General features: G+C 69.2%; 35 protein-coding genes. 12 read left to right on the top strand and 23 right to left on the bottom strand.

The annotated features are described in order from the left end of the window. Together EUC46_RS10440 and EUC46_RS10445 are read right to left on the bottom strand one after the other, a co-directional pair. A partial coding sequence (locus EUC46_RS10440) for a hypothetical protein (RefSeq protein ID WP_206645972.1) occupies positions 1-405 on the bottom strand: 405 nt, incomplete at its 3' end. Beyond that, on the bottom strand, positions 402-1,163 hold the full coding sequence (locus tag EUC46_RS10445; protein ID WP_128774102.1) for a DUF6318 family protein: 762 nt from the start codon (positions 1,161-1,163) through the stop codon (positions 402-404). The genes EUC46_RS10445 and EUC46_RS10440, both read right to left, overlap by 4 nt. 314 nt (positions 1,164-1,477) lie before the next feature. Between EUC46_RS10445 and msrA the strand changes: the two genes are divergently transcribed. Then, positions 1,478-2,185 (top strand): peptide-methionine (S)-S-oxide reductase MsrA, encoded by a 708-nt coding sequence (gene msrA / locus EUC46_RS10450; protein ID WP_128774103.1) that lies wholly within the window; start codon positions 1,478-1,480, stop codon positions 2,183-2,185. A gap of 117 nt (positions 2,186-2,302) precedes the next feature. On the opposite strand, the gene EUC46_RS10455 is transcribed toward msrA, so the two are convergent. After that, a complete protein-coding gene (locus tag EUC46_RS10455) occupies positions 2,303-2,914 on the bottom strand; it encodes a LysE/ArgO family amino acid transporter (RefSeq protein WP_128774104.1) in 612 nt (203 codons plus the stop codon). 55 nt (positions 2,915-2,969) lie between these two features. On the opposite strand from EUC46_RS10455, the gene EUC46_RS10460 reads away from it, so the two are divergent. Next, positions 2,970-3,863, top strand: a complete 894-nt coding sequence (locus EUC46_RS10460; protein ID WP_128774105.1) for an ArgP/LysG family DNA-binding transcriptional regulator — start codon at positions 2,970-2,972, stop codon at positions 3,861-3,863. A 253-nt stretch (positions 3,864-4,116) separates the two neighbouring features. Next, complete coding sequence (locus tag EUC46_RS10465; RefSeq protein ID WP_128774106.1) at positions 4,117-6,006, top strand: ABC-ATPase domain-containing protein; 1,890 nt, start codon at positions 4,117-4,119, stop codon at positions 6,004-6,006. A 90-nt stretch (positions 6,007-6,096) separates the two neighbouring features. Here EUC46_RS10465 and EUC46_RS10470 read toward each other — a convergent pair whose 3' ends face one another. The 7 genes from EUC46_RS10470 to EUC46_RS10495 form a co-directional block, all read right to left on the bottom strand. Continuing rightward, positions 6,097-6,651, bottom strand: a complete 555-nt coding sequence (locus EUC46_RS10470; RefSeq protein WP_128774107.1) for an NADPH-dependent FMN reductase — start codon at positions 6,649-6,651, stop codon at positions 6,097-6,099. A 259-nt stretch (positions 6,652-6,910) separates the two neighbouring features. Continuing rightward, positions 6,911-8,458: a threonine ammonia-lyase, biosynthetic gene (gene ilvA, locus EUC46_RS10475; RefSeq protein ID WP_241655529.1), complete on the bottom strand. Its 1,548-nt coding sequence runs from the start codon at positions 8,456-8,458 to the stop codon at positions 6,911-6,913. A 643-nt stretch (positions 8,459-9,101) separates the two neighbouring features. Then, entirely contained in the window at positions 9,102-10,796 is a 1,695-nt protein-coding gene (locus EUC46_RS10480) for an ABC transporter permease subunit (protein ID WP_241655530.1), read from the bottom strand. 275 nt (positions 10,797-11,071) lie between these two features. Next, positions 11,072-12,628 carry an ABC transporter substrate-binding protein gene (locus tag EUC46_RS10485; protein ID WP_128774110.1) on the bottom strand — a complete coding sequence of 519 codons (1,557 nt, stop codon included), beginning with the start codon at positions 12,626-12,628 and terminating at the stop codon, positions 11,072-11,074. A 103-nt stretch (positions 12,629-12,731) separates the two neighbouring features. Then, positions 12,732-12,947: a hypothetical protein gene (locus EUC46_RS13100; RefSeq protein ID WP_241655531.1), complete on the bottom strand. Its 216-nt coding sequence runs from the start codon at positions 12,945-12,947 to the stop codon at positions 12,732-12,734. Next, positions 12,944-13,537: an ATP-binding cassette domain-containing protein gene (locus tag EUC46_RS10490; protein WP_241655532.1), complete on the bottom strand. Its 594-nt coding sequence runs from the start codon at positions 13,535-13,537 to the stop codon at positions 12,944-12,946. The genes EUC46_RS13100 and EUC46_RS10490 overlap by 4 nt, the downstream gene beginning before the upstream one ends. Next, a complete protein-coding gene (locus EUC46_RS10495) occupies positions 13,534-14,334 on the bottom strand; it encodes an ATP-binding cassette domain-containing protein (protein WP_128774111.1) in 801 nt (266 codons plus the stop codon). Before EUC46_RS10495 ends, EUC46_RS10490 begins: the two co-directional genes overlap by 4 nt. 550 nt (positions 14,335-14,884) lie before the next feature. On the opposite strand from EUC46_RS10495, the gene EUC46_RS10500 reads away from it, so the two are divergent. Further along, complete coding sequence (locus EUC46_RS10500) at positions 14,885-15,559, top strand: CPBP family intramembrane glutamic endopeptidase (RefSeq protein ID WP_164918810.1); 675 nt, start codon at positions 14,885-14,887, stop codon at positions 15,557-15,559. Positions 15,560-16,006: 447 nt separating this feature from the next. On the opposite strand, the gene EUC46_RS10505 is transcribed toward EUC46_RS10500, so the two are convergent. The 3 genes from EUC46_RS10505 to EUC46_RS10515 are packed head-to-tail and all read right to left on the bottom strand — an operon-like array spanning position 16,007 to position 23,828. Beyond that, positions 16,007-16,981 (bottom strand): hypothetical protein, encoded by a 975-nt coding sequence (locus EUC46_RS10505; RefSeq protein WP_128774113.1) that lies wholly within the window; start codon positions 16,979-16,981, stop codon positions 16,007-16,009. Beyond that, on the bottom strand, positions 16,978-22,467 hold the full coding sequence (locus EUC46_RS13330) for a tetratricopeptide repeat protein (protein WP_128774114.1): 5,490 nt from the start codon (positions 22,465-22,467) through the stop codon (positions 16,978-16,980). The genes EUC46_RS10505 and EUC46_RS13330 overlap by 4 nt, the downstream gene beginning before the upstream one ends. Next, entirely contained in the window at positions 22,452-23,828 is a 1,377-nt protein-coding gene (locus tag EUC46_RS10515) for an alpha/beta hydrolase (RefSeq protein WP_128774115.1), read from the bottom strand. The genes EUC46_RS13330 and EUC46_RS10515 overlap by 16 nt, the downstream gene beginning before the upstream one ends. 294 nt (positions 23,829-24,122) lie before the next feature. Here EUC46_RS10515 and EUC46_RS10520 point away from each other — a divergent pair, with 294 nt between their 5' ends. The 4 genes from EUC46_RS10520 to EUC46_RS10535 all read left to right on the top strand — a co-directional run bounded on the left by EUC46_RS10520 (position 24,123) and on the right by EUC46_RS10535 (position 27,031). Next, positions 24,123-24,419, top strand: coding sequence for a hypothetical protein (locus EUC46_RS10520; protein ID WP_128774116.1), 297 nt, complete (start codon positions 24,123-24,125; stop codon positions 24,417-24,419). A gap of 236 nt (positions 24,420-24,655) precedes the next feature. Continuing rightward, complete coding sequence (locus EUC46_RS10525) at positions 24,656-24,901, top strand: helix-turn-helix domain-containing protein (protein ID WP_128774128.1); 246 nt, start codon at positions 24,656-24,658, stop codon at positions 24,899-24,901. Next, positions 24,894-26,144 carry a type II toxin-antitoxin system HipA family toxin gene (locus tag EUC46_RS10530; RefSeq protein WP_164918811.1) on the top strand — a complete coding sequence of 417 codons (1,251 nt, stop codon included), beginning with the start codon at positions 24,894-24,896 and terminating at the stop codon, positions 26,142-26,144. The genes EUC46_RS10525 and EUC46_RS10530 overlap by 8 nt, the downstream gene beginning before the upstream one ends. A 128-nt stretch (positions 26,145-26,272) precedes the next feature. Then, a complete protein-coding gene (locus tag EUC46_RS10535; RefSeq protein ID WP_206645974.1) occupies positions 26,273-27,031 on the top strand; it encodes a formylglycine-generating enzyme family protein in 759 nt (252 codons plus the stop codon). A 79-nt stretch (positions 27,032-27,110) separates the two neighbouring features. On the opposite strand, the gene ilvD is transcribed toward EUC46_RS10535, so the two are convergent. From ilvD to EUC46_RS10550, 3 genes are all read right to left on the bottom strand, one after another. Next, positions 27,111-28,994: a dihydroxy-acid dehydratase gene (ilvD, locus tag EUC46_RS10540; protein WP_128774118.1), complete on the bottom strand. Its 1,884-nt coding sequence runs from the start codon at positions 28,992-28,994 to the stop codon at positions 27,111-27,113. Between the two features lie 279 nt (positions 28,995-29,273). Further along, positions 29,274-29,681 (bottom strand): FKBP-type peptidyl-prolyl cis-trans isomerase, encoded by a 408-nt coding sequence (locus EUC46_RS10545; protein ID WP_128774119.1) that lies wholly within the window; start codon positions 29,679-29,681, stop codon positions 29,274-29,276. Between the two features lie 139 nt (positions 29,682-29,820). After that, complete coding sequence (locus tag EUC46_RS10550; RefSeq protein ID WP_128774120.1) at positions 29,821-30,792, bottom strand: Bax inhibitor-1/YccA family protein; 972 nt, start codon at positions 30,790-30,792, stop codon at positions 29,821-29,823. Positions 30,793-31,128: 336 nt separating this feature from the next. Between EUC46_RS10550 and EUC46_RS10555 the strand changes: the two genes are divergently transcribed. The 4 genes from EUC46_RS10555 (at position 31,129) to EUC46_RS10570 (ending at position 35,472) form a co-directional block, all read left to right on the top strand. After that, on the top strand, positions 31,129-32,058 hold the full coding sequence (locus tag EUC46_RS10555; protein ID WP_128774121.1) for an ABC transporter ATP-binding protein: 930 nt from the start codon (positions 31,129-31,131) through the stop codon (positions 32,056-32,058). Positions 32,059-32,105: 47 nt separating this feature from the next. Beyond that, positions 32,106-32,984, top strand: coding sequence for an ABC transporter permease subunit (locus EUC46_RS10560; RefSeq protein WP_241655533.1), 879 nt, complete (start codon positions 32,106-32,108; stop codon positions 32,982-32,984). Positions 32,985-33,193: 209 nt separating this feature from the next. Next, positions 33,194-34,789, top strand: coding sequence for a sensor histidine kinase (locus tag EUC46_RS10565; RefSeq protein ID WP_128774122.1), 1,596 nt, complete (start codon positions 33,194-33,196; stop codon positions 34,787-34,789). Next, a complete protein-coding gene (locus EUC46_RS10570) occupies positions 34,771-35,472 on the top strand; it encodes a response regulator (protein WP_277750489.1) in 702 nt (233 codons plus the stop codon). Before EUC46_RS10565 ends, EUC46_RS10570 begins: the two co-directional genes overlap by 19 nt. Before the next feature lie 41 nt (positions 35,473-35,513). On the opposite strand, the gene pth is transcribed toward EUC46_RS10570, so the two are convergent. From pth to eno, 7 genes are all read right to left on the bottom strand, one after another. After that, a complete protein-coding gene (gene pth, locus EUC46_RS10575) occupies positions 35,514-36,110 on the bottom strand; it encodes an aminoacyl-tRNA hydrolase (RefSeq protein ID WP_128774123.1) in 597 nt (198 codons plus the stop codon). A 31-nt stretch (positions 36,111-36,141) separates the two neighbouring features. Continuing rightward, positions 36,142-36,735, bottom strand: a complete 594-nt coding sequence (locus tag EUC46_RS10580; RefSeq protein WP_128774124.1) for a 50S ribosomal protein L25/general stress protein Ctc — start codon at positions 36,733-36,735, stop codon at positions 36,142-36,144. A gap of 340 nt (positions 36,736-37,075) precedes the next feature. Further along, on the bottom strand, positions 37,076-38,356 hold the full coding sequence (locus EUC46_RS13335; RefSeq protein WP_128774125.1) for a type I 3-dehydroquinate dehydratase: 1,281 nt from the start codon (positions 38,354-38,356) through the stop codon (positions 37,076-37,078). Between the two features lie 9 nt (positions 38,357-38,365). Beyond that, a complete protein-coding gene (locus EUC46_RS10590; protein ID WP_128774132.1) occupies positions 38,366-39,316 on the bottom strand; it encodes a Ppx/GppA phosphatase family protein in 951 nt (316 codons plus the stop codon). Between the two features lie 29 nt (positions 39,317-39,345). After that, entirely contained in the window at positions 39,346-39,816 is a 471-nt protein-coding gene (locus EUC46_RS10595; RefSeq protein WP_128774133.1) for a DUF501 domain-containing protein, read from the bottom strand. Between the two features lie 245 nt (positions 39,817-40,061). After that, positions 40,062-40,769, bottom strand: a complete 708-nt coding sequence (locus EUC46_RS10600; protein ID WP_128774126.1) for an FtsB family cell division protein — start codon at positions 40,767-40,769, stop codon at positions 40,062-40,064. A gap of 227 nt (positions 40,770-40,996) precedes the next feature. Beyond that, positions 40,997-42,283 (bottom strand): phosphopyruvate hydratase, encoded by a 1,287-nt coding sequence (gene eno / locus EUC46_RS10605; protein WP_128774127.1) that lies wholly within the window; start codon positions 42,281-42,283, stop codon positions 40,997-40,999. Positions 42,284-42,931: the final 648 nt, after the last annotated feature.

Genomic DNA, 42,931 nt, shown 5'->3' on the forward strand with positions numbered 1-42,931 from the left:
TTGGCGGTTGAGGCCGGAGCCGTTGATCATGACGGTGGCCACGTCGCGGATGGTGATGGTTATTGGGGTGCTGTCGGGTGTGGTGGTGGGTGTGTTGTCGGGGGTTGTGTGGGGCAGGAATCCTGTTCCCAGGCATTTGTTGTCCGGTCCGCTGCTGGTGCAGGTGTAGCGGCTGGCCGTGGGTTCTTCGGTGTATGCCACTGAGGCGCCCGAGTCCTCGCCCTGGGAGGCACTGCCCTCAGGAGCAGGAATCGTCTGAGTCCACTGCCCCGAAAAAGTGGCCTCATTACCACTGGTCTGAATATTCCAATTTAGGTCTTCATCACCGGGAACGGCGGTCGCATTTTGTGGACACAATGCGGCAAGGGCTATGGCCGTTAAGACGATCCAGGGGCGCGCAATCATGATGTCTCCTTGACCACGCCCTCGGTGACTATCCAACGCCCATCGACATAACGCATAATGAGGCTCAGAATATAATATGGAGTGGCGGGAGATCTGTTTTCAGTGCCATCACCACTGTGAGAGACGTGCTCACCCATGCTTGCCGTGAGTTCGACTTTGGAGTATTCGCCCCCCTCTGGGGGTGGGTAGTAGTCGGCAGTGGGTATGTCTTGTTCCCAGGGGTCGGCCCAGCCCCCGTCCGCATGCATTTCAGTAACATTTGTTATGACTGAGTTACAAAAGATGCAGTCATCTTCGCTCATGGCGGCGAATTCGGTAGTATCACCAGTGACATAAGCATAACGGTAGAGTTCAATGAAATAGTAGGCGCTATTGACGGCGCCGTCGGCGTCGTTGTTGTCCATATTGGAGGACTTGGTGGGCAGCTCCATGGCCAGGGCGGCTTGGCGCAGGGCGGCCAGTTCGGGTCCCATGGCGGTGTCGCGGGAGGCCTGGACGGAGGCCGAGGCCTCCGCCTCGCTCATGGTCGCGGTGGTGGTGCCGGCAATGGCCGTGAATGTCGCCGTCCCACTCCCGGCGCTCTGGCCGGCGGAGCAGGCCAGAGCGCCCAGGGCGGACACCGATAGGGCGAGCAGCACCGCGCCGGCTCGACGCAACCAGTAGCGTGGCGCACCCCGACTGTCGCAGCCGGTGTCCGGGTTATCTTCGCGCCTGTCACGAAAGGTGCGTGGGCTGCGCGGCCAGGGTCGAGGGGCCATGGTGTCTCCAGGGGTGAGAGGGCAACCAGGTATGTAACTACCGCCACAATGTGGTGATAGCGGTCACTCTAGCGAGCCCTGTGGTCCAGCACTACCCCTACGAAAGTACCTGTGGAGAACTCGTCATACATCCGACGACCCCCGTGCGGGCCACAAGACCCGAACACCCCCGAATCGCAAAAGTCGTAAAACTGACGACGACACCCCAGCCGCAGTCGTGTCCCCGGCCCGTCGCCCTTTAGTTACAACGGGCTCGTTCACAAGTGGAGAAACGAGGGACGTCGTCGTCGAAAAGTGCCAGTAGCGTGACCGCCATGACGACTACCCCGACACGCAGCACTACATTTCCAGGCCGCGAGGCCTCTCTTCTGCCGCACCCCGGCGAGCACGTTGTTCTCGGCGCCCCTCTGGATGGCCCCTGGCCCGCGGGAACCGAGGTCATCTACCTGGCGGGCGGCTGTTTCTGGGGCGTGGAGCGGATCCTGTGGCGCCAGCCGGGCGTGGTGAGCACCGCCGTCGGCTACATGGGCGGCACCACCCCGAACCCCACCTACCAGGAGGTGTGCACAGGACAGACCGGACACGCCGAGACCGTCCGCGTCGCCTACGACCCCACCGTTGCCGGCCCCGGAACTCAGAACCTGCTTCGTGTTTTCTGGGAGAACCACGACTCCACCCGCCTCAACCGGCACGGCAATGACATTGGCACCCAGTACCGCTCGGCCGTGTGGACCACCACCCCCGAGCAGCACGCGGCGGCCCTGGCTATCCGGAAGGGCTTCACCGACGAGCTGGCGCGCCTGGGCCTGGGCTCCTGCGTGACCACAGTGGACGACACCGCCGCCCTGTATGCCGAGTTCGGGGGCCCCTTCTACCTGGCGGAGGACTACCACCAGGGGTACCTGGCCAAGAACCCGGGCGGCTACTGCAATCACGGCCCCAACGGAGTGACCTGTCCCGTTGGCGTGGCGAACCTGCCCGCGCAAGTGGACGTTCTGCCGCCGGCGTCGACCACGGTCTAAAAGGTGGCCGTCCCGGCTCCGGGCATTAGGCCGTCCCGGCTCCGGCATTAGGCCGTCCCGGCTCCGGGCATTAGGCCGGCCGGGCTCCGCCGGCCGGGACGGCGAACCGCCCGCCACTCAGGTCCCGAGCGCCAGACCGGCCGCCACCCCCGCCATGACCAGGCCCACCGCCCCGTCGATCACCCGCCATGTCGCCGGGCGGGACAATGGCCCGGATAGGGCGCGCGCACCCAGCCCCAGCGCGGTGAACCACAGCGCGGAGGCCGTAATGGCGCCGGTCGCCGCCACCCACCGGGCCGCCCCGAAGCTGTTGGTGACTGTCCCGAGCATGAGCAGGGTGTCGAGGTAGACGTGCGGGTTGAGCCAGGTCAGGGCGAGCGTCGTCAGTGCCACCGAAGAGGCGGCCCGCACCGCCCCCTGCTCCAGGGCGCCGGGCCGGAGGGCCGAGCGCATCGAGTTGGCGGCGAAGCCCAGGAGGTAGACCACGCCGCCCCAGCGCAGCGCCTCCAGCACCCAGGGCGCCAGGGCGCCCACGGTGCGCACCGCTCCCGTCCCCGCAAAGATGAGCGCTGCATCGGAGGCGGCGCAGATCCCGATGACCATCCCCAGGTGCTCCCGGCGCGCCCCCTGGCGCAGCACCCAGGCGTTCTGGGCGCCAATAGCCGCAATCAGCCCGAAGCAGGCGGCCAGGCCAGTCAGGAACGGGGTTATTACCGCAGAGCTCGTCATAGCGACCACGCTAGGCACCCACACGAGTGAAGCCAAGCGCGATATTCTTCAGTTTATGAAGATATCCTTCATGCACCCTGATCACCTCCAGGCCCTCGCAGGCATTGCGGACACTGGCACCTTTGAGGGCGCCGCCCGCCTTCTGGGCGTGTCGACCTCGGCGGTCAGCCAGCGCATGCGCGCCTTGGAGGCCTCAATGGGACGCGTGCTGGTGCGCCGTGGAGCGCCTTCCCGTCTCACCGACGAGGGCGCCGTGGTGCTGCGCTACGCCCGCCAGCAGCAGCTTCTGGCCTCCGAGCTCGCCGCTGAGCTGGACCTGGAGCCCGCACCCGGCTCACCCGTTGACGATCGCATCCCCTTGGCTGTGGCCGTCAACGCCGATTCCTTGAGCACCTGGTTCGTCGGCGTCCTCCAGCAGGCGACAACATGGCCCGAGGTGCGGCTGCTCGTGTCCACCGCCGACGAGGCGCGCACCGCCGAGCTGCTTCGCTCCGGGAAGGTCATGGCGGCGGTGTCCTCCTCGCGAACCCGGGTCCCGGGGTGCCGGGTCGAGCACCTGGGGTCCATCCGTTACCTTCCCTGCGCCGCGCCCGCCCTCCTGGAGCGCCATCAGGACGCCTCCTCACCCGCGGAGCTGCCCGTGCTCCGCTTTGACGACGACGACGATCTGCAGGACCTGGCCCTGGCGGCCGCCGGACTCGCCCCACCCGCGCCGCGCGCCGTGGTGCCCACCGCTGAGGCTTTCGCCGCCGCAGTGCGCTGCGGACTGGGATGGGGAATGGTCCTGGCCGCACAGGACCCGGCCGGCGCAGGGCTGCGGGTCATCCCAGGGCTGGGGCCAGTGGACCGCCAGCTGTACTGGCACCATTGGTCCATTGAGTCAACCAGCCTGAGTCGGCTCAGTCGGGCCGTACGGGCCGCCTTCACCCAGGGGGCCCACTCGGCCTGAGGCGGCCCGCGGCCGGTTAACCCCACGCAGCAAAACCTCCAGGCACGGCAAAGCCTCCAAGGCCCGATAAGGCGGCCGACGGTGGAACGACCCCGACCGCCCAGCGGGCGCAGGACTTCACTGAGCTGGGCCGGGCCCGCAACCAGGTGGTCGCCCCGGCGGGTGGGGCGGGGCCGGGATGTCGGGGATAGGGCCGCGGAGGCCACACTGGAACCACGGCGGGCCCGGCTCGGCTGTATGCCAGGATCAATCCATGAACGACCACAGAGACAACAGCCGCCGCAGCGGCCCCCGAGACCATTCCAACAGCTCGGGCGCCAGGCACCGTGACAACGGGCGCGGCCACAATAACGGCCGCACCCGCGACGGCGGCTACTCAGCGCGTCACCGGGACAACGGCTACCGGCCGCGTCGACAGTTCGACGACGAGCCGCGCGTGGGCGCCCTGGGGGACCTCGTGGGCCACCTTCACGCCCTGGACGGCCGCTCCTACGCCGCCTACAAGGCGATCGTCGGGCACTACACGGCCACGACCGGCTGGGTGCTGCACATTGACCGCGTCCAACCCGATCCCTTCGCCCACCCCACCCGCATACGCCTGGAGATCCCCGCCTCCCTGCCGGGACTAGAGGTCCTCGACGACGCCGACCTGCTGAGCACGCGCGACCGGCGCCTGGCGGTCGGGGACTTCCTCATTCGCGAACTGCACGCCAGTTTCCGCGGCACGGCCCTGTCGATCGCCGCCCCCGGCCAGGAGATCCTGGAGCGCTCAGCCGCCGTTTTCCTGGCCAACGGCGACGTGGAGCCCCGGGGCGCCGGCGGCTGGACCATTGAGATCCGCGCCCGCTTATCCCTGCCCGCTCGGGGCCGCTCCATCCAGGGTCGGGAGGCGGCGCGGATCGTCAGCCGCGACTTGACCCGCGAGCTGGGCGAGGTCCTGAACCTGACCGGACAGCGGGCTGAGCACCTGGTGGCGCACGTCAACGCCCTGGAGGATCACCGGGCCCTGAGCGAGGTGGTGCGCGAGCGCGGCTGGGTGTCTTTCCTGGCCGACGGCGCCCTGCTGCCGCGCCGCTCGGGCGTGAGTGACGAACCGATGCGCTCGGGCGCCGTCCCCCTGTCCGCCCCGGACTCCCTAGCAGAAACCGTCGAGCTCCCGCACGCCGGGACGGTGCGCGGCACCGCGATCCCTACCGGGGTCACGGTGATCGTGGGCGGCGGCTACCACGGCAAATCGACCCTGCTCAACGCCATTGAGCGGGGCGTCTACCCGCACCTGCCCGGCGACGGACGCGAACTGGTGGCGACACTCCCCAACGCCGTCAAGGTGCGTGCCGCCGATGGCCGGGCCGTGACCGGGGTGGACTTGACTCCTTTCATTTCACACCTGCCGGGCGACCGGGACACGACCTCCTTCACCACCAAGAACGCCTCCGGCTCAACCTCCCAGGCGGCAAGCCTGATCGAGGCGGTGGAGGCCGGCGCCGACATGGTGCTGCTCGACGAAGACACCTCGGCAACGAACCTGCTCATCCGCGACTCGCGCATGCGCTCTCTCGTGGCCGACGAGCGCGAGCCAATCACACCTTTCGTGGACCGCGTGGGGGCACTGTCGCGCTCACGAGGGGTCTCCACAGTCATGGTCATGGGCGGTTCGGGAGACTACCTGGATGTGGCCGACCTGGTTCTGCTCATGGACGACTACACGCTGCACGACGCCACCGCCCGGGCCCGTGAGGTGGTGGCCGCCCAACCGCGGGCGAACACCGAGTTGAAGGACTTCCCGGTGGTGCTGGACCGGGTGCCATTGCCGGCCCCGGCGCGCACTCGCCGCGGCCCGGTGCGCACCCGCTCACGGGGCACCGAGGTGCTGGTTCTGGACCGCGAGGAAATCGACATTAGCGACATCTCCGGTGTGGTCGACCCCGGGCAGGCGGAGGCGACGGCGCTGGCGTTGCGGGCACTGTTGGAGCGTCGCTTCGACGCCTCATCGACGCTGGCCCAGTGCCTGGAGGACCTGGACGCCCTCCTGGACGACGAGGGCCTGGACGCCCTGGACAACAGGCCTGCTTTCCTGGTGCGCCCACGCCGAGTGGATGTGGCCGGAGCGGTCAACCGCTACCGGGCGCTGGCGCTAGCCTGAGCCGGCCCTCCAACACGCCCCTCGACCCTCATCGCGCGCCCGCCTCCACTCCCAGCCCTCCGGGACGGCGGCGCAGAAAACCGGGCGGGCTCAGCGCAAGGGCGCCAGGGCCCCAGAGCGCGCGACAACGGCCTGGACCATGGCCGGAACCTCGCCGTCGTGGTAGGCGGCCGGGGTGAAAACACCCTCGGAGATGTCAGTGGCCAGGTTCAGCGACACCTGGGGCGCCACCACATCAGTGTCGAAGTTCGCCAGGATCTGACGCAGGTGCTCCATGGGCCGAATGCCGCCACTGTAGGAGTAACCCACCAGCCCCACGCCCTTGCGCGCCAGGGCCGCGGGCACGAGGAAGTCAATGGCGTTCTTCAGGGCCCCGGGTACGGAGCGGTTGTACTCCGGGGTGACCACGACAATGGCGTCATAAGAGGCGATGGTCTCGTTCCAGGCCACGGCCGCCGGGTGCTTGGGTGCGGCCATCATGGGCGGGACCTCCTCAACGAAGAGGGGCAGGTCGAAGGAGGCCAAGTCGACGAGCTCAGCCTGGACGCCCTCAACAGTGCTGGCCTTGTCGACCACCCACTGGGCGATGGCCGCTCCGACGCGGTTGGGGCGGATGGAGCCGAGGACGACGGCAAGACGGGTCATGGTTCTCTCCTGAACAAAGAATGGTTGAGTCACCAACCACTCTAGGACGAAAGTCCCGCGATGTGCTAGTGAGACACCACCCTCCCGCCACGCTCACCCCGGCTCGACACCGCGACACCTCGGGACACGAACGGTGGCGGCGCCTTTCCCCCGCCGAAAGCCCGGCCGAGGCGGGCCCCGCGCCCGGCAGGGGCGGGCTGCTTCACCGACCCGTCCTCGCTAGTCCGCACGGGCGAGCCCCGGGCCCGGCAGGGGCGGGCTAGTGCGCCAGGAAGAACTGTGCAGAGGGGTCGTCGGTCTCCTCCTTGTAGACGTAGCCGAGCCGGTCCATGTGCTCCACCAGTTCGGCGTCATCCCGGTCAGCTTCAAAGGCGCACAGGATGCGCCCATAGTCGGCGCCGTCGGTGCGGTAGTGGAAGAGGGTAATGTTCCAGCGGGTGCCCAGGATCTCCAGGAAGTGGACCAGCGCCCCAGGTGACTCGGGGAACTCGAAGGAGAAAAGCCGCTCGCGCAGGCCGTGCGGAGCGCGCCCACCGACCATGGAACGCACATGGACCTTGGCGAGCTCATCGTCGGTCAGATCAACAACGCCGTAGCCGGCCGCCTCCAGGTCGGCCACGATCTCTCCGCGCTCGGCCCGCCCCTGGGTCAGGCGCACGCCGACAAAGATGCGCGCCGGTTCCCCGGCGCCGGCCTCGGCCAGGCGGTAATTGAACTCGGTGACCGCCCGCCCGCCCAGCACGGAGGCGAAGCGCAAGAAGGCGCCCTGCACCTCGGGAATAGTCACCCCTAGAATCGCTTCACGCTGCTCGCCGATTTCGGCGCGCTCAGAAATGTAGCGCAGCTGGTGGAAGTTGAGATTGGCGCCGGAGAGCACGCAGGCCAGCCGCTCCGAGCGCAGCCCCCGGTGAGCGGCATAGCGCTTGAGGCCGGCCAGGGCCAGGGCACCAGAAGGCTCGGAGATGGCGCGCAGGTCCTCGAAGAGGTCCTTGACGGCGGCGGAAACCTCGTCGGAGGAGACGGTCATGACGTCGTCCAGGAGTTCGGAGCACAGGCGGAAGGTCTCCTCCCCCACGCGCCGCACGGCTACGCCCTCAACGAAAAGCCCCACATGCTCCAGGGTCACCGGTCCCCCGGCGTCCAGGGCAGCGCGCAAGCAGGCGGATTCCTCGTGCTCGACGCCAATGACTTGCACCTCGGGCATGAGCTGCTTAATGAGGACGGCAATACCGGCGGCCAGGCCGCCTCCGCCCACGGGGACGAAGACGCGGTCAAGACCCGTGTCCTGTTGGATGAGCTCCAGACCAATGGTGCCCTGGCCGGCGATGACCCAGGGGTCATCGAAGGGGGCGACATAGGTCAGGCCCTGGGCGTCGGCCAGACTAATAGCCTCGGCTTTGGCGGCGTCGAAGTTGTCCCCGCTGAGCAGCACCTGGGCGCCCAGGGCGCGCACGGCGTCGACCTTAATGCCGGGGGTGACGGTGGGCATGACAATGAGGGCCTTCATGCCCAGATGGGCGGCGGAACGCGCCACCCCCTGGGCGTGGTTGCCGGCGGAAGCGGTGATCACGCCACGGGCCCGCTCCTCCTCCCCCAGGGCGCGCATGCAGGAGTAGGCGCCGCGGATCTTGAAGGAATGAACCGGCTGAAGGTCCTCACGCTTGACCTCCACCGTGCAGCCCAGGCGCTCGGAGAGGGCGGGCATGCGCTGGAGCGGAGTGTGCTCGGCGACCTCGTAGACGGGAGCGCGCAGAATGGCGCGCAGGTAGTGGGCGGAGTCCCAGGGGGCGACGGCGGACTCATTCACGATCCCACCCTAGATGAGCGAGCCCCCGGGCCGCATACGCTCACGAGCGTGGCGCTGGCCCGCCACCCGGGTGCGATCGCTCGAACCGACGGCGTTCACAGGCTCGCCGCTCCTGCGGCGTTCTCGCGCTCTGGAGTGAGTGGCGTCAAAGCCCTGCCCCGAGTCGCCCCGGCCCCGGCCGCCATCACCAAAACCATCACCGCCCTGACCCCCTCCACCCCAGTACCGACCCGCCCAACCCCGACGAGAAGCCTCATTGCACATTCTTTCTTCCCTCAAGGAGTGGGGAGCCGCGGAATCCTGCGGATCTGCTCGGGATCCGGGGGCCCGGGAACGGGATGAATGTGCGAACGGGTACGCCATTGCACATTCATCCTTGCCGAACCGACCCCCTGCGACGAGGGATCGTTGAAATACCAACGATCCCCCACAGGCCGGCGCAAGAAGAATGTGCAACACCGCCAAGGACCGGGTCGAAGTAACCTCAGAGCGGGGCCATGGGCCCCACCGCCGCCCGGCGCGAAGAGGTCCGGGAGCGCGTCGTGCCGCGGGCCGCCCCGAGAGCCTCTTGGGGGCCGGCTCGTGATCGACGAGAACGAAAGCGCCCCAGCGGCCGTCCCGAGCGCCTCTTGGGGGCCGGCTTTCAGGACCGGCCCGAGCGCGAGGCGGCCACCGCCGTGACCGACAGCAGCACGAGAGCCCCGGCCGGCGTCGCCACCGCCCACGGAGCGCGCTCAATGTAGGGCAGCGCCTCGGCCAGGACGAGCCCCCACTCGGGGGTGGGCGCCTGGGCGCCGAGCCCCAAGAATCCCAGGCCGGCCAGGGCCAGGGCAATGCCGGGCAGGCGCAGGGCCGCGTGGCGCACCAGGGCCGGCAGGACGGCGGGGATGACGCGGGTCAGGGTGATGCGCACCCTCCCCTCCCCCAGGACGGGGGCCAGGACCACGTCGGGGCGCTGGCGGGTCTCCTCCACGAGGGAGGCGGCGTGGGCGGCCAGCGGCGCCCAACCCACGCAGGCCACCGCCAGTGCGGCTCCCCCGGCACTGGGCCCGGTGATGGCGGCGACTATGAGGCCGGCCAGTACTGGTGGGGCGGCATTGGCGACCTCCACGAACCCGGTGGAGGCGCGCGGCACCAGTCCGAGCAGCAGGGCGAGGAGCAGGCAGACCGCGGTGACGGCCAGGGCGGAGGCGGCCGTGGACAGGGCGCCGTGGGCGACGCGGGCCAGGACGTCGCGCCCCAGGGCGTCGGCGCCCAGGGGCAGGGAGAGACTGGGGCGCGCCAGGCGCTGGCCGACCACGGAGTAGGGGTCGCGGCTGAAGCCGGCCAGCACCATGCCCGCCAGCGCCACGGCTCCGCCGGCGGCCACGAGCCTGGCCGCCCGGCCGCCCTTGCTCGTAGGGGCGGCCCCGCTCAGCGCCCCGGCGCCTATGGCACTGCCCAGCATGACCCTCCTGACCACCTGAGCGATGAGGCCGGCGGCCAGGGCCAGGGCCAGCAGGAGCAGAATGCCGGCCTGGAGGGCGGGAATGTCCTGGGCGGTGGCCGATCCCAGCAGTGCCCGCCCAATCCCGGGGATGGCGAAGACCTTCTCCACGGCCACCGCCCCACCGGTGAGCCCGACGACGACCAGGGCCAGCTGGCCGGTCAGGGGCGCCAGAGCCCGACGCAGGACGGCCGAGGCCAGGCGGGCGCCGCCAATCCCTGCCGTCATCCAGCTGGCAACCCACCGCTCGTGGAAGGCGGCGGTGATGGCATCGGAGACCAGGCCGCCCAGCAGTCCTCCCCCGGGCAGCCCCAGGGCCAGGGCCGGCAGGATGATCTGCTCCGGTCCGCCCCACCCGTAGGGCGGCAGGAGCCCCGCATAAACCGAGAGGACGAGCAGCAGGACGGGGGCCAGCAGGTACTCGGGCAGGGAGGTGAGCGCCGCCGACGTTGCCCCACCGCCTGCACGAGGCGCCCCGCGCAGGCCGTTTCTCAGGGCCGGCGCGCTCAGGATGACGGCGACGCCCAGGGCCACGGCCAGGGCTGCGGCCATGAGGGTCAGGGATACGCCGAAGGCCTCCAGGGTGCCCGGCCCCACCGGCCCCCCGGAGATCCAGGAGGTGCCCAGGTCCCCGTGGAGGAAACCGGAGAGCCAGTGGCCAATGACGCCCGCCGGGCCGCCGCTCAGGCCCAGGCGCTCGCGGATGGCCTCCAGCACCTCGGGGGTGGCCTCCCGCTCGGCGGAGGTGGCCCGCAGGATGGTCAGGGCCGGGTCGCGCCCGGAGAGCCAGGGCAGGAGGGCGATCAACCCCACCAGCCCGACCACGGCGACTATCCGGGAGAGAGCGGGCACCAGTTGGTCCCCACGGCCGACCAGGCCCAGCAGGAGGGCGCGTCCAGGCGCGGGCCGCGAGCCGGCGGGGTTAACCGGATCGGTCGGCGCCGTGACAGGGCCGGTAGGGCCGGCCGCCGCCCGGGCCGGACCGGCCGAGACCACAGCCGGCGTCACAGCCGGGCCGGTCGAGACCACAGCCGGGCCGGCCGGCGTCACAGCCGGGTCGGGCGACCCTGTGGCCGGCCGACCGACTGTGCGCGCTGCCTCCCCTTCCTGCGGAGCATGGCTCATGCTCAGGCCCCGACCTTGGTGGCGGCGGTAATGAGGGCCCGCTCACGGGGGTCGCGTTCAGCCCCGGTGACGGTGGCGGCCTCGCCCTGGAGGACGCGCTCGTGCAGCAGCGGCACGGCAGCACCTGAGGCCAGGATGAGCTGCTCGGCGGCCATGGTGGCCTGGCGCCGCTCCGCCCCGGCCTCCAGGGCCCCGGCGGCGGCCAGGGCGTCGTCTACGGCGGTGTCCTTCAGGAAGGACAGGGAGAAAGAACCGGTGGAGGAGAAGTCGGAGACCATATAGGCCACCGGGTCCCCGGAGTCCAGGACGGTGGCGCGCGACAACAGGAAGGCGTCGAAGCTGCCGGCCAGGGCGTCGGCCTCAATCTGGGCGTACTCGCGCACGTCCTGAGTAACGGTGAAGCCGGCCGCCTGGAGCTGCTGGGCGAGGAGCACAACAATCTCGGCCAACTCGGGGCGATCGGTGTAGGAGCCCAGCGTCACAGTGGTGCCCGCCGGAACACTCCCGGTGGTGGTGGCGCCGGGCACCGAACCGCTGGCGGCAACCCCGTCGGCCCCGGCGTAGGGCTCCTGGCCCCAGGCCCGCAGCTCACCGGCCCAGGGCAGGGCGGGGCCCAGCAGCCCGGCGGCGACGTCGGCGTGCCCCTCGTAGACGGTCTCCACCAGGGCTTGGGGGTCGACGGCGTTGCGGGCGGCGGCGCGCACCGCGGGATCAGCGAAGGCGCCCTTAGAGGTATTGAGGTAGAGGGTGGCGGTGCGTGGCATGGGCACCTCGTGGAGGAGGGCGGCGTCGAGGGTGGCGACCTGGGAGACGGGGACGGCCTCGACAATGTCGGCGGTGCCGGTGCGCAGGGCGGCGCCGCGGGCGGTGCCGTCGGGCACGAAGGTGACGTCAATGCCGGGGGCCATCGCCTTGTCCCCCCAGTAGTCGTCGTAGCGCTCCAAGGTGGCGGCGGCGGTGCCGTCGACCGCGGTCAGCTTGAAGGGGCCGGTGCCGTAGCCCACGGGGTTCACGGCACCATTGGCGTCCTGCGGGTAGGCGGCGGGGGCGAGGATGGTCAGTTGGGGGCTGGACAGGCGCTGAGGGACCAGGGGGTCGGGGGTGCCGGTCGTAATAACGACGCTCTCACCCTCGGCACTGGCCTTGAGCTCGACCCCGTCGAGGATGCGTGGAGGTGTGGAGTAGCCGGCGGCGAAGGTCAAGGCGTCGGCGACGCTCTGGGCGCTCAGGGCGGTGCCGTCGTGGAAGGTAACGCCGGGGCGGATGGTGAAGCGCCAGGTGAGCTCGTCCACACGCTCCCATTCGGTGGCCAGCGCCGCCAAGGCGTTGCCCTCAGCATCGAGGGTGACCAGGGTCTCGCCGCACGACCAGCGGGACAGCTTGAAGGCGTCGTCGGACAGGGGATTCAGGCCCGAGCGGGGCGGCTGGAGCATGGCCAGGCGAATGCGCCCGTCGGTGCTGGTTGAGCCCTTCCCGCCGGCGCAGGCGGCGACGGCGGCGACGGAGCCAACGCCCAGCAGGGCGAGAAGCTGCCGTCGAGTGGGGGTCAAGGGGGTCATGTGGATTCCTTCCTTACAGGGTGGCGCCACGGGCCCGCCTGGGGCCGGGGCTCCCGGCGGGCTCGGGGGCGGGGCGGATGTGGGGTGGCGAGAGGGGCGCGGGTTAGGCGGGGGCGGGCATGTGGGGGACGGCGTCGCGCAGGGCCCGTGCGGCCGGGTGGGTGGGGGCCTCCAGGAGCATGCCGGTGGGGGCGTCCTCAACTACGACGCCCTGATCCATGACCAGGCAGCGCTCGCAGACGCGGGCGACGGCGGCCAGGTCGTGGGAGACAAGAACAATGCCGGGCCGGTCGGCGCCGTGGAGGGCTTCGGCGGTCACCAGGAGGTCGAGGACCTGGCGGCGCAGGGAGGGGTCGAGGCCGGAGACGGGCTCGTCCAGGAGCAAGAAGCGCGGGCGGGGGCCAGTGCCCGCGCCAGGGCCACGCGCTGGGCCTGGCCGCCGGAGATCTCGTGGGGGCGACGGGACCACAGGTCGCGGGGCAGTTCCAGGGACTCCAGGATGTCGGCCGCCATGGCCTCGTGATCCTCCCTGGCTCCGGCCACGCCCAGGGTGGCCAGGGGGCGGGCGACCTGGGCCAGGACGGGGCGGCGCGGGTCGAGGCTGGCGGCGGGGTCCTGGGGGACGTACTGAACGGCGCGGCGGTAAGGGCGAAGCGCTCGGGTGCCGGCTCGGCGCACGGGGGCGCCGTCCAGGGCGATCTCACCGGTGTCGGCGGGCCCGGGTCGATCCAGCAGGGTCAGGGCGCGCAAGAGCGTGGTCTTGCCGCAGCCTGAGCGTCCCAGGATCGCCAGGGACTCCCCGATAGTGACGCGCAGGTCAACGCCGTGCAGGACGCGGCGCCAGGCCCGGCCCTCGAGGTGGGAGCGGGACAGGCCCCGCACCTGGAGGGTGGAGGAGCCCCGGCTCATGCGGCGGCCTTCATGGCGGCCCGGGCCCCGGCCAGGGTCTCCTCGCGGGCGGCCCGGCACATGGCCCGGGTGACAGGGTGCTGGGGAGCACTCAGGACGACGGCGGCCGGACCGGTCTCGATGACGCGCCCGGCGCTGAGGACAACCACCTGCTCGCAGGTGGCGGCGGCGGGCAGGTCGTGGGTGATGAGCAGGAGGGCGGGGGCGTGGGGGATGGCGGTCAGGTCCGTCAGCAGGGCCAGGATCTCCGCGCGGGCAACCACATCCAGAGCGGTGGTCGGCTCATCGGCGATGAGCAGGGCGGGGCGGCAGGCCAGGGCCAGGGCCAGGGCGGCGCGCTGGCGCTGGCCCCCGGACAGGCGGCCGGGGACGCGCCCGTGCAGGGAATCTGAGTCCAGGCCGACGGCGAAGAGCAGGTCGGTGGCGCGCACCCGGGCCTCCCGGGGGTCGTCCCCGCTGGCCCGTGCGGCGGCCCTGACCTGCCGGTCAATGGGGATCAGGGGGTGGAGGGCGGTGGCGCTGTCCTGGGCGACCAGGGCAATGCGAGTGTCACCTGGACGCTGGGGGGCGGGCAGGGGCAGAAGGTCGCGTCCCGGCACGCTGGAGACGGTCAGACTCCCAGTTACGCTCAGGTCTGGCGGCAGGATGCCGGCCAGGGCCTTGCAGGTCAGGGACTTCCCGGCCCCGCTGGCGCCCACCAGAGCGGTGCGGCTGGCGGGCTCCACAATGAGGTTGACATCGTCGACAAGGACGTGCCCGGCGCTGACCACCCGCAAGGAATCGAGAACGATTGTCATGTACGCACTGTAACGGGGGCTCGGGCCTGCCTCCAACTCCTCCTCCCGTGCACCTCCCCCTGCGTCGTCGCGCATCCTTCCCGCGTTCCGCCGGCACCGGACTCGGCGCTTACCGCCGAACCTGTAGGCGAGGCTGTCAGGCTCCGCGACGGGTGTCGGGTTCGACACAAAGACGGAGCGTGCGCAGGGGCGGCGGGTCGCGGGAGAGAACGGTGGGAGAGAACGCACAGGGCCACAGGGCACAGACGGCCAGGGCCGCGATCGACGGCGAGAAGGCAGCCCACCGCCGTGCGGGCGGCGTGGCCCGCGGCCGACTCCTTGGCCTGTTTGGGTCTTGTGGCCCACCGCCGTGCAGGCGGCGCGACCCGCGGGTGAGGGCGGTGCGTAAGGCCACAGTCCACGGCGGGGTCGCGAATTTGGGAAACCAGTAAGATGCCCGCGTCATTCTGGCGCCCTCACGGGCGCCTCGTACCGATTGGTCTTACTGATCGCATATTCGAGAGACTCTATGAAACCGCATATCGTTGCTCCGTTGTTCTATACGGCCGCCATGGGCGCGATCTTCGCCTATCTGCACCATATCCGGGGCGCCGGCTATGGAAGTGCGGAGTTCATCCAGGGCGCCGTATTAGGAGTGGCATTGTTGGCGGCAGCCAGCGCTGCGTACTGCCGGTCACAGCGCCCGACCCTGCCGGACGCGGCCCCTTCGGGCTGGCGGATCATGCTGCTGCCCATGGTTCCCTCAGGAGCGATGACGCTCTACGCTCTGGCCACGCGGGCCCAGACCAGTTGGGCCTTTGTCGCACCGCTCCTGCTGGCCATCGCCGTCGGCCTGGGCGAGGAGCTGATCTACCGCAAGGTCGTGCTTTCATCTCTTCTGCGAACCACCTCGCCCAGGCGCGCCATAGTGGTCAGCGCAGCAATCTTCTCCGTGCTTCACGCCGTCAATGTTCTGGGCGGGCAAACGGCCGTTGACACCTTCCGGCAGCTCATGTCTACCTTCGTGGCCGGTTTGGCCTATGCCGTGATGTACCTCTACACCCGGCGCATCGCCTGGCTCATCGTGGCGCACGCCATGTGGGACTACGCCGGGTTCTCCGGTGCCATCACCCCGGGTTCGCCGCTGGCGTCGCTGGCGCTGGTGGTGCCGCTCCTGGAGGTGATCGCCACGGTGGTGATCCTGCGCCGGCACAGGGAACTCATATCCACTGAGGCGCCCGTATGAGCTGAATCATGCTGAGTCACGGCGGCCCGGTGCCGCAGCCTCCGGCCCGAGTTTCGACATTTCAGTGCCCGTCTCGGGCGCCAGGTCTCGGGGTCGAGGTTGAGGGTGTTGAGGATGGCCTGGGCTTGGGATGTGAGTGGGGGGCCAGCGGTGATTGTCTGGTCGGCCAGGTGGATCCGGGCAGTCGGGAGGTGATGGGCTCGGGCAGGTTCGGCGGGACGGTCCGACGGCGACCAGGGCCGGGCCCAGTTGCGTTGACGGGCGTGCGGACGACGGCACTACGCCATGTTCCGCCCGCGTCGGCTCCGGGCAGCGCGGGCCGCACACGAAGAGGAAGACGCCCACGGCGGTGACCAGGACCATGTCCAGGTGGTGCTGACCATGCACCCACATCGCGCGCTGAGACTTGATCCGTCCATGCCACCTGATCGCGCCGCGCCGTTCCGATCACAGGAAGCCCTGCGCGAGAGTCCAGCCCATGTCACCGGCGCACCTTGGGTACCGCCCTTGGGGGACACTGCCAAGGGCCGCTAATCCAGCCCGGTGAGCATCTTCCAGTTTCTTGTCCTGGAGCAGCGACCTGTAAAGACTGTGGCAGTATCGCGAGACATCGAGGTCACTTACCTCCCCGGGCCAGAACACAATTGCCGACGACCAGCTGCCAAGGTGCGCGGCGATTGAAGTTGAGTTGCACCCGGCGAGAACGAGGAGACCGGGCGCAGGTTTTGTTGCGAGCATGGCAGCCAGATTGGAGATTTCGACCTGAACGGGTTTCGAGGGATCGCAGGAGTCCGCCAGCTCCACCGCACTACCGGTCGAGTGAAAGGCAAGGTGAAGGATTGAGGATCGACGATGCGGAGACACCTCGTCCGCTGTAATATTAGGGCACGCCTCGGCCTCCCTTTTCGCGATACGAAAGAGTTCACGGATCCGAGTGACTCCGGCATTGAAATTATTCCCGTTGCTGTCGCTTCCTGTCATAATAAGAATGGTGATCGGCGTCCCTCGTCGCGAGCGTTTAGGTACGACCTCCGAGTCACGCGCGAGCTCGATATCCATGAACGCCAAGGCAGCCCGGTTATCGGGAGGTAGACATTTCTTCGTCTCGAACTTAGCGATAAAGTTTACAGACCGTCTTGGCAGCTGCGGCTCGCCGGGGAGATGACGACGCAGGAGGGCAGGATCGATGTAAACTTGCGGCGGCGGATAAATTGGCGCTTCAGGCGCGCACCACGCAAGGATCTCGTCACGGTCGACGTCACAGAGTATCTCGAGTTCATCGAGAGGAACTCCTTGTTCGAGCTTGCTCTTGATCCACGCGCGGCGCGCTTCCCTGGCCGATCGGCGTTCCGTCTCGGTGCCGCGGCGGCAGTGTTCATTGAGATCCCTGAGGAGCGTGACATCCGCGACGGTTAATCTCATGATGAGGACGCACGCGAGGAATGATTGAGGATGTCAAGCAGATCCGAGAAACCTGACGGGCAGTCCTCATGGAGAAGAGCCTGGGACAGCAGGAGACGGAGCTGCTCAATGTGGAATGACGATACCGACTCGCGCGCGCCTTGGAGCCGGACCTCTGCTTTCCCGGTTTCTCCGGCCGCAGCCGCACGCAGGACCTCAGCGAGGACGCCAAGCGACATATGGTTAGCCAGCGAAGGGTTCAGAACCAGGGCAGCGAGGATCGCCCGCCACTTCCCTCGTCCCAGAAGATCCGCGAGGGCATCAACAGCATCGTCAGCATTCGTGACCGCGTAGGCGATCTCCGGATCGGACAAGCGGGCCAGGTCAAGCAGTGCCGTGAGCGTGGCGGCCTCGTCGGCGGAGGTGAGATTCTTCAGAGCCTGTGGAACAAGGTCTGCAAGCCTGGAATCGGTCAGCAGCGTGGGGTGGTTGCGCAGGTACTGGCCTCCACGACTCCGCCTATGCTCGGCGAGCCACTCTTTGGTCAATGTTATGGCGAGGTCTTGACTTCTCAGCAGCGAAGCGATCTCATCAATACCATGGCTCTTGATCTGGGTGACGTACTGATGAAGCACGCTAATCGGTGGCACATCGATAAAGAGATCAGTAAGCGCGTCTAGCGTCTCGCAGTCGGAGGGGGTGGGAGAGTTCCATTCTGATTCCAGGTAGGTCGCCTGCTCGGCTGGGCTGTCACAGTTAAGCCACGTCTCCAGACATTGCCTGAGAGACTCGTCGACAATAACAACTGCCCAGATGGGAAGGTCCTCATTCGTGAGACCGTGTTCTCGAAGGGCCGCCGCGATCTCACGCCGGCACGGTCCAAGAAATCGAGGATCGTCGTCCTTATTAGCTTCCTGGGCGGCAACTACCACATCTTCGGCCCCTTCGGATCCGCGCCAACGTGCTCGCGCCAGCAGGAGATAGGCTCGGGCAGCCGACGACAGGTGCTCTGTGTTCGTGGTGAAGACTTCCAGGACCTCATCGTGGCGCCCAGCCTCCGACAGGCAGATGGCGAGGTTATTCAGGGACATGACAAGGTCCGAGATGTAGGCAGCCGCATTGGCCTCGGCCAGGGCCCGACGCAGGTCGACAGCCTCCTGGGCGACCTGCAGCGCCTCATCCCAGCGCCCAGCCTCCGCCAGACGGCCTGCGAGATTGTTCAGGGAGGTTGCGAGGTCGGGGGTGTAGGCATCCGCATTGGCCTCGGCCAGGGCCCGACGCAGGTCGACAGCCTCCTGGGCGACCTGCAGCGCCTCATCCCGACGCCCAGCCTCCGCCAGACGGCTCGCGAGGTTGCTCAGGGACATGGCAAGGTCAGGGGTGTAGGCAGCCGCATTAACCTCCGCGAGACGCTGATAAAGATCTACAGCCTCCTGAGCGGCCTGGAGCGCCTCATCGTAGCGATCAATTTTCGCCAGGCGATTGGCGAGGTTGTTCAAGGATCCGGCGAGGTCGGGGGTGTAGGCATCCGCATTGGCCTCGGCCAGGGCCCGACGCAGGATGACAGCCTCCTGGGCAGTCTCGAGCGCCTCAGCCCGACGCCCAGCCTCCGCCAGACGGCTCGCGAGGTTGCTCAGGGACATGGCAAGGTCGGGGGTGTAGGCAGCCGCATTAACCTCCGCGAGACGCTGATAAAGATCTACAGCCTTCTGAGCGGCCTGGAGCGCCTCATCCCGACGCCCGACCTCTGACAGGCGGATGGCGAGGTTGTTCAGGGAGGCGGCGAGGTCAGGGGTGTAGGCATCCGCATTGGCCTCAGCCAGGGTCCAACGCAGATCGACAGCCTCCTGAGCAGCACGAAGGGCCTCCTCGCAGCGTCCGACCTCCGCCAGGAAGGTGGCGAGATTGTTCAGGGAGGCGGCGAGGTCAGGGGTGTAGGCATCCGCATTGGCCTCAGCCAGCTTCTGATAAAGGCCCTTAGCCTGTTGGGCAGCCTGAAGCGCCTCATCCCAGCGCCCAGCCTCCACCAGATGGCCCGCTAGGTTGCTCAGGGACATGGCGAGGTCAGGGGTGTAGGCATCCGCATTGGCCTCAGCCAGCTTCTGATAGAGACCCGTAGCCTGTTGGGCAACTTCGAGCGCCTCATCCCGACACCCGACCTCTGACAGGCGGATGGCGAGATTGTTCAGGGACATAGCGAGATCAGGGGTGTAGGCATCCGCATTGGCCTCAGCCAGGGCCCGACGCAGATCGACAGCCTCCTGAGCGGCCTGCAGCGCCTCACCCCAACTCCCAACTCTCGACAGACAGTTACCAAGATTACTCAGGGACATAGCGAGATCAGGGGTATAGGCGGCCTCATTGTCCCGGGCCAGGTTCCGATAGATACTGGTAGCCTCCTGAGCGGCCTGGAGCGCCTCGTCCCAGCGCCCAGCCTCCGACAGGCGGTTGGCGAGATTGTTCAGGGAGACGGCGAGGTCGGGGGTGTAGGCATCCGCATTGGCCTCGGCCAGGGCCCGACGCAGATCGACAGCCTCCTGAGCGGCCTGGAGCGCCTCATCCCAGCGCCCAGCCTCCGCCAGGCGGATGGCGAGATTGTTCAGGGACATGGCGAGGTCAGGGGTGTAGGCATCCGCATTGGCCTCAGCCAGCTTCTGATAAAGGCTCTTAGCCTGTTGGGCAGCCTGAAGCGCCTCATCCCGACGCCCAGCCTCCGCCAGATGGCCCGCTAGGTTGTTCAGGGAGGCAGCGAGGTTAGGAGTGTAAGCGGCCTCATTGGCTCCGGCAAGTTTCTGATAAAGGCTCTTAGCCTGTTGGGCAGCCTGAAGCGCCTCATCCCGACGCCCAGCCTCCGCCAGATGGCCCGCTAGGTTGTTCAGGGAGACGGCGAGGTCAGGGGTGTAGGCATCCGCATTGGCCTCAGCAAGTTTCTGATAGAGACCCGTAGCCTGTTGGGCAACTTCGAGCGCCTCATCCCGACGCCCAGCCTCCGCCAGGAAAGTGGCGAGGTTGTTCAGGGACATGGTGAGGTCGGGGGTGTAGGCAACCTCATTGGCCTCGGCCAGGGCCCGACGCAGGTCGACAGCCTCCTGGGCAGTCTCGAGCGCCTCATTCCGACGCCCAGCCTCTGACAGACGGATGGCGAGATTGCTCAGGGACATGGCAAGGTCAGGGGTGTAAGCGGCCTCATTGGCCTCGGCAAGCTTCTGATAGAGGCCCGCAACCTGTTGGGCAGTCTCGAGTGCCTCATCTCGACGCCCAGCCTCCGACAGACGGTTAGCGAGATTATTCAGCGCCTGAGCTCGTTGCGCAGGTTCGTCTCCTGCCAAGGTCTCCAGCCGTCGTGCCACTGCCACACCCAGGCCTCTCAGCCAGCTGTGCCCCAAGGGAATGGCTTCATGAATCTCTGCCAGAGGTAGGTCGGCTCCGCTAGTGACGAGTTCCTCCAGAGCCCGCGCAAAAGGTCCTCCTCGAGCCAGGGAAACACGCAGAGCCGCACGCCACAGATGAGGGCGTGCGGCCAGGACTCGCCTGGCCAGGCTCAGTGCTCGTTCCTGGTCGAGGTCCGCAGCCCGGGTAATGACGCCGCAGCACCGCTCCGCCTGCTCCCCCAGCGCCAGCGCCCGAGCAACCACCAAGTCATCGGCCTCGGGATCCTCAAGGCCCGGCACCGTCAACGGGTCCTGAGGCAGCACCTCATCAAGCAGCTCTGGTGCCTTTCTGCAGACCTGGAGGACCAGGTGCTCCGCCACCGGATCCGGCTGGAGGACCACACCGCCGTCCCCGGCACCGCGCAGCAACGTCTCCTCCAGGAGCTCGGCGTAGCGGCTCCGTAGGAGGTGCTCGTTGCTCCACTCCGGCAGCCGGGAGAGAACCTCGTCGACCGCCTCGGCGTCGGGGGCCGGAGCCAGCATGGTCAGGACAGCCGCCGCCCGACGATGATGAACCTTACTGATAATCGTGAGACCCGAGTCCCGTGCCTCCTCACGCCACCGCCCGAACTCCACCTCCAACACCCTGTCATACAGGTTGTCCCGTGTTGGTGGCAGTTTCTCGACGTCGATCTTCTTTGTATCATCCTCCTGCTTCGGCAACGCCGTCAGCCAGGCCTGAAGCACAATGTCCAGGGTGGTTCTCCCCTCCCGCTCCGGAGAGGGCATGTCCGCGGGCACGGATGAGCCCATGGCCTTGGCGAAGGCGTGGGCAGCCCGGCGGTACAGGAGCCCCGGAACATCCGGAACATCCGGATCATCAAGACGCTGCTCAAGCCTCATGGGCAGCACCGCCCCCAGGCGGACCCCGTCCTCCTCCATGTTCTCCTGGAACTGCTCCCACCACACGTCCGCGCCGCGGGAGGTGAGGACGAGCCGCGTCGGAGAACGGCGCGCGGCCAGGGCACGCAGCAGGCGCCGCAGCTGCTCCTGGCGAGACTCCTCAGCATAGTCCACCACAATGAGCAGCTCGGTGGTCAGTTTGCTGAACTCGGCCAGATCGGCGTCGGACAGGTCCGCCCGTGCGGGCAGGAAACCCGCGCACCAGCCCAGAGTGCTCAGGTTGTGACACAGCTCGGCCGCGAGCCTCGTCTTGCCGCATCCTCCCGCGCCCGTCACCAGAGCCACCGCCAGATCGGTGCCTGCGGTATTGGAGTCCTCGGTCGTGCCACCGGTGGCACAGGCCCAGTCGCGCAGCTGGTTCAGCTCCCGACGGGGGCAGAAGGGAACCACCCCGCTGCGTGTGCGGAGCAGCTGCAACGGCGTCGCCCCCTCGGCCAGGGGGAGGTATCCGGGCAGAAGAATCCCGGAAGGGTCCCTGACCTCGGGTGCAGAGGCGTCGTCGAGCATCGTGGTGGCCCGCAGGCCCCCGACGTCCACACACACGTCCCACTGCCAGGTCCGCAGGTACTCGGCGCCCTTGGCCAGAGCCTTTGCCCAGTCGCCCGGAGATCCACCGGGCGGGGTCGTCACCTGCTGCGCGTCAATCGCCAGCCAGGACTGGGCGCGCTCAGGATCGGATGTAACAAGGTCCTCAATCCGGAAGTCATCGTCGAGGAAGGGCTCGCGCGTAAAACCCCCCTTCAGCCGGGCCGGGCAGCCCACGCCCCAGGAGGCATTCACGGGCACCAGGACGATCGCGTGCCGCTGCTGATGCTCCCGCTCGCCCCGCTTAAGGGTGAGGATCATGGGGTACACGCCCGCATCGAGGGCGGCGCAGCAGAAGGTGACGCACATGTCCAGGCAGGTGGCCAGTCGCCAGGACAGCACCTCGTTCAGGGGGCGCACGTCCTGCGCCCCGCGCTCGGAGTCCGCCGGCTCGCGCACGTAGCGGATGCCCAGCAGGGTCAGCTGCTCTATGATCCGCTCGCACTTGAGAGAAACATTGCCCGAGTCCGGCCCAGGCATCTGCCGACCGTCCGCCGCGGACAGGAGACGGTGCACCCAGCCGGCGTGCACCATGCGCGCCAGGTAGGTCGGGTGCTGCTCGGCGTCCCACCTTACTCGCTCGGGCACGGCACAACCCCCACCCGGACGGTCTCCTCCAGGTCCAGCCCTCCGGACACGCCCGCGGCCGTGGCCCTCAAACGGTGGACCCCGGCCTTCAATGGCGGGGTCTGCGCCACCCAGGCCTCGCCGTCGGTCTCGACGGGAACCTCGCCCGTTGAGGTGAGGAAGACCCGGAGATCGCTGGCACCCAGCGCCTCGCCGGAGGCGTCCTCAATGGCGATGCGCACCGTCTGCGGCTGCCCCGCCGGGACCACATCATCGAGGTCGATGCTCAAGTAGGCCTCAGGGCGGTCTGCGTCACCCCGAATGGCAGCGGGCAGCGGCTCCATGCCATAACCGGCGACGTGCCCGTCTACGGCACCCTCCTCCATGAGCTCGCTGTGCTTACTCTTCAATCGGTGCCAGGAGTCCGGCCTCCCCTCCAGGAAATCTGGGATCACGGAGATCATCGGCACCGTACCGTCACCGCCGCGGCGACTCGCGCCGAGCCCAGGCAGGTCCGCCTTCTTGGTCCTCAGGCGGTTACCGGTCAGAACGGCCCGGCACAAGGTGGGAATGCCCTGCGTGTAGTAGATGTTGAAGGGGTTCCCGCTCGTGCTGGCCGCCTTGGCCTCCAGCTCCTGGTGCAGAGCACAGTTCGCCTGGTAGGCCGCCTCGGCCCGGGCCTGGAAGCCGGGCACGGCCTGGGCCACCTGGTAGGGATAGAGTTGGCCCGTCCCGTCCTCGACCGCCTTCCAATGGGGCAGCAGGTCGAAGACCGAGTCCCACCCCCGCAGCACGCGGTTGAAGGAGCCGGGCAGGGGTAGGCCGCGCGCGCTCGCCCCATTGACCAGGACCTCGAGGGCCTTCGTGGCCCCCCGGTAGGGCGTGCCCAGGGTCATGATCTCCCTGACCTCGATCCCGTCACTGAGATTGGCCCACCACGACGCCGCCACGAGCCCACCCATGGAATGAGCCACGAGGACGACCGGCCGTCCCTGGGCGCGCCGACGGATCTCCCGGTCCAGGACCTCGGCATTGTGCGCCACGGAGCGGCGGAAGTCGTAGGGGAAGGCCACCAGGGATGCGTCGGGCCGCACTGGCTGAGGATCGTGCGGACGCGCCGTGGCCACCTCCGCCTGACTCAGGCCAAGCACCTGGGTCAGACGATCCATGATCCTGTCGTAGCCGGTGATGAGGAGAGGGTGGCAGACGCCGAAGGTGGGGATGAGTCCCACCGGGTGCAGGGAGCGGGCCATGTCCAGTTCGTCCGGATTCAGGCAGCACGTCAGAGCAGTCGGGGCATCCACTGTGTAGACGGTGTTGCCGTCGTCGTCGGCCAAGATACTTCCGCCGATACCAGGAATAACAACGATCAGGGGATCCATGGCAACCTCTCTGGTCAGGACCTACCATTGAATTGGCAGCCTAACAGCGCCCCAGCCCGCCTGTACGGCAGGTCATATGACAGGTTCTGGTACCAGCAGGTCCTCTCAGACACCCAAGGCAAGGTTGAGGGCAACCACCACCACGGCTGGCACAACGCACGGGACGGGCCTAGGCCTCCCTCGTACGGCCGCGCGCGATCGTCGTGCCAACCGGACACCGCTATATCTCGCCTGGCGTCCTCACCCAGCTGGAGCGGGCCGGTCTCAGCATTCCGAGAGTGTGGAAGTAGGCAGATGATGAAGACCAATACGCACAGCTATGAGGTGATCGCCCACCGCGAGGTCTACCCCGGAGGAACCTGGTGGGTGTTCTCCATCCCCGCCCTGGACGCAGTTGGACAGGCCACTCGGCTCACTGACGTCGCGGCCGAGGCTCGCGGCATCATCTCAGCCTGGAACGAGAGCGGGCCGGCCCCGCACGACGTGCGCGTGACCGTGCGCCTCGACGGTGAGGCGGAGGCTCGTGCCGTCCAGGATGTGCGGCGGCGTGGTGTAGGAGGCGGCGCTGGTCAGGGACTTGCCGACATCTGAGGCGCCGACGAGGGCGGTGGAGGCGCCCGGGCGAGCTCGAGGTCGACGCCGTCAACGACGGTGGTGTCGCGGTGGAGTACGCGCAGGCCAGCAAGCATGACGCTCACCCGCGGCACCCCAGACATCGATGAGAATCGAATTCAACTCACATGGGCCGGCCATGCGACTACCTTATACTCAGCGCCAGGTGTGACGATGTTATGATCGTCGAGAGCAGGGGGTAGACCGTGGCGCAGATGGAAGTGCGCGGCGAGGTGACGTCGCCGCAGACCCTGGGACGCCTGCTGTGCCAGGCCCGCATGTCCACCGGAATGAGCCAGCGCGAGCTCGCCGAGCGGCTGGGCATCTCCCAGCGCTACGTGTGGGAGATGGAGGCCGGCAAGCCGTCCCTGTACACCGACCGACTCTTCGCCTTCATGCGCGCCACCGACATGCGCCTGACCGCCACCCTGACCATCGATGACAGGCTCTTCGATGAGTGACCTGCGCGTTGAGCTGGACGGAACCCTGGTCGGCACACTCCGGGGCGAGTGGCGCACCTTCGACTTTCATGCAGCGCACGAGGGTATCGAGCGATTCGGCCTGGAGTCGACGGCACTGTCCGTGGACATCCCCCTGACACTGGCGCCCCGTCGTTCTGGGCGAGCGCGGCGCCAGGCATGGTTCGCCGGGCTCCTGCCCGAAGGGCGCATGCTCAGCCGGCTCGCCGCCGAGGCTGGGCTGCCGGTTCACGACACCATTGGCCTCCTGCGGCGCTATGGGAGGGACCTGGCCGGTGCACCGCAGATCTGGGACCCTGAGGCCCCCGGCGAGCCTCGCACGCCCCGCCTTCAGCCGCTGTCTGTACACGGAGTGGCCAACCTGCTGCGTACCGTCCAGGACTCCCCCTTGGGCAACGCTGACGTGCACGGCAGAACGTCCTTGGGCGGCGTTCAGGACAAGATCGTCCTGACGCTCCAGGACGGGCTCTGGCACCGGGCCCTGGACGGCTACCCATCGACCCACCTGCTCAAGCCAGGCTCCTCACTACTGCCCACGCTGATCGGCGACGAGGCCTACGGCTCCTTGGTCGCCCGGCACTTGGGGCTGGCCGAGCACCGAACATGGATCGAGTCGTTCGCGGACGTCGACGCCCTGGTCATCGAGCGCTACGACCGCACGCAGGGCACCCCGCCTGGGCGCGTCCACCAGGAGGACCTCAGCCAGGTGCTGGGGGTCGTGGGCGACCAGAAGTACCAGCGCATTGGCGGGCGCGTCTCTTGCGCCCGGGTGGCGCAGGCACTGGCGGCCCGCCTGCCGGACGCCGAGGAGTCGCTGAGATGGCTGACTCGCATGGTGACCCTGTCGGTCGCCGTGGGGAACCTGGACATGCACACCAAGAACCTCTCAATCCTCCACCCCTCAGGTCGCCAGCCGCGACCTGCCCCGGCGTATGACATTGTGCCCATGGCGCACCGGGCGGGCGACGGAGAGATGGCGCTGGCCGTGGCCGGCGAGTACCGCCACGCGGCACTCACATGCGAGCACCTGGTCGCCGAGGCGGAATCCTGGGGCCTAGGCACCAACGACGCGCAAGGTCTTGTCACCGGGACCGTTGAGTCGATCCGGGACTATGCCCGCACACACGACGCCCCACCACCCGCAGATCCGCGCTTGCCCCACATCATCACCACATTCTGCGACCGCCTCCTGGCAGGCCAGGAGGTCGGGAGCGTGCAGGACTGAGCCTGCGACCAAGGGCGACCAGCCGCGGGCGCAGCCTTCGCATGGCCTCCGGACCGTGATTGCGCCGCCAGCAGGGTCCGCATCGCGCCACCGACAGGTCCGCATTGCGCCGCTGGTAGGGTCGATTCGTGACTCTGCTCGAGATGGCGCGAATCCAAGGCGGCGAGCTCGTGATGCGCGACGCCCGAACATCCTCGACGCGGACCGTGGCGGTGGAGCCGTTCAGCCTCTCGACAACGCCTGTGACAGTGGCGCAGTTCTCCCAGATCCAGATCAGTCACGCCGCCGGCGGCTCCGCCCCGGTGTGCCCGGTGTCGTGGATCGACGCGGTCCGCTGGTGCAACACCGCGTCCATCGCTCAGGGCCTCGAACCCGCCTACCGGATCAACGACGCGACCACGTCCTGGGACGTAGGTTCCGATGGGTACCGGCTCCCCACGGAGGCTGAGTGGGAGTGGGCCTGCCGCGCGGGGACGACGGGCCCTCGTTACGGCGAGGTCGGGGACATCGCCTGGACGGAGACGGACGGACTCGACGGCCCTGCGCCCGTGGCGACCAAGCGACCCAACGCGTTCGGACTGTACGACATGTTGGGGAACGTATGGGAGTGGTGCTGGGACTACGCCGATCCCGCGCGATACGCGGACTACCGATCCCTTCGAGGCGGTGGGTGGGCGGACAAGCCGTGGAGCTGCCGCGCTTCCGTGCGACGCGGGAGCATGCCCACGGCCCGGTTGGACGATGTCGGGTTCCGCGTCGCCCGGGGCGCCGTAGAGTCGTCAGGCGGTGACGAGGTCCAGGGGTGGTCCCACCAGCGAGACGTCTCGAGGGCGAGTATCACCGGTCCCATCCCCTTCGGCTGGACACCGCTTCGCGAGATCACCTAGAGCGGGGGCCTTGGGGCATTGGCGCCATCTCAGTGCGAGTGGCGCCGCTCACTCCGAACGGCAGCGCTGAAGCCGCGCCTCACATGCCGAGCTTGGACAGGTCGCGCACGGCGCCCAGGTCCGCGCTCGTGGCGAGCATGGCGTAGGCGCGAAGCGCTGCCGAGACCCTCCGGGGCCGCTCGATGTGCGGCGTCCACGCCGCCTGACCACGGGCCTCCTCAGCAGCGCGGCGCGAGGCGATCTCGTCGTCGGACAGGCGCACCGAGATGGAGCGGGCCGGGATATCGATGTCGATAACGTCCCCCGTGCGCACCAGACCAATGAGCCCGCCCGCGGCCGCCTCCGGGGAGGCGTGCCCGATGCTCAGCCCCGAGGTGCCCCCGGAGAAGCGCCCGTCGGTCAGCAGCGCGCACTCCTTGCCCAGGTGCATGGACTTAATGTAGGTGGTCGGGTACAGCATCTCCTGCATGCCGGGCCCCCCGCGCGGGCCCTCATGGCTGATGACGACGACATCGCCGGCCTTCACCTTCCCCCCGAGGATCCCCTCGACAGCCGCATCCTGCGATTCGAAGACCACCGCTGGCCCGGAGAAGGTCAGGATGGAAGCATCCACACCCGCGGTCTTGACAATGCAGCCCTTGGTGGCAATGTTGCCGAAGAGCACCGCCAGGCCGCCGTCGGCCGAGTAGGCGTGCTCCAGGTCGCGGATGGCGCCGGTGGCGCGGTCGGTGTCCAGGGCCTCCCAGCGGGAGGACTGGGAGAACATCTCGGTGGTGCGCACCCCGGCGGGGGCGGCCAGGTAGCCGGTGCGGACCTCCTGGCTCACTGCGGAGCCGGGGACGCCGTCGGGGCCAGGGCGGACGACGTCGTAGGCGGCGAGCTCGTCGGCCAGCGTCCCGCGCAGGACGGTGCGGGTGGAGGTGTGGAGGAGGCCGGCACGGTCGAGCTCGCCCAGGATGCCCATAATGCCGCCGGCGCGGTGGACGTCCTCGACGTGGACGAGGTTGGTGGAGGGGGCCACCTTGCACAGGTGCGGAACCTTCCGGGAGAGCCGGTCGATGTCCGCCATGCGGAAGTCCACCTCGCCCTCCTGCGCGGCGGCCAGCAGGTGCAGCACGGTGTTGGTGGACCCACCCATGGCGATGTCCAGGCACATGGCGTTCTCGAAGGCCGCCTTGGTGGCGATGGAGCGGGGCAGGACGGACTCGTCGTCCTCCTCGTAGTAGGCCCTGGCCAGGTCCACAATCCGGCGCCCGGCCTCCTCGAAGAGGGCGCGGCGGTCGGCGTGGGTGGCCAGCAGGGTGCCGTTCATGGGCAGGGCCAGGCCCAGGGCCTCGGTGAGGCAGTTCATGGAGTTGGCGGTGAACATCCCCGAGCACGACCCGCAGGTGGGGCAGGCCAGGCGCTCAATGGCGGAGATCGTCTCGTCGTTGACGGTGGGGTCGGCGGCGTCCATCATGGCGTCGATGAGGTCGAGCTTGCGGGGCGCGCCATCGGCAGCCACCATCTTGCCCGACTCCATGGGACCCCCGGAGATGAAGATCGCCGGAATATTGAGCCGCAAAGCGGCCATGAGCATGCCGGGGGTGATTTTGTCGCAGTTGGAGATGCACACCAGGGCGTCGGCGCAGTGGGCGGAGACCATGTACTCCACGGAGTCGGCAATGAGGTCACGGCTGGGCAGGGAGTAGAGCATGCCGTCGTGGCCCATCGCAATGCCGTCGTCCACCGCAATGGTGTTGAACTCCTTGGCAATACCGCCGGCGGCCTCGATCTGCGCGGCGACGAGCCGGCCGACATCGCGCAGGCCCACGTGCCCGGGAACGAACTGGGTGAAAGAGTTCGCAATCGCAATAATGGGCTTACCGAAATCGGAGTCCTTCACCCCGGTGGCCCTCCACAGGGCGCGAGCTCCCGCCATATTGCGGCCGGAGGTGGAGGTGGCGCTGCGGTAGCGAGGCATGGGGTCTCCCGAGAGGCGAGATGACGGACTGTCGTCAGCCTACCCGCAGGCCCCGACGTCCGACGGCGAAGGCCCAGTCGCCGGACGTTCCCCGGCCCCGGCGCACGGTAGCGCCCACACAGGCCAGTCGAGGCGTCGGCCGCAGCGCCCTGGGCCCGGCGCACGGTAGTGGCCCTCCGGCGCGGCGGGCCACCGCATATCTAGCGGCGGGCCGACGACGCCGGCCCGGTCAACAGCACCAGAGCGCTAATCCCCCTGAGGCGCAGGCGGCGCCGTGCGTCACATCACACCCAGGATCTCGGTGACGAACACGAGCGTGTCCCCGCCCTTAATGCCGGCTTGGGGGACGCCGCGCGCGCCGTAGCCCAAGGACGCGGGGATGGACAGCAGCACGCGCGAGCCCACCCGCTGGCCGACCAGGCCGTCATCCCACCCGCGAATGACCATGCCGACACCGATCTGGAAGTCGAGCGGGGCCCCGCGATCATAAGAGTTGTCGAAGACCTGGCCGTCCCAGACCTGACCAAGGTAGTGGCACACAATCTGGTCGCCGGCCTCGACGACCTGACCATCGCCGGGATCGAGCACCTGGACCTGAAGCCCCTCGGGGGCCGGAGCACCGGAGAAGGTGAGGACAGGCTTGGTGCCCTTGGCACCCTCAACAGTGGGCATATTCGTGTTGATCATGGGCACCAGCCTACGCGACGGGCTGCGAGCAGGAGCCGAAGGGCCGCCAGGGCCCCACTGGTAGCACGTACGACAGGGCCGGCCGGACTCATGCCCGGCCGGCCCTGCATCCCCGTGAAGGGGCGGGACGCTGGGAGGATCAGTTGTCGTAGAAAATGGCCAGAATCCGCAGGATCTCGACGTACAGCCACACGAGTGTGACGACGAGCCCGAAGGCCCCGGCCCAGGCGTAGCGGGTGGGCAGGCCGGCCTCGACGCCCCGCTGGATGGACTCGAAGTCCGCGGCCAGGCTGAAGGCCGCCATGACGACGGCGAGCAGGCCGATGATGATGCCGATCGGGATGCCCGCGATCTCTATGGAGCGCAGGCCGAAGGAGCCACCGGTGTCGGAGAGCAGCATGACGCCGAAGTTGAGCAGGCAGAAGACGAGGTAGCCGCCCATGGCCAGCAGGAGGATCTTCTGGGCCTTGCCGGACAGGCGGAAGCCGCCGATCTTGTAGGCGCCGAGCATGACTGCGAACACCGCCACGGAGGCCAGCACGGCCTGGATGACGATCCCGGGGAAGCGCGCCTCCATAACGCCGGAGAAGGCGCCGAGCATGGCGCCCTCGCAAGCCGAGTAGGCCAGGATGAGCGCGGGCGAGGGCACCTTCTTGAAGGAGTTGACCAGGCCCAGGGCGAGAGCGCCGATCGCCCCGCCGATCATTAGGAGGAAGCCGATGGGGGCCGTGGAGGGGTTGGTCGCCATGACCCAGGAGACGGCCCCGGTGGCCAGGATGACCGCGAACATGCCGGCAGTGCGCACAATGACGTCGTCATACGTCATGGCGCCACGGTCAACATTGGTTGCCGAAGGCGCCTGGTAGGCGGCCTCCATGCCGGCCAGCTGCTGAGGGCTGACCTGCCCGTAGCCGGTCTGAGGCGCCTGGCCGTAACCGGTCTGGGGGGCCTGCCCGTAGCCGGCCTGAGGCGCCTGACCGTAGCCATAAGCCGCCTGACCGGGCTGGTAGCCGGGCATGGTGGGGTAGCCATTGGGGGTGGTCGCCACCGTGGTGCCGGTGGCGCCACGCTGGCTGAACATGGGGTTGCGGTCGAAGAAGGGGTTACTCATCGTGCGGTGTCCTCTCGAAGTCGGGGACGGGCCGGCGCCCCGCGAGGGGCGCCCGCACGCTCCACGGGTCATCCTGCCGCAGATTCCTGAGAAGGACCTGCGCCGCTAAAGGGAACAACACCCCACCACGCCCTCCTCCTCCAGGAGGAGTGACCTCCCCCACAGGTGTGGTCACCGAGGTCGCCACAGCTCCTCCACACTGCCGACGGCAGCCGTGGCGCCGCTTCCTAGCCTGGAGTTATTCGATGGCGCCAAGCCCTACGGGCCGGCCCGCGCGATCCCCAACCACCCACCTCACGACAGCCCCGACCCCACCGGAAAAAGCAGAGCCCCACCATGATCGAAGCAGTCAACCTCACCAAGCGCTACGGTTCGAAGACCGCCGTCAACAATGTCTCCTTTTCCATTGAGCCGGGCACGGTCACTGGTTTCCTCGGCCCCAATGGAGCCGGCAAGTCCACCACTATGCGCCTCATTATGGGACTGGACCACCCCACCTCCGGTTCGGTCACTATTGACGGCAAGCACTACAGGGATCTGGCCGCCCCCCTGTGCGAGGTCGGCGCTCTTCTGGACGCCAAGGGCCTGCACGGCTCACGCTCGGCCCGCAACCACCTGCGTCAACTGGCGGTGTCCAATGGCATCCACTCCCGCCGCGTGGACGAGGTCCTGGAGCTCACCGGGCTGACGGCGGTAGCCAAGAAGCGCGTCAAGGGGTTCTCCCTGGGCATGGCCCAGCGCCTGGGGATTGCCGCCGCCCTCCTGGGCGACCCCAAGGTCCTCATCTTCGACGAGCCCGTCAACGGCCTGGACCCCGAAGGCGTCAAATGGGTGCGCGAGACCTGCCAGCGCCTGGCCGCAGAGGGCCGGACCGTCTTCATCTCCTCCCACCTCATGAGCGAGATGGCCCAGACCGCCGACCACCTCCTGGTCATTGGCCGCGGCAAGATCCTGACGCAGGGCCCGGTCAACGAGGTCATCTCCAAGGCCACCACCGACGTCGTGCGCATCGCCTCCCCACAGGCCACCGACCTGGCCGCCGCCCTGAAGAAGGCCGGCATTGCGGTGGAGCCCGCCGAACCCGGAGTACTGACCACGGCATCGGCACCCGCTTCCCGGGTCGGCGAGGTCGCCGCCTCAGCCGGAATCGTCCTGCACGAGCTCGCCACCATCCACGCCTCCCTGGAGGACGCCTACCTGCGCCTGACCAACGACTCCGTGGAGTACCGCACCGACACCACCGGCCGCCGGCCGGCCGCCCAATGAGCGCGCCTCCGCCGCCCCCCTCCACCCCCTCACCAGGAAGCCCCACTATGACCACCACAGCCGCCACCATGACCGCCACCCCCGCGCGCACCGCGACCGCCCGCTCCTCCGCCCACCACACCACTCGAGTCCAAGGTCGTCAGACCTTCCCACGCGCCGTGCACGCCGAATGGCTCAAGGTGTGGACACTGCGCTCAACCTGGTTGACCTCCGCCATCACGGTCGCCATTACCGTCCTGCTCGGCGCCGGCATAGCGATCGCCTATATCAGGCTCGGTGACACGGAGGCGACCGCCCGCTACGCCATTACCGCCGGCCTCAGCTTCGGTCAGATCGCCGTGGCCGTCCTGGGGACCCTCGTCATTACCGGCGAGTACGCCTCGGGCCAGATCCGCTCCTCCCTGGCGGCCGTCCCGCGCCGCGGCCAGCTCCTGGCCGCCAAGGCGATCGTCGTGGCAGCAGTCAGCTTCCTGCTGGGGGTGGTGTCCATACTCCTGTCCTGGGCCATCTCCGCCCCCTTCCTCAACGGACACGCCGGCTCGCTGCTCGACGCGGAGTACCTGGGCTTCTTCTGGGGGGCCGGCCTGAGCTACGCGGGCATCGCTTTAATGAGCATGGGCCTGGGCTTCCTCATGCGCTCAACCGCCGGCTCGATCTCAGTGGCCATGACCCTCCTGTTCGTCCTGGCCATCCCCCTGCAGATACTGGGCGAGAAGTGGAACTGGGCCCTCAAGATCCTCGGCCTGCTTCCCGCCAGTGTCCAAAGCGCCGTCGTTGACCCGTTCAGCCTGGTGACCACCTGGGGCAGCACCGAGCCGAACGCCATCAACTTCTTGGAGCACTGGCAGGCGGTGGCGGTCTTCGCCGCCTGGGCCATTGTCCCCGTGCTGGCCGCCTGGGCTGTTTTCTCCCGCCGCGACGCCTGAGCCCCAGCTCCCGGCCCACCATGACTCAGCTCGATTCCCAGCGCCAGGCGCCTGAGCCCCAGGTCCTGACGCTGGGTTTCGCCCGCGCCGCCGCCCGGGCCGCCCTCGAGAGCCCCGCCCCCGCCACTGCTGGGAGCCCACCGCCCCAGCGCGCCCCCAAGGGCCCGCCTCCCCCAACCGCACGGGGAAGAGGTGACAGACTCATGCCAATGACTTCTTCTCCTCCTCGGCCCCCCTCATCGCTGCCGGCCCCCTTTAGCGCATTCCTGTCCCGGCTCAGGCGCCACCCCACCTGGATTGACGGGGGGATCGCGGCAATAGTCCTGTTTCTGGACATCCTCACCGTGATCATGGTGGTTCAATCCTCAGACCACGACCTACAACAGGGCTTTCCCGGTCTACTCCCCGGCGCCGTTACGACCTCGCTCCTGGGCGCTATCGCCCTGACACTGCGCCGACGCTTCCCACTCCAAGCGTGGCTAACGATCCTATTCGTCACACCACTATTCGAGCTGGCAGCGATAGCCATCTACGACCTCACACCCATTGAGGCGCGGCTGGCCTCCGGCCTCCACAGCGCGCTGTGGATGGTTGGCCTGCCCATTATGCTGGGCACCCTGGCCGTACGACTACGCCCCTGCCGCACCTGGATGGCGGGGCTGGTGACGCTCACTGTGGTGACGCTGTCCCAAACCCTCCTGGAGGAAATCCATGGCGGCGAGCTGACCTACCAGATCACAGTTACCGGCCTGCTCTACTCCACCGGCATCCTCGTGGGGCTCAATACCCGCTCCCACCGGCTACGACTGGTCGACGCTCAACTCCGCTCCGAGCGGCTGGCCCTGGAACGGGAACAGGCCGCACTCCTGGCGGCTGCCAACGAGCGCAGCCGCATCGCCCGGGAAATGCACGACGTCGTCGCCCACTCCCTGGCCGTCATGATCACCATGGCCGACGGCGTGACCGCCACCATTGACCGCAACCCCGCCATGGCCAAGGAGGCGTTGGAGGTCCTCGCCGAGACCGGTCGCACCGCCCTGGCCGACACCCGGCGCCTGGTCGGTGTCCTGCGCGAGGACCCGGCGGTAGCCGGCCTGGCCACCCAGGCCACCGCCGAGCCGGCCCCCAGCGCCCCGCCCCCGGAGGCGGACCGCGCCCCCGGCAGGCGCCCCCGGCGCCGGCACGGCAAGTCCCGGACCACCGGCGCCTCGGCGTCGTCGGCGGGCTCAGGGTCCTTTCCCACGGTGCGCAAGCTGCCGGTCCCCGAGTTCGCGCCCCCGGGGACGGTCGCCCCCCGCGAGCCCAGCGCCCCCATTGAGAACCTGCGCCGCCTGGCCACCGATACCTCCACCGACCGCTCCACCGGGGCCACCCCCCTGGCCCCGGCCCCCGAGCAGACCGACCTGTCCGTCCTGGTCCAGCGCTTCACCGCCGCTGGGATCCCGGTGACCTACACCTGGAACGGCGACCCCCTGCCCAGCGACAAGTCCCTCCAACTGGCCCTATTCCGCATCGCCCAGGAGTCGCTGACCAATATTCTGCGCTACGCCCCGACCACGCCGGCGGTCCGCGTCGCCGTCGAGCGCCACGTCGGCACGGTCGTCCTCACGGTGGACAATGTTGCCGCCCCCGGCTCCCAGCCCATGCACGGCTCGGGCAAGGGGCTGATCGGCATGCGGGAGCGCGCCGCGGTCTATGGTGGGACAGTCCAGGCAGGCCCCACGCCCACGGGGTGGCGTGTGTACGCGGTGCTGCGCTGGGACGAGAACAACGAAGGGACCCCCTCGTGGCAGATGCCCCAGTGACCGACGACGGCGCGCCCCAGCGCCCAGTGACGGTCGTCCTCGCCGACGACCAGGCCCTCATGCGCATGGGGTTCCGCATGGTGCTCGACGCCGAGGAGGGTATCGAGGTGGTCGGGGAGGCCTCTGACGGGACCTCGGCCGTGGCGCAGGCGCGCGCGCTCCGCCCCGACGTCATCCTCATGGATGTGCGCATGCCCGGCATGAACGGCATTGAGGCGACCGAGGCGATCGCCGCGCAGTGCCCGGGCACACGGGTCCTCATCCTGACCACCTTCGACCTGGACGAGTACGCCTTCGCGGGGCTGCGGGCGGGGGCCTCGGGATTCCTGCTCAAGGACACCCGCCCCGCCGAGCTGGCCGAGGCAATCCGCACAGTGGCCGGCGGGGAAGCCGTGGTCTCCCCGCGCATTACCCGCCGCATGCTGGAGATGTTCGCCTCCCACCTGCCCAGCAGTGGCGACTCCCAAGCCCAGGAGGACGCCCGAATCGCCTCCTTGACCCCGCGTGAGCGCGAGATCCTGGTGCTCATGGCCCACGGCATGTCCAACTCGGAGATCGCCAACCACCTGGTGGTCTCCGCCACCACCGTCAAGACCCATGTGGGCAATGTCCTGGCCAAACTTGATGTGCGCGACCGAGTGCAGGCCGTGGTCGTCGCCTACGAAACGGGGCTCATGGCCTGAAGGCCGCCACCTCGCCCCGACGCCAGCACCTCGCCGGCGCCTCAGGGCGAGTGCACCTCCTGCTGGGCCACCTCAAAGCCGCGGGTCACAACCGCCTCCACGGCGTCAGCCGCCTGCTCCAGGGTGACGGCGAGTTCTTGGCGCTGGCGCGCCGGGAAGTCCGAGAGCACGTAGTCGGCCGGGTCCTGCCGACCGGGCGGGCGCCCAATGCCCACGCGCAGGCGGGCGTAGTCGCGGGTGCCGAGGGCCTGGGAGATGGAGCGCAGGCCATTGTGCCCGCCCTCGCCGCCACCGCGCTTGAGGCGCAGCTCGTGGGCGGGCAGGTCGAGTTCGTCATGAATCACCAAAAGCCCGGTGGCGGGGTCAATGCCGTAGAACTGAGCCAGGGCCTTGACCGGACCACCGGAGACGTTCATGAGACTGGCCGGCTTGGCGAGGATGACGCGGGGGCCCGGCGCTCCCCCGGGCATGACGCCCAGGCGCGCCTGGACGACCTGGGCGCGGGCCTTGTGGCGGGACCACCGTGACCCGGCGCGCCCGGCCAGCACGTCGACCACCATGTGGCCGACGTTGTGACGGTTGCGGGCGTACCGGGCCTCAACGTTCCCCAGGCCGATGACAAGCCAGGGGTCGCTCATGAGGACTCCATGGCGCCGGTGGGCCGGTGGCTCACTCGGCCTCGGCGTCGGCCTCGGGCTCGGGCTCGTCGCTGGAGGTGTCGCTGGAGGTCGTGATGTTGACGATGTCGGTCCCGGCGTCGGTCATGGCCTCAACATTCTCGGGCAGCACCAGATCGGCCACGCGCACGGCGTTACCGGCCTCAATACCGGTGACGTCGACCTCAATGGCCTCGGGGATGGAGACGGCCGGGGCGGAAATGAGGACGCTGGCCAGCTCAATAATGTGCATGGTGCCGGGGGCGGCGTCACCAATCACGGTCACCGGGACCTCGACGTCGACGCGCTCGTGGCGGTTGACCAGGAGGAAGTCGATGTGCTGGACACCGGGGCGGATGGGGTGGCGCTGGACGTCCTTGGTCAGGGCCAGCACGGACTCCGAACCAATCTGAAGCTCAATGAGAGCGTTCTCGTTGGAGCGCAGGGCCAGGCGGGCGGCGTGCTCGTCGAGCAGGAGGTGGCGGGGGTCGGTGCCGTGGCCGTAGACGACGGCGGGGACCTGGCCGGCGCGGCGCGCCCGGCGCGCTGAGCCCTTGCCGAAGGTGGTGCGGTCCTGGGCCTTGAGGGTAACGGCGTTGTTCGCCATGGGGTCTCCTCGGGTCGGGCGGGGGGTCCCCCGCGGATGGTGATCCGGCAGGGCGCGACCACGCACGGCGCCACCCGACGCCACCACGTCGATCACGGACGCACGCACGGGGCGTGTCCCTCGCCGGGGCAACGGGGCACACCCTACCCGAGGCGGCCCACTGTCCGGAACCGCCGCCTTGAGTCCACTGCGTCACGCCCCCCGGGCTCGGGCCGCCCTCGCCCGCGGCCCGAGCCGACGAACCGGCCGCGCCTCCCGCGGACCCGGGTCCCACTGCCCGTGAGAGCGCCGCCCCTGTACATGCGTCCCCGCCGCGCGGGCCCGGGCCGCCCCGCGCGGCTCAGGGGAGCGGGTCAGGGGGCGGGGCCTGCCGGGCGGCGGGGGCGGTCAGGGCCGCCAGCGCCTGGCGGACCTCGGCCACTGGCGGCTGGCCGGGGGCGGAGGCCCGGCCCCCCGCGGTGGCGAAGGTCAGGGCCGACCCGAACACCCCGGCCAGCATGCGGCTGAGCACGCCCATCTCCCCCATGCTCATGGTCACCACCGGGATGGCCAGCTGTGAGCGGGCTCTGGCGGTGGCGGCCAGCAACCCGACGACGTCGGCCGGGCAAGCGGGTGTGACCGCGATCTTGGCAACGTCGGCGCCCGCGGTCTCCATGCGCTCCAGGCGCGAACTCATCTCCTCGCAGGAGGGCGTGGTGGTGCAGTCGTGGCTGGAGGCGACCACGTCGAGCCCCGAGTCGTGCGCGTGGCGCACTAGGGCCGGGAGGGCTCCGCTGGAGAACTCGACGTCCAGGGCGCTAATGGCCGCCGGGCGGGTGTCCTCGGGCAGGTGTCGCACCAGGAGGTCAAGGATGGTGGTGTAGTCCTCCGCCCCCAGGGCCAGGGCCCCGCCCTCGGCTGCGGTGCGCAGGGTCAGGAGCATGGGGATCTGCCGGTCCGCGAGCGCCTCGGCCACCTCGCCGGCGGCGTGCGCGAAGAAGGCGGCCAGTCTGTGAAGCGCCCGGGGCTCCAGTCGCGCTGCGTCGCCGGGGACGGCGTCGCCCTCCCCCGGTATTGGCCCTGGTCCCGGTGCTGGCAGGAGGAGCGGTGCGGGCGCGGGCTCCGGCGCCGGTGGGGGCACCGGCCGGGGGGCGGGCGGCACGGGCATGGGAACCGGGGCCTGCACCGGTCCGGTCACGGGCATGGGCACTGTCGTCCTCGGCCGTGCCGTGGGGGCCGGCGCACCCGCGGCCGGCGGCCGGCGGGGTTGCCCCGACTCCGGCCGAGGCCCGGGGCCCGCCGCCGGGTCGGGGGCGGGCCGTGCGGCCGGGTCCGCCTCAGGCTCCGCTGCCGGGTCGGGGGCGGGCCGTGCGCCTGCGCCTTCTCCGGTCCGCTGGAGCGGGTCGGCTGGAGTGGCGCTGTCCAGTAGGACGGCGACATCCAGCAGGTCGAGGCGCAACTCGACTACGTCGGCCCCTGCCCTGGCTGCGCCCCGCGCCTGGGCGGCGCAGCGTTCCGCGCTCGCCCCGGTGGTGGCGACGGCCACCACCGGCACCGCCCCGCCAATGACGGCCCCGCCCCAGCGGCGGGGGCGGGCGCAGGCCGGGGAGCCGGGGATGGGCAGCGGAGTGGTGGTGCTCATGGGGTCGCCTCAGGCCAGGGACAGGGCGATGCCGTCGAGGATGTCGTGCAGGCTGGTGATTGTGGAGCCCAGAGGGTGCCCGGCCGTGCGCGTTTCGGTCACGACCCGCCCAATGACCTCGGACCACACCAGAGCGCCGGCGGCGATGACGTCGCGGCGCCCGGGACGCAGGTAGGCCCAGGACTCCCGCTCGGCGGCGGTGGAGTGCACGATCGCGTCGCAGGAGATCAGGGCCTGCTCGGTGCTCACCCGCGCGCCGGACAGGGCCGCAGGGTCGAAGTCGTCCAGGCCCAGGGCGTGGGCGGTAATGGTGGTAATGGTGCCGGCCAGGCCGACGAGCTCGGTGGCCGACCCCAGGTCCACCTGCACCCCGGCCTGGTCGAGTAGGTAGCGCACCTCGCCCCGGGCGGCGGCCTCGGCCTGCGGGGTGACGCCGTCAGCCAGGTAGCGCTCAGTAATGCGCACCGAACCGGTGTCCATGGAGTAGATGGACTCAGGGGTCTTGACCCCCAGGACCAGCTCAGTGGAACCGCCGCCCAGGTCCACCACCAGCCGTTTGGCGCCCTGGTCCCCCGCGCTCAGGAGGGCGCCGCGGAAAGACAGGTGGGCCTCCTCCTGGCCGGTGACGACCTGCGGCTCAATGCCCAGCAGCTCGCGCACGCCGTCGACGAAGACCTGCCGGTTCTCGGCGTCGCGGGTGGCGGAGGTGGCCACGAAGCGCAGGCGCTGTGCGCCCAGCTCCTCGCAGCGGTCGGCGTAGTCGGCGACGACCGCCAGGGTGCGGTCCAGGGCTTGAGGGTCCAGGCGCCCGGTGCGGTCGACGCCCTGGCCGAGGCGCACAATCTCGTTGAGGCGCAGCAGCGGGCGCAGGCCGGCGGCGCCGCCGTCGCCCGGCTCCAGGTCGGCCACCAGCAAACGGATGGTGTTGGTGCCGCAGTCGAAGGCGGCGACACGGGTCATGACGGGGTCCTCCTTGAGGGTCAGGGTAGTCAGCAGGAGCAGCGGGACGGGTCCCACAGGCCTCGTTCGGCGAGAGCGGCCAGGGCAAGATCTCCAATCGGGTTGGTGCCCGGCCCGGCGGCCAGGGCGTGGCCCACTAAGGCGTGAAGGCATTTAACACGGGTGGGCATGCCGCCCGCCGAGATGCCCTCGATCTGCGCCACGACTCCAAGCTCGGCGCGGCGGGCCAGGTAGTCCTCGTGGGCGCGGGCGTAGGCGGCGGCGAGTTGATCGTCGTCGGCCAGGGCCTGATTGTAGGCGTCCATGAGGTGCTCAGCCTCCAGGGTTGAGCAGCCCCTCACCGCAGCGGGGTGGGTGAGGTAGTAACTGGTGGGGAAGGGGGAGCCGTCGGGCAGCCGCGGGGCGGTGCGCACAACGGTGGGGCGCCCGCACACGCAGCGGGCCGCAATGGCGACCACGCCGCGGGGCTCCCGGCCCAATTGCTCGCGCAGGGCGGCCAGGTCGGCCCGGCTGACGGCGGTCCCCCGGGAGCTGGGGACGGCCCCGGTGCCGAGCGGGTCTTGTTCGGCACCGGGCTCCGCACCCGGCGAGGCGGCCCCGGTGTCGGGCTCGGCCGTGGACCGGGGGCCGGCGGGCGCGCTCCCGTTCCCGGCTGCGCCGGGCCGGGGCCCGGACCCGGGCCGGGACGCAGACTCGGGGCGAGACGAAGACTCGGGGCGGGGTGCGGATCTCAGGGGGCGCTCTCTCACGGCTCACCGCCGGTATCGGAGGGGGCGGACGCGTCGGCGTCGCCGGGCGTGGCCGGGGCGCTGGGGGTGGGCACTGTTGGCGCGGTGGTGGACCAGCCCTGCTGGGCGGGGTCGTCGGAGGGCGGCTCCTCTTGAGCCTGACCAGCGACGCGGGAGGACTCGCGCAAAACCTCGTACCAGGGCCGGCGCCGCTCATTGTTGGAGGCGGCGGCCTCAGCGGCGTCCTCCACGCTTTGGGCGCCGACGACCACATAGGTGGTTTCCCCGGGCATGACATAGGCGAGTCGCTGCCGGGCCTGGGTTCTGACGTAGTTGTCGTCCTGCCATTTGGCGAGCTCCTCCTCATAGGCCGTGGCTGAGGCCTTGGCCTGCGTCAGGTCGGAGACGACGGCGTCGTATTGGGCGCGCTGGGCGAGGTAGCCGCGTACGGACGGGAAAGTGATCACGAAGGCGCCGAGCAGCACCAGGAGGAGAACCAGGGCGCGCACGGGGATGAGCATCCCCTGGGCGCCGCCGACGCGCAGCATGGTGCGCTCCTCGCCGCCGACGCGCGCAGAGGCGGTCGAGGGTTGAGTCTCCTCGGACTCCTTGCGCCGGGGCCTGGCAGTGGTGGTCTCGCGTTCCTTGGCGCGCCCGGGCCCGGAGGCGCCACGGCGCCCCGGGCGCGTGCCCGGGCGGGCGTTCGGGGGTCGGCGCGGCGTCATGGAGCCGATCCTGCCCCAGCCCAGGGCCGGGGTGCGAGACTCGCCCTCGGTGCGTCGGCCGCGGATCCTGGTGACGGGGCGGGCGGCGGGGCGTCGGGATGGGGAGGCGGGGCGGTGAATGCCCGGAGCCGCGGCCGACAGGACGACGGTGGGGTGTGCTGGATCTCTCCATCACACCCCACCGTCGGGCTAGTCACCAGGGTTCAGCCCTGGCTCTGAGACTGCGCTCAGGCCTTGAAGCGCGGGAAGGCGCTGGCACCGGCGTAGACGGCGGCGTCGCCCAGGGCGTCCTCAATGCGCAGGAGCTGGTTGTACTTGTTGATGCGCTCGCCGCGGGCGGGGGCACCGGTCTTGATCTGGCCGGAGTTGGTGGCCACGGCCAGGTCGGCGATGGTGACGTCCTCGGTCTCACCGGAGCGGTGGGAGGTCATGGTCTTGTAGCCGGCGCGGTGGGCCATCTCGACGGCCTCGAGGGTCTCGGTCAGCGAGCCGATCTGGTTGACCTTGACCAGCAGGGCGTTGGCGGCGCCCATCTCAATGCCCTTGGCCAGGCGCTCAGGGTTGGTGACGAAGAAGTCGTCGCCAACGATCTGGACCTTGTCGCCGATCTCGTCGGTCAGGGCCTTCCAGTCGTCCCACTCGTCCTCGCTCAGCGGGTCCTCAATGGAGACAATGGGGAAGTCGGCGACGAGCTTCTCGTAGTAGGCGACCATGTAGGCGTTGTCGCGGGCCTCGCCCTCGAAGTTGTAGGTCTTGGTCTTGGAGTCGAAGAACTCCGAGGAGGCGACGTCCATGGCCAGGGCGACATCCTTGCCGGGCTTGTAGCCGGCCTTCTCAATGGCCTCGACAATGAGCTCCAGGGCCTCACGGTTGGAGTCGAGGTTGGGGGCGAAGCCGCCCTCGTCACCGAGGCCGGTGGACAGGCCGCGCTCCTTGACCACGGCCTTGAGGGCGTGGTAGACCTCAGCGCCCCAGCGCAGGGCCTCACGGAAGGTGGGGGCGCCAATGGGGGCGATCATGAACTCCTGGATGTCCACGTTGGAGTCGGCGTGGGAGCCGCCGTTCATAATGTTCATCATGGGCACGGGCAGGATGTGGGCGCCGGGCCCGCCAATGTACTGGAAGAGGTCCAGGCCGGCGGACTTCGCGGAGGCCTGGGCAGCGGCCAGGGAAACGCCGAGAATGGCGTTGGCGCCGAGCTTGCCCTTGTTGGCGGTGCCGTCCAGGTCAATCATGCACTGGTCCAGGCCGCGCTGGTCGGAGGCCTCGAACTCGATAATCTCCGGGGCGATAATGTCGTTGACGTTGGCGACGGCCTTCTCGACACCCTTGCCGAGGTAGCGGCCCTTGTCGCCGTCGCGCAGCTCAACGGCCTCGAAGGCACCGGTGGAGGCGCCGGAGGGAACGGCGGCGCGCGCGGAGGAGCCGTCGTCCAGGACGATCTCGACTTCGAGGGTCGGGTTACCACGGGAATCCAGGATTTCGCGGGCGTGAACTGTCTCGATGAGGGCCACTTGGTGCTCCTAGGTGTGGATTGGTCGGATGCAGGGTCAGCCTAGCGGCCTGCATCACTTTCTAGGTGGCTGTTGGTCATCCGATTCATATGTTCACGCCGGGCGTGAAAGCCGCACCGCCCCCGAGCCTCCTGGCGCCCCCGGCGGCACCCCCGCTCACGACGGCCCGACGCGCGAAGCGGGCCGGCTGCGGGCCACCGGCGGCGCCGGTGGGCGGACGGCCCGAGGAGTTGGCGGTGTTGCACATTCTTCTTGCGCCGGCCCGTGAGGGATCGTTGATATTTCAACGATCCCCCGTCGCAGAGGGTCGGTTCGACAAGGATGAATGTGCAACGACGTACCCGTTCGCACATTCATCCCATTCCCGGACCCCCAGATCCCGAGCAGATCCGCAGGATTCCGCGCCTCCCCACTCCTCGAGGGAAGAAAGAATGTGCAACCCCCAGACCCGGGCGCGCCCGGAGGTCCCCGGACGACCTCGTCCGCAACGAGACTGGCCGCGCCCAGACCCGGGCGCGCCCGGGGGGTGCCCCTATGTGGTGTGTCAAGCGGCGGTGGCTAGTGGTTGGGCTGGTTGGGGGTCGTAGAGGGTGCCGTTTCGGATCATGGCGTGCAGGGTGAGGACGCGGCGGTGGGCGAGGGCGATGA

It is taken from the genome of Actinomyces oricola, assembly GCF_004104015.1.
Lineage (GTDB): Bacteria > Actinomycetota > Actinomycetes > Actinomycetales > Actinomycetaceae > Actinomyces > Actinomyces oricola.

Coding starts and splice junctions, on each gene's coding strand:
- EUC46_RS10445 (WP_128774102.1), bottom strand. CDS start 1,163: ATGGCCCCTCGACCCTGGCCGCGCAGCCCACGCACCTTTCGTGACAGG.
- msrA (WP_128774103.1), top strand. CDS start 1,478: ATGACGACTACCCCGACACGCAGCACTACATTTCCAGGCCGCGAGGCC.
- EUC46_RS10455 (WP_128774104.1), bottom strand. CDS start 2,914: ATGACGAGCTCTGCGGTAATAACCCCGTTCCTGACTGGCCTGGCCGCC.
- EUC46_RS10460 (WP_128774105.1), top strand. CDS start 2,970: ATGAAGATATCCTTCATGCACCCTGATCACCTCCAGGCCCTCGCAGGC.
- EUC46_RS10465 (WP_128774106.1), top strand. CDS start 4,117: ATGAACGACCACAGAGACAACAGCCGCCGCAGCGGCCCCCGAGACCAT.
- EUC46_RS10470 (WP_128774107.1), bottom strand. CDS start 6,651: ATGACCCGTCTTGCCGTCGTCCTCGGCTCCATCCGCCCCAACCGCGTC.
- EUC46_RS10485 (WP_128774110.1), bottom strand. CDS start 12,628: ATGACCCCCTTGACCCCCACTCGACGGCAGCTTCTCGCCCTGCTGGGC.
- EUC46_RS10490 (WP_241655532.1), bottom strand. CDS start 13,537: ATGAGCCGGGGCTCCTCCACCCTCCAGGTGCGGGGCCTGTCCCGCTCC.
- EUC46_RS10495 (WP_128774111.1), bottom strand. CDS start 14,334: ATGACAATCGTTCTCGATTCCTTGCGGGTGGTCAGCGCCGGGCACGTC.
- EUC46_RS10500 (WP_164918810.1), top strand. CDS start 14,885: ATGGGCGCGATCTTCGCCTATCTGCACCATATCCGGGGCGCCGGCTAT.
- EUC46_RS10505 (WP_128774113.1), bottom strand. CDS start 16,981: ATGAGATTAACCGTCGCGGATGTCACGCTCCTCAGGGATCTCAATGAA.
- EUC46_RS10515 (WP_128774115.1), bottom strand. CDS start 23,828: ATGGATCCCCTGATCGTTGTTATTCCTGGTATCGGCGGAAGTATCTTG.
- EUC46_RS10520 (WP_128774116.1), top strand. CDS start 24,123: ATGATGAAGACCAATACGCACAGCTATGAGGTGATCGCCCACCGCGAG.
- EUC46_RS10525 (WP_128774128.1), top strand. CDS start 24,656: ATGGAAGTGCGCGGCGAGGTGACGTCGCCGCAGACCCTGGGACGCCTG.
- EUC46_RS10530 (WP_164918811.1), top strand. CDS start 24,894: ATGAGTGACCTGCGCGTTGAGCTGGACGGAACCCTGGTCGGCACACTC.
- ilvD (WP_128774118.1), bottom strand. CDS start 28,994: ATGCCTCGCTACCGCAGCGCCACCTCCACCTCCGGCCGCAATATGGCG.
- EUC46_RS10545 (WP_128774119.1), bottom strand. CDS start 29,681: ATGATCAACACGAATATGCCCACTGTTGAGGGTGCCAAGGGCACCAAG.
- EUC46_RS10550 (WP_128774120.1), bottom strand. CDS start 30,792: ATGAGTAACCCCTTCTTCGACCGCAACCCCATGTTCAGCCAGCGTGGC.
- EUC46_RS10555 (WP_128774121.1), top strand. CDS start 31,129: ATGATCGAAGCAGTCAACCTCACCAAGCGCTACGGTTCGAAGACCGCC.
- EUC46_RS10560 (WP_241655533.1), top strand. CDS start 32,106: ATGACCACCACAGCCGCCACCATGACCGCCACCCCCGCGCGCACCGCG.
- EUC46_RS10565 (WP_128774122.1), top strand. CDS start 33,194: ATGACTTCTTCTCCTCCTCGGCCCCCCTCATCGCTGCCGGCCCCCTTT.
- pth (WP_128774123.1), bottom strand. CDS start 36,110: ATGAGCGACCCCTGGCTTGTCATCGGCCTGGGGAACGTTGAGGCCCGG.
- EUC46_RS10580 (WP_128774124.1), bottom strand. CDS start 36,735: ATGGCGAACAACGCCGTTACCCTCAAGGCCCAGGACCGCACCACCTTC.
- EUC46_RS13335 (WP_128774125.1), bottom strand. CDS start 38,356: ATGAGCACCACCACTCCGCTGCCCATCCCCGGCTCCCCGGCCTGCGCC.
- EUC46_RS10590 (WP_128774132.1), bottom strand. CDS start 39,316: ATGACCCGTGTCGCCGCCTTCGACTGCGGCACCAACACCATCCGTTTG.
- EUC46_RS10600 (WP_128774126.1), bottom strand. CDS start 40,769: ATGACGCCGCGCCGACCCCCGAACGCCCGCCCGGGCACGCGCCCGGGG.